This window comes from Roseomonas sp. CECT 9278, assembly GCF_918698155.1.
GTDB lineage: Bacteria > Pseudomonadota > Alphaproteobacteria > Acetobacterales > Acetobacteraceae > Neoroseomonas.
Genome location: NZ_CAKKLX010000042.1, coordinates 1 through 40,570, shown reverse-complemented (window position 1 = coordinate 40,570; position 40,570 = coordinate 1). Strand labels below are relative to the sequence as shown.

38 protein-coding genes and 1 pseudogene are annotated in these 40,570 nt (G+C 72.0%); 10 read left to right on the top strand and 29 right to left on the bottom strand.

Annotated features, from left to right (window positions below; genetic code table 11):
* Window positions 1–269: 269 nt before the first annotated feature.
* Window positions 270–1,295, bottom strand: a complete 1,026-nt coding sequence (locus LQ222_RS20845) for a polyprenyl synthetase family protein (RefSeq protein ID WP_230168774.1) — start codon at window positions 1,293–1,295, stop codon at window positions 270–272.
* Window positions 1,296–1,382: 87 nt separating this feature from the next.
* Here LQ222_RS20845 and LQ222_RS20840 point away from each other — a divergent pair, with 87 nt between their 5' ends.
* Together LQ222_RS20840 and LQ222_RS20835 are read left to right on the top strand one after the other, a co-directional pair.
* The gene (locus LQ222_RS20840; protein ID WP_230168773.1) at window positions 1,383–1,595 is read left to right on the top strand and encodes a DUF2007 domain-containing protein; all 213 of its coding nucleotides are present in this window, start codon (window positions 1,383–1,385) and stop codon (window positions 1,593–1,595) included.
* Window positions 1,592–2,311, top strand: a complete 720-nt coding sequence (locus LQ222_RS20835; protein ID WP_230168772.1) for a tRNA1(Val) (adenine(37)-N6)-methyltransferase — start codon at window positions 1,592–1,594, stop codon at window positions 2,309–2,311. The genes LQ222_RS20840 and LQ222_RS20835 overlap by 4 nt, the downstream gene beginning before the upstream one ends.
* Window positions 2,312–2,429: 118 nt before the next feature.
* On the opposite strand, the gene LQ222_RS20830 is transcribed toward LQ222_RS20835, so the two are convergent.
* From LQ222_RS20830 to LQ222_RS20805, 6 genes are all read right to left on the bottom strand, one after another.
* A complete protein-coding gene (locus LQ222_RS20830; protein ID WP_374202181.1) occupies window positions 2,430–2,702 on the bottom strand; it encodes a hypothetical protein in 273 nt (90 codons plus the stop codon).
* 110 nt (window positions 2,703–2,812) lie between these two features.
* Window positions 2,813–3,487 (bottom strand): SCO family protein, encoded by a 675-nt coding sequence (locus LQ222_RS20825; RefSeq protein WP_230168770.1) that lies wholly within the window; start codon window positions 3,485–3,487, stop codon window positions 2,813–2,815.
* Window positions 3,488–3,605: 118 nt separating this feature from the next.
* Window positions 3,606–4,658 (bottom strand): ribonucleotide-diphosphate reductase subunit beta, encoded by a 1,053-nt coding sequence (locus LQ222_RS20820; protein ID WP_230168769.1) that lies wholly within the window; start codon window positions 4,656–4,658, stop codon window positions 3,606–3,608.
* 335 nt (window positions 4,659–4,993) lie between these two features.
* Window positions 4,994–5,959, bottom strand: coding sequence for a tripartite tricarboxylate transporter substrate binding protein (locus tag LQ222_RS20815; RefSeq protein WP_230168768.1), 966 nt, complete (start codon window positions 5,957–5,959; stop codon window positions 4,994–4,996).
* Between the two features lie 355 nt (window positions 5,960–6,314).
* Complete coding sequence (locus LQ222_RS20810) at window positions 6,315–7,151, bottom strand: alpha/beta fold hydrolase (protein ID WP_230168767.1); 837 nt, start codon at window positions 7,149–7,151, stop codon at window positions 6,315–6,317.
* 166 nt (window positions 7,152–7,317) lie between these two features.
* Window positions 7,318–9,195: a ribonucleoside-diphosphate reductase subunit alpha gene (locus LQ222_RS20805; protein ID WP_230168776.1), complete on the bottom strand. Its 1,878-nt coding sequence runs from the start codon at window positions 9,193–9,195 to the stop codon at window positions 7,318–7,320.
* 335 nt (window positions 9,196–9,530) lie between these two features.
* Between LQ222_RS20805 and LQ222_RS20800 the strand changes: the two genes are divergently transcribed.
* Window positions 9,531–10,514 (top strand): tripartite tricarboxylate transporter substrate binding protein, encoded by a 984-nt coding sequence (locus LQ222_RS20800; protein ID WP_230168766.1) that lies wholly within the window; start codon window positions 9,531–9,533, stop codon window positions 10,512–10,514.
* Between the two features lie 7 nt (window positions 10,515–10,521).
* Here the strand turns inward: LQ222_RS20800 and LQ222_RS20795 are convergent, their stop codons facing one another.
* On the bottom strand, window positions 10,522–11,478 hold the full coding sequence (locus LQ222_RS20795; protein WP_230168765.1) for a LysR family transcriptional regulator: 957 nt from the start codon (window positions 11,476–11,478) through the stop codon (window positions 10,522–10,524).
* Window positions 11,479–11,577: 99 nt separating this feature from the next.
* Between LQ222_RS20795 and LQ222_RS20790 the strand changes: the two genes are divergently transcribed.
* Complete coding sequence (locus tag LQ222_RS20790) at window positions 11,578–12,540, top strand: tripartite tricarboxylate transporter substrate binding protein (RefSeq protein ID WP_230168764.1); 963 nt, start codon at window positions 11,578–11,580, stop codon at window positions 12,538–12,540.
* A 3-nt stretch (window positions 12,541–12,543) separates the two neighbouring features.
* On the opposite strand, the gene LQ222_RS20785 is transcribed toward LQ222_RS20790, so the two are convergent.
* From LQ222_RS20785 to LQ222_RS20775, 3 genes are all read right to left on the bottom strand, one after another.
* A complete protein-coding gene (locus LQ222_RS20785; protein WP_305800029.1) occupies window positions 12,544–14,157 on the bottom strand; it encodes an FAD-dependent oxidoreductase in 1,614 nt (537 codons plus the stop codon).
* A gap of 63 nt (window positions 14,158–14,220) precedes the next feature.
* A complete protein-coding gene (locus LQ222_RS20780) occupies window positions 14,221–14,613 on the bottom strand; it encodes a hypothetical protein (RefSeq protein WP_230168763.1) in 393 nt (130 codons plus the stop codon).
* Window positions 14,614–14,629: 16 nt separating this feature from the next.
* Window positions 14,630–15,151, bottom strand: a complete 522-nt coding sequence (locus LQ222_RS20775) for a hypothetical protein (protein WP_230168762.1) — start codon at window positions 15,149–15,151, stop codon at window positions 14,630–14,632.
* Between the two features lie 349 nt (window positions 15,152–15,500).
* Here LQ222_RS20775 and LQ222_RS20770 point away from each other — a divergent pair, with 349 nt between their 5' ends.
* Together LQ222_RS20770 and LQ222_RS20765 are read left to right on the top strand one after the other, a co-directional pair.
* Window positions 15,501–16,226, top strand: a complete 726-nt coding sequence (locus LQ222_RS20770; RefSeq protein ID WP_230168761.1) for a hypothetical protein — start codon at window positions 15,501–15,503, stop codon at window positions 16,224–16,226.
* Window positions 16,227–16,409: 183 nt separating this feature from the next.
* A complete protein-coding gene (locus LQ222_RS20765) occupies window positions 16,410–16,934 on the top strand; it encodes a VOC family protein (protein ID WP_230168760.1) in 525 nt (174 codons plus the stop codon).
* A 34-nt stretch (window positions 16,935–16,968) separates the two neighbouring features.
* Here LQ222_RS20765 and LQ222_RS20760 read toward each other — a convergent pair whose 3' ends face one another.
* The 3 genes from LQ222_RS20760 to LQ222_RS20750 are packed head-to-tail and all read right to left on the bottom strand — an operon-like array spanning window position 16,969 to window position 20,739.
* Window positions 16,969–18,780, bottom strand: coding sequence for an ABC-F family ATP-binding cassette domain-containing protein (locus LQ222_RS20760; protein ID WP_230168759.1), 1,812 nt, complete (start codon window positions 18,778–18,780; stop codon window positions 16,969–16,971).
* A 31-nt stretch (window positions 18,781–18,811) separates the two neighbouring features.
* A complete protein-coding gene (locus LQ222_RS20755) occupies window positions 18,812–20,059 on the bottom strand; it encodes an MFS transporter (protein WP_230168758.1) in 1,248 nt (415 codons plus the stop codon).
* On the bottom strand, window positions 20,056–20,739 hold the full coding sequence (locus LQ222_RS20750) for a GNAT family N-acetyltransferase (RefSeq protein ID WP_230168757.1): 684 nt from the start codon (window positions 20,737–20,739) through the stop codon (window positions 20,056–20,058). The genes LQ222_RS20755 and LQ222_RS20750 overlap by 4 nt, the downstream gene beginning before the upstream one ends.
* Window positions 20,740–20,842: 103 nt before the next feature.
* On the opposite strand from LQ222_RS20750, the gene LQ222_RS20745 reads away from it, so the two are divergent.
* A complete protein-coding gene (locus tag LQ222_RS20745; RefSeq protein ID WP_230168756.1) occupies window positions 20,843–21,448 on the top strand; it encodes a bifunctional transcriptional activator/DNA repair enzyme AdaA in 606 nt (201 codons plus the stop codon).
* On the opposite strand, the gene LQ222_RS20740 is transcribed toward LQ222_RS20745, so the two are convergent.
* Window positions 21,420–22,709: an adenylosuccinate synthase gene (locus LQ222_RS20740; RefSeq protein ID WP_230168755.1), complete on the bottom strand. Its 1,290-nt coding sequence runs from the start codon at window positions 22,707–22,709 to the stop codon at window positions 21,420–21,422. The genes LQ222_RS20745 and LQ222_RS20740 overlap by 29 nt on opposite strands.
* A 6-nt stretch (window positions 22,710–22,715) precedes the next feature.
* Complete coding sequence (locus tag LQ222_RS20735) at window positions 22,716–23,855, bottom strand: ATP phosphoribosyltransferase regulatory subunit (protein ID WP_230168754.1); 1,140 nt, start codon at window positions 23,853–23,855, stop codon at window positions 22,716–22,718.
* A gap of 179 nt (window positions 23,856–24,034) precedes the next feature.
* On the opposite strand from LQ222_RS20735, the gene LQ222_RS20730 reads away from it, so the two are divergent.
* A complete protein-coding gene (locus LQ222_RS20730; protein WP_230168753.1) occupies window positions 24,035–24,196 on the top strand; it encodes a hypothetical protein in 162 nt (53 codons plus the stop codon).
* A gap of 170 nt (window positions 24,197–24,366) precedes the next feature.
* Window positions 24,367–25,329 carry a tripartite tricarboxylate transporter substrate binding protein gene (locus tag LQ222_RS20725; RefSeq protein WP_230168752.1) on the top strand — a complete coding sequence of 321 codons (963 nt, stop codon included), beginning with the start codon at window positions 24,367–24,369 and terminating at the stop codon, window positions 25,327–25,329.
* Window positions 25,330–25,335: 6 nt separating this feature from the next.
* On the opposite strand, the gene serA is transcribed toward LQ222_RS20725, so the two are convergent.
* A complete protein-coding gene (gene serA, locus LQ222_RS20720; RefSeq protein WP_230168751.1) occupies window positions 25,336–26,922 on the bottom strand; it encodes a phosphoglycerate dehydrogenase in 1,587 nt (528 codons plus the stop codon).
* Between the two features lie 3 nt (window positions 26,923–26,925).
* Window positions 26,926–28,119, bottom strand: a complete 1,194-nt coding sequence (locus tag LQ222_RS20715; protein WP_230168750.1) for a phosphoserine transaminase — start codon at window positions 28,117–28,119, stop codon at window positions 26,926–26,928.
* 127 nt (window positions 28,120–28,246) lie between these two features.
* Between LQ222_RS20715 and LQ222_RS20710 the strand changes: the two genes are divergently transcribed.
* Complete coding sequence (locus LQ222_RS20710) at window positions 28,247–29,245, top strand: AI-2E family transporter (protein WP_230168749.1); 999 nt, start codon at window positions 28,247–28,249, stop codon at window positions 29,243–29,245.
* Here LQ222_RS20710 and LQ222_RS20705 read toward each other — a convergent pair whose 3' ends face one another.
* From LQ222_RS20705 to LQ222_RS20655, 11 genes and pseudogenes are all read right to left on the bottom strand, one after another.
* Window positions 29,246–30,052, bottom strand: a complete 807-nt coding sequence (locus LQ222_RS20705) for a DUF1217 domain-containing protein (RefSeq protein ID WP_230168748.1) — start codon at window positions 30,050–30,052, stop codon at window positions 29,246–29,248.
* Window positions 30,053–30,086: 34 nt separating this feature from the next.
* Window positions 30,087–30,899 (bottom strand): bifunctional hydroxymethylpyrimidine kinase/phosphomethylpyrimidine kinase, encoded by an 813-nt coding sequence (gene thiD / locus LQ222_RS20700; RefSeq protein WP_230168747.1) that lies wholly within the window; start codon window positions 30,897–30,899, stop codon window positions 30,087–30,089.
* On the bottom strand, window positions 30,896–32,260 hold the full coding sequence (gene glmM / locus LQ222_RS20695) for a phosphoglucosamine mutase (protein WP_230168746.1): 1,365 nt from the start codon (window positions 32,258–32,260) through the stop codon (window positions 30,896–30,898). The genes thiD and glmM overlap by 4 nt, the downstream gene beginning before the upstream one ends.
* An 89-nt stretch (window positions 32,261–32,349) precedes the next feature.
* Window positions 32,350–33,390 (bottom strand): dihydropteroate synthase, encoded by a 1,041-nt coding sequence (gene folP, locus LQ222_RS20690; protein ID WP_230168745.1) that lies wholly within the window; start codon window positions 33,388–33,390, stop codon window positions 32,350–32,352.
* A gap of 264 nt (window positions 33,391–33,654) precedes the next feature.
* Window positions 33,655–35,580, bottom strand: a complete 1,926-nt coding sequence (gene ftsH, locus LQ222_RS20685) for an ATP-dependent zinc metalloprotease FtsH (RefSeq protein WP_230168744.1) — start codon at window positions 35,578–35,580, stop codon at window positions 33,655–33,657.
* The gene (tilS, locus tag LQ222_RS20680) at window positions 35,577–36,872 is read right to left on the bottom strand and encodes a tRNA lysidine(34) synthetase TilS (protein WP_230168743.1); all 1,296 of its coding nucleotides are present in this window, start codon (window positions 36,870–36,872) and stop codon (window positions 35,577–35,579) included. Before tilS ends, ftsH begins: the two co-directional genes overlap by 4 nt.
* 34 nt (window positions 36,873–36,906) lie before the next feature.
* Window positions 36,907–37,101, bottom strand: a complete 195-nt coding sequence (locus tag LQ222_RS20675) for a hypothetical protein (RefSeq protein WP_230168742.1) — start codon at window positions 37,099–37,101, stop codon at window positions 36,907–36,909.
* A complete protein-coding gene (locus LQ222_RS20670; RefSeq protein ID WP_230168741.1) occupies window positions 37,092–37,964 on the bottom strand; it encodes a tetratricopeptide repeat protein in 873 nt (290 codons plus the stop codon). The genes LQ222_RS20675 and LQ222_RS20670 overlap by 10 nt, the downstream gene beginning before the upstream one ends.
* A 40-nt stretch (window positions 37,965–38,004) precedes the next feature.
* Window positions 38,005–38,472 (bottom strand): peptidoglycan-associated lipoprotein Pal, encoded by a 468-nt coding sequence (gene pal / locus LQ222_RS20665; protein ID WP_230168740.1) that lies wholly within the window; start codon window positions 38,470–38,472, stop codon window positions 38,005–38,007.
* 86 nt (window positions 38,473–38,558) lie between these two features.
* Window positions 38,559–39,938 carry a Tol-Pal system beta propeller repeat protein TolB gene (tolB, locus tag LQ222_RS20660; RefSeq protein WP_230168739.1) on the bottom strand — a complete coding sequence of 460 codons (1,380 nt, stop codon included), beginning with the start codon at window positions 39,936–39,938 and terminating at the stop codon, window positions 38,559–38,561.
* A pseudogene (locus LQ222_RS20655) lies at window positions 39,935–40,570 on the bottom strand (hypothetical protein); the annotation flags it as partial. The pseudogene LQ222_RS20655 and the gene tolB, both read right to left, overlap by 4 nt.

Sequence of the window (40,570 nt, the reverse complement as noted above, 5' to 3'; positions counted from 1 at the left end):
CGCCCTCATCGCCTGCCTGCGCCGCCTGCTCACCATCCTCAACGCGATCATCAAGGCGCAACGTCCATGGCAAAACGCTTGACCCGCAAGACGGTCGCTCTGGACACCAATACCTGATCGGGGGATTTGGGGAGGGGCATGGTGTGCCCTTCCCAACGGCACCACTGACGATGCCCCTCCCCAAATTCCCCGATTAAAGTCACGGGATCCAAGGGCCTTAAGCCCTTGGTGGGGGAGGTCCGGAGGGGGCAAAGCCCTCTCCGGCGGCGCTACCGTGCCCGCTCTATGCAGAACGCCACCACATCCGCCAGCGCGCGCCGTTCCGGCGTGTCCGGGAAGCCCGACAGGGCGGCGAGCGCCTGGTCACCGTAGGTGCGGGCGCGGGTGATGGTGTCGGCCAGGGCGTTGTGGCGGGTGATGAGGGTTTGGGCGTGGGCCAGGTCGGTGTCGGATTGGTCGCGGTCTTCCAGGCAGCGGCGCCAGAAGATGCGGTCTTCGTCGGTGCCGCGGGCGAAGGCGAGCAGGATGGGCAGGGTGATCTTGCCCTCGCGGAAGTCGTCGCCGACGGTCTTGCCGAGCGCTTCCTGGTCGGCGCTGTAGTCGAGCGCGTCGTCCACCAGCTGGAAGGCGACGCCGAGCGCCATGCCGTAGTCGCGCAGCGCGGCCTGGCGGGCGGGCGGTTCGCCGGCGATGACCGCGCCGACCTCGGTGGCGGCGGCGAACAGCGCGGCGGTCTTGCCTTCGATGACCGCGAGGTACTGCGCCTCGGTCGTGGTGGTGTCGTTCTGCGTCATCAGCTGCAGGACTTCGCCTTCCGCGATCGTGGCGGAGGCCGCGGAGAGGATGCGCATCACTTCCAGCGACCCGTCGGCGACCATCACCTGGAAGGCGCGGGAGAACAGGAAGTCGCCCACCAGCACCGACGACTTGTTGCCGAACAGCGCATTCGCCGAGGCCTGGCCGCGGCGCAGCGCGGATTCGTCCACCACGTCGTCGTGCAGCAGCGTGGCGGTGTGGATGAATTCGATGCAGGCGGCGAGGGTCGCGTGGCGGTCGCCGCGGTAGCCGCACATGCGCGCGGCCGCGATCGTCAGCAGCGGGCGCAGCCGCTTGCCGCCGGCGGCGACGATGTACGCCGCGACCTGCGGGATCAGCGCGACGTCGCTCTCCATCCGCGCGATGATGACGCGGTTGCAGGCTTCGAGGTCGTCGGCGACCAGGCGTGTCAGCGTGGTCAGCGCGTCCTCGCCCCGCGGCGCCGGCGGGGCGACAAGCGGCGTGGCGGCAGCACTCACCCTTGCACTTCTCCTGATGTGGCGGGCACCATAGTCAGCGCCTGCCGGTGCGGCAAGCGTTGGAAAAACAAGGGATTGGGACTTGCGATGCGGGTTGTCGCCACCACCACGGACCCGGTGCGCCTGTCCTTCCTGCGCGTGCTGCTGGCCGATGCCGGGATCGATACGCTGGTGCTCGACGCGCATATCAGCGCGATCGAGGGCGGCATCGGCGCGTTTCCGCGGCGGCTTGCGGTCGCGACCGATGACGAAGCGCGCGCGCGCGCCGTGCTGACGGAGGCCGGCGAGGAGACCGCGTGAGCGAGACCTCGGACGACCGGTTGCTCGGCGGGCGCGTGCTGCTGCGCCAGCCGGTGCGGGGGTTTCGCGCCGGGCTCGATGCGGTACTGCTGGCGGCCTTCGTGCCCGCCGCGCCGGGCCAGCGCGTGCTGGAAGCGGGGTGCGGCAGCGGCGCGGTGTTCCTGTGCCTGGCGGCCCGCGTGCCGGGGCTGTCGGTGACGGCGATCGAGCGCGAAGCGGCGATGGCGGCGCTGGCGCGCGGCAATGCCGCGGCGAATGGCGTGGCCGCCGAGGTCATCGAGGGCGATGTCGCGACGGTGCGCGGCATGGCTCCGTGCGACCACGCCTTCGCCAATCCGCCGTATTGGCCGGGTGGCACGCCCCCGCCTGGCGCCGTGCGGCGGGCGGCGACGCATGAGGGCGGGGCGGGACTCGCTCAGTGGGCGGGCTTCCTGGCGGCATCGTTGCGCGCGGGCGGCACGGCGAGCCTGGTCCTGCCGGCGGCGCGCTTCGATGCGGGGGTCGCGGCGCTGCGTGCGGCGGGATGCGGTTCGGTCACGCTGCTGCCGGTGGCGCCGCGCGCCGGGGCGCCGGCGAAGCGCGTGCTGGTGCGGGCGCGGCGCGGCGGGCGGGGGCCGGCGCGCCTGCTCGCGCCGCTGGTGCTGCACGCGGCGGACGGCGCCTTCACCGCGGCCGCGCAGGCGGTGCTGCGCGACGGCGCGGCGCTGGAGGCATAGGGCGGATCGCGCCGCGGCGGACCGACCTGGGCGGCTGGACGCTCACGCCACGCGGGCGGCAAGGTCCAGGATGATCACGTGTCGTGATCCTTGGATGGCGCAGCGGCGGGCGCCGCCGCTACTGGTCCTTCACTTCCGGATGACGCAGCAGCCACAGGCGTTCATGCGCCGCGACCAGGCTCTCGAGGTTCTTGCGGCGATTGGTGTCGGGCGATGCCGGACGGCGCGTGAGCATCATTTCGAGGATGCGCAACAGGTCCTCCGCCACCTCGAAATCGCCCTGGTCGCAGGCGTGGTGGAAGGCGATCAGGATCTTGTCGGACAGCCTGCGCGTGTGGCGCGGCGCCGGCGCATTGCCGCGGCCGCCCTCCAGACCTGCCCCATCGTCCATGTCGTCAGACATTCAAATCCTCCGCCGCCGCACACTCCCTTGGCCCGGCCTGAGCGCGGGTTCGGCCGGCGGACCATACCGCCGGGGGGCGGGTTGCGGAACCCTGTGTCTCATAAAGCGCGAAGTTGCGATGTGATCGCGGCAGCAATCGCCTCTGGTGTCGTTTCGGGACGAAACAGGCTTCGCACGCGACCATCCGGGCCGACGAAATAGATGAAGGAGGAGTGGTCCATCAGGTAGTCGGTCGAATCGCGCGGCCTGACGCGGGCGTAATACACGCGATACGCGCGGGCCGCGGCGGCCACCTGCTCGGCGCTGCCGGTCAGGCCGATCATGCGCGGATGGAAGCGCGAGACGTAGTCGGCGAGGGCGGCGGGCGTGTCGCGCTCCGGGTCGATCGTCACCAGGATCGGGGTGACGCGCTCGCCCGCCGGCCCCATGGCGTCGAGCGCGGCGGCGATGGTGCCGAGTTCGGTCGGGCAGACATCCGGGCAATAGGTGAAGCCGAAATAGACCAGCAGCGGGCGGCCGGCGAAATCGCGATCGGTCACGGTGCGGCCGGTGTGGTCGACCAGGGTGAAGGGCCCGCCGAGCGAGACGCCCTGGGCGAGTTGGATGCCCCCGGCCGAGGGTGCGGGCATGTCGCCCCCGGTCAGCCTGGCGATGCTGCGCAGGAAGGCGTCCGACACGGATTCGCCTGGACCGCGCCCAAACCAGGCCGCCCCCCAGGCCCCGCCGATCAGCAGCACGAGCAGGACCGAGACAATCTGGATGATACGGGTCATGCCCCGCACATAGGCCGGGGCACCCGCCCCCGGCAAGACCTGCGCCAAGTATCGGTTTCCAAAGGCCTTTCGGCCTTTGGCGGGGTGGTCCGGAGGGGCGGCGCCCCTCCGCTGCGCGTCAGTGCCGGACGCCCTCGATGGCCCCTTCGGGCTGCGGCGAGGAGAAGACGCTGTCCGCGAAGGCTTCTTCCCATGTCCCGCCGGTGCTGGCCTTGGAGTATTCGGTGGCGCGGTTCTCGAAGAAGTTGGTGTGCTCGACCGCGTTCAGCATTTCATCGAGCCAGGGCAGCGGGTTCTTCTCGATGTTGTAGAGGGGTTCGAGGCCCAGCTGCTGCAGCCGCCGGTCGGCGATGAAGCGGATGTATTCCTTGGTCTGCTTCGCATCGAGGCCCTGCACGCCGCCCAGTTCGAAGGCCAGGTCGATGAAGGCGTCCTCGTGCTCCACGATGGTGGCGCAGATCAGGTAAAGGTCGCGCTTCAGCTCGGCCGTCCAGATCTCCGGGTTTTCCTGCACGAAGGTGCGGAACAGGCGGATCACGGACAGGCAGTGCAGCGTCTCGTCGCGCACCGACCAGGACACGATCTGCCCCATGCCCTTCATCTTGTTGAAGCGCGGGAAGTTCATCAGGATCGCGAAGGAGGCAAAGAGCTGCAGGCCTTCGGTGAAGGCGCCGAAGGCGGCGAGCGTCTTGGCGATCTCGGTCTTGGATTCGACCGAGAAGGTCTGCATGTAGTCGTACTTGTCCTTCATCTCCTTGTACTTGAGGAAGGCCGTGTACTCGATTTCCGGCATGCCGATGGTGTCAAGCAGGTGGCTGTAGGCGGCGATGTGGATCGTCTCGGTGTTTGAGAAGGCAGACATCATCATCAGCACTTCGGTCGGCTTGAACACCTGGGAATACTGCTTCATGTAGCAGTTGTTCACCTCGACATCGGCCTGGGTGAAGAAGCGGAAGATCTGCGTCAGCAGGTTCCGCTCGGATTCCGTCAGGTTCTTCTGCCAATCCTTGACGTCATCAGCCAGCGGGACTTCCTCGGGCAGCCAATGGATGCGCTGCTGCGTCAGCCAGGCATCATAGGCCCAGGGATAGCGGAACGGCTTGTAGACCGGATTCGACGTCAGAAGGTCGAAGCGGATCGGCAGTTCATCGGTCGCAATGCCATCGGCCATAGGTCATCCCCCGCAAGTGCTCGTGACGCCGCTTTTACCACGACTGGTGGTCGCAGCAATGGGCAGACGCAAGATGTTGTGGTGCGCGGCAGGGGCGCAAGGGGCGCAGCAGGGAGGGCTTTGCCCTCCCCGGACCCCTCCCACCAAGGGCTTAAGGCCCTTGGAACCCTCGACTTGATCGGGTGGTTGGGGGAAGGGCATGGTGCGCCGGTGGCGTTGGTCGCACCGACGATGCCCCTCCCCCAACCACCCGATTAAAACCCCGCGGTCCAGGGGGCCGTCGCCCCCTGGTGGGGGAGGTCCGGAGGGGGCCAAGCCCCCTCCGCCAGCGCCCCCTACTCCACCCTGATCCCCGCTTCCCGCGCAATCACCGCGTTCTCCGCCAGTTCGCGGCGGATTCGCGCGTCGAACACCTCCGGCCCCTCGGCGAGGATGACGCCGCCGGAGTCGACGATTCGCCGCCCGATCGTCGTATCCCGCAGCAGCCCGATCACGTCACGCGCCACGCGATCGACGATCGGCCGCGCCAACCCCTTCGGCCCGACGAACCCGTACCACGGGCTGGTGTCCGGAATGCCCATGCCGAGTTCATCGAGCGTGGGCACGCCTGGCAGCACTTCCGCCCGGTTCGGCCCGCCGATCGCGAGGGCGCGCAGCTGCCCCTCCCGCGCCAGCCCGATCGCGCCCGACAGCGTGCTGAAGGTCGCGGCGACGCGGCCGGCGACGACCTCCTGCAGGGCCGGGGCGGCGCCGCGGAAGGCGACGATGGTGGGCTCGATGCCGACCTTGCGGCGGAACATCTCGGTGGCGAAGTGGCCGGACGAGCCGTTGCCCGAGGTGCCGAAGCTCATGCCCGGGTCGCGCTTCGCGGCGGCCACCAGCTCCTGCGCGGTGCGGATGGGGCTGCCGCGCCCCACGAACAGCACGGTGGGCGAGGCATACAGATTCACGATCGGCGTGAAGTCGGCCAGCGTGTCGTAGGGCAGCCGCGCATAGACGGCGGCGTTGGAGGCATGGGTGCTGGCCGCGAGGAACAGCGTGTAGCCATCGGCAGGCGATCGCGCGACGGCTTCCGACGCGATGATCTGGCTGGCGCCGGCGCGGTTCTCGATGACCAGGGGCTGGCCCCACAGCCGCCCGAGCGGGTCCTGGAGCAGCCGGCCGCCGAAATCGGTCGGCCCGCCGGCGGGGTAGCCGATAATGAGGCGGACCGGTTTCTCCGGCCAGGGGGCCTGGGCGCGGGCATGGCTGGCCGCCACCAGGCCGGCCGAGGTGAGCGCAAGGCTGCGCCGTGTGATCATCCGCTTCGTCTCCCGTGTCGTGGCCTGAGCGGCCGCGTTGCGGGAAGGCTAGAGCAGAAAGCGTTCGGATGGAATCATCTGAACGCGTGAAGATGCTCTGAAAACAACAGGCTAGAGCCTGCGAAGTGAGCGCGAGCGAACGCAGCATGCTCCAGCAGCGGAGTCCGATCGGATGAAATCCTCTGGTCGGATGAGGATGCGCGTGAAAGCCGCGGCTGATGGGCCGGGAAGGAAGGCCGCGGGACGTCCGAATCCGGACACCGGATAGCGTGGTGGCGCACCGGGCCGTGCGCAGGGCGGCCGCGGCGCACGACGGACGGTGTCGATGCGCCATCGACACCGCCGCGCCGCCGGGTCAGGCGCGGATGAAGGCCAGCAGGTCCGCGTTCACGACATCCGCATGGGTGGTGCACAGCCCGTGCGGCAGGCCTGCATAGACCTTCAGCACGGCGCCCTTCACCAGCTTCGCCGACAGCAGCGCCGAATCGGCGATCGGCACGATCTGGTCGTCATCGCCATGCATCACCAGCGTGGGCACCGATACGGCCTTCAGGTCCTCGGTGAAGTCGGTTTCCGAGAAGGCCTTGATGCCGTCGTAATGCGCCTTGGCGCCGCCCATCATGCCCTGGCGCCACCAGTTCTGGATGACGCCTTCGGCCGGCGTGGCGCCTGGCCGGTTGTAGCCATAGAAGGGGCCGGCCGGGACATCGCGGAAGAATTGCGCGCGGTTGGCGGCAAGCGCGGCGCGGAAGCCGTCGAACACCTCGATCGGCAGCCCGCCCGGGTTGGCCGCGGTCTTGAGCATGATCGGCGGCACCGCGCCGATCAGCACCAGCTTCGCCACGCGACCCTGCGGCTGGCCGTGCTGCACGGTGTAGTGCAGCGCCTCCCCGCCGCCGGTCGAATGGCCGATATGGACGGCGTTGCGCAGGTCGAGCTTCTGCATCACGGCGGCGGCGTCGGCCGCGTAGTGGTCCATGTCGTGGCCGTCGCCCGCCTGGGTCGAACGGCCATGCCCGCGGCGGTCATGCGCCACCACGCGGAAGCCCTGGTGCAGGAAGAACAGCAGCTGGGCGTCCCAATCGTCGGCGCTGAGCGGCCAGCCGTGGTGGAACACGATCGGTTGGGCGTCCTTCGGCCCCCAATCCTTGTAGAAGATCTCAAGGCCGTCGGTGGTGGTGGCGAAGGGCATGCATCGTCCTTTCCTGCGCAGGCAAACAAGGTCTGTCGACACCATGCCTTGTGCCGGCAACCCGCGCGAGACGATGTGAAGCTTCGGCGAACCCGATGCGGCGGCGCGCCCGCTCCGGGCACCGCCGCTCAGGGCCGGGCGGGCGCTGCCGCCAGGCGCCAGGCCCTCACTGGCAGGCCAGGCATTCCTCGTAGTTGTTGGAATTCCCCGCCGCCCCCGACGCCGCGGAGGCCGCCATCGGCATCTGTGCCTCCCCGCCGGTCGGCACATGCGCCGCCATGATATCGCCCTGGCCCACCACCTTCTCGCTGATGGTGTCGGCGCGCTGGATCGACAGCGAGCGGCAGTAGTACAGCGACTTCACGCCCTTCTTCCACGCGGTCAGGTGGATCTGGTGCAGGTCGCGCTTGTGGACATTGGCCGGCAGGAACAGGTTCACCGACTGCGACTGGCAGATATAGGGCGTGCGGTCGGCCGCGTGCTCGATCACCCAGCGCTGGTCCAGTTCGAAGGCGGTCTTGAACACCGCCTTCTCCTGTTCATCCAGGAAGTCGAGGTGCTGGACCGAGCCCTTGGTCACGGTCACCGACGTCCAGGTCTCGTCATCGTCGCGCCCGTGCTTGGCCAGCAGCTTCTGCAGGTACGGGTTGCGGACGATGAACGACCCCGACAGCGTCTTGTGATTGTAGACATTGGCCGCGATGGGTTCGATGCCCGGGCTCGCGCCGCCGCAGATGATGCTGATCGACGCCGTCGGCGCGATCGCGATCTTGTTCGAGAACCGCTCCATGAAGCCGTATTCGGCGGCGTCGGGGCACGGGCCGCGCTCCTCCGCCAGCAGGCGGGAGGCGCGGTCGGCCTGCTCCCGCACATGCTTGAACATCTTCTTGTTCCACACCTTCGCCACCACGGATTCGAAGGGCACGTTCATCATCTGCAGGAAGGAATGGAACCCCATCACGCCGAGGCCCACGGAGCGTTCGCGCATGGCGGAATACTTCGCCCGCGCCATCGAATCGGGCGCGGTGTCGATGAAGGACTGCAGCACGTTGTCCAGGAAGCGCATCACGTCCGGGATGAAGTTCGCGTCATCCTTCCACTCGAACCAGGTCTCGCAATTCAGCGAGGACAGGCAGCACACCGCGGTGCGCTGTTCGCCATGCTGGTCGAGCCCGGTCGGCAGCGTGATCTCGGAACACAGGTTCGAGGTCTTGACCTCAAGCCCCGCGAGCTTGTGGTGCTCCGGCCGCGCGCGGTTCACGTGGTCGGAATAGATGATGTAGGGCTCGCCCGTCTCGATGCGGGCGGTGAGGATGCGGATCCACAGCGACCGCGCCGAGACCTTGCGCATCAGCGCCCCGTCCTTGGGCGAGACCAGCGCCCAGTCCTCATCGGCCTCGACCGCGCGCATGAAGGCGTCCGACAGCAGCACGCCGTGGTGCAGGTTCAGCGCCTTGCGGTTCGGGTCACCGCCGGTCGGGCGGCGCATTTCGAGGAATTCCTCGATCTCCGGGTGGTTCACCGGCAGGTAGCAGGCGGCCGACCCGCGCCGCAGCGAACCCTGCGAAATCGCCAGCGTCAGGCTGTCCATCACGCGGATGAACGGGATCACGCCCGAGGTCTTGCCGTTGCGCCCGACCTTCTCGCCGATGCCGCGCAGGTTGCCCCAGTACGACCCGATCCCGCCCCCCTTGGCGGCGAGCCAGACATTCTCGTTCCACAGCCCGACGATGCCATCGAGGCTGTCGGAGGCCTCGTTCAGGAAGCAGGAGATCGGCAGTCCGCGAGTCGTGCCGCCATTGGACAGCACGGGCGTGGCGGGCATGAACCACAGGCGCGAGATGTAGTCGTAGATGCGCTGGGCATGCGCGGCGTCATCGCCATAGGCGGACGCCACCCGCGCGAACAGGTCCTGGTAGGACTCGCCCGGCAGCAGATAGCGGTCATCCAGCGTGGCCTTGCCGAAATCGGTCAGCAGCGCGTCGCGCGACCGGTCGATGCGGACCTGGCCATGCCCTTCGAGCTGCACCGCGGCATCGAACATCGCCGGCTGCGGATCCGACTGGGTCACGTTACGCACGGTATCGCCAAGCTGCGCTGCGTCGAACACGGATACACCCCCTGAACCACTATTCCCCTGGCCCACATGGTGCGGCCGAGGGGCGACAGAACACAAGATGTAGTCTTGCCACAGTCCGAGCACCACCACATCGGGTGGCAAAGAGACCCCTTGCCAAGAGTCCCCAGCCTGTCACAGCCAGCAACATGTTCCCGTTTCGTTCAGCATCGCGCGCCGCCCCGCCCCCCGCAAGTCCAGACTTTTCCACAGGCGCGAAGCAGCGCACCCTGCCACGCCACATGCCCGGACAAGACCCCGTGATGACCCCCCTCCGCCGCCGCGCCCTGCTCGCCGCCCCGCTCCTGCCCGCCCTCGCCCGCCCCGCGCTTGGCCAGGGCGCCTGGCCGACGCGCCCGATCCGCATCGTCATCCCCTTCGGCACCGGGGGCGGCACCGACATCACCACGCGCCTGCTGGCGCCCAAGCTCGCGGAGATCCTTGGCCAGCCCGTGGTGCTGGAGAACCGGCCCGGCGCCGGCGGCGTGGTCGGCACGGACTACGTGGCCAAGCTGCCGCCCACCGGCGATGTCTTCGTGCTCTCGACCCTGTCGCCGATCGGCCTGGCGCGCGGCCTGCCGGCACCGGTGCCCTTCGATGCGCGGCGCGACCTGGTGGCGATCGCCCCCACCGTCTTCGTGCCCATCGCCATGGCGATCACCACGCGCAACTTCGCCCCGCGCACGGCCGCCGAATTCGTCGCCGCGCTGCGCGCCAATCCCGGGCGCTACCAGTACGGGTCGTCGGGAATCGGCACCTCGGGGCACATCGCTTCGGCCAGCTTCTGCATCCGCACCGGCACCGACGCGGTCCACGTGCCCTATCGCGGCGGCGGGCAGGTCTTCACGGCGCTGACCGCCGGGGAGATCCAATTCTGCTCGGACATCCCCTCGATCCTGAAGGGCTTCCAGGAAGGCGGCACGGCGCGCGTGATCTTCGTCGCGACCGACCGGCGATCCTCCCTGCTGCCCGAGGTGCCGACCGCGGCCGAGGCCGGCATCCAGGGCTACAAGGCCTATTCCTGGTATGGCTTCTTCGCCCCCGCCGGCACGCCGCAGCCGATCGTGGACCGCATGGCGGCGGCGACCGAACAGGCACTGTCCGACCCCGCCATCTCCGGCCGCTTCGAGGAAATGGGCACCCCGGCGATGCGCGGCTACACGCCGGCACGCTTCGCGCAATTCGTGCGCGAGGAGATCGATCTGTGGGAGCCCGAGGTGCGCGGACTCGGCATCCGCGCGGAATAGCAGCCCATCAGGACATCGCGTCGACCCCGGGCATGTGCGGCGCGCTCTCGCGCAGCACATCGAGGAAGGCGCGCACCGGCCCCGGCATGTAGCGGCGCCTGAGCGTCAGCGCCGCGATCGCCCCGGCCGGGTCCTCCACCGTGATGTCCAGCGCGCGCAGGAACCCCGTGCTGGTCGGGTGGTGCAGCATGTTGCGCGGCAGGATCGACAGCCACGGCCCGCCGGCGATCAGCGCGAGGCGCATCGCGATCGACACCGTCACCACCTGCGCGCGCGGCACATCCAGCCCCTCGCGCGCGAAGGCCGCCACCACCAGCCGGTCGAGGAAGGTGCCGGGCGGCGACAGCGTCCAGGGCTCGTGCGTCACGTCAGCCAGGCGCAGCCCGCGGCGGCGCAACAACGGATTGCCGCGATCCGCCACCACCACCAGCGGCACGCGATACAGCCAGTCGGCGGCGATGTCCTCGGCCGCCGCCTCGCCCGCCCCGGCACGCGTCACCACCACATCCAGCCGCCGGGCCCGCAGCGCGGCCACCAGCGTGCCGGTATCGGCAATGGCGATGTCGAAGGCCACGCGCGGGCGTTCGGCCGCCAGGCGGCGGATCGCCTCGGCCACGGTGAAGGTCATGGGTTCGGTGGTGCCGATGCGCACCTCGCCCGCCATCGGGTCGGCGATATGCGCCAGGTCGCGCTCCGCCTGGCCGAGCTCGTCGAGCATCGCCCGGGCGCGGTCCGCCAGCGCCTCGCCGAAGGCGGTCGGGCGCACGCCGCGCGCATCGCGCTCCAGCAGCGGCACGCCGAGGGTCGCCTCCATCTCGCTCATGGCCTTGGACACGGCGGGCTGCGTGAGCGCCAGGCGCTGCGCGGCACGGGCCATGCTGCCGGCGTCGATCACCGTCAGCAGCGCATCGAGGTCCTTCAGGCGCAGCCGACGCGCCAAGCGGGAGGCGGTGCTGGCATCCAAGACCTATTCCCTCCGGTTTGATCTCCCCAACAAGAAACGAATTCTAGTTTCAACCGCAAGCCCGCATGATCCGCCCGTCACGCAAAAGGGGCCACGCCCATGCCAAGCCGCCGCAGCCTGATCGCCGCCCTCGCCGCCCTGCCCGTCGCCCATCCCGGCCTTGCCCGCGGCGACACGGCGCCGCTGCGCATCGTGTTCCCCTTCGCCGCCGGGGGTGCGGCGGATGCCGTGGCGCGGCTGCTCGCCGAACGGCTTGCCACGACCCTCGGCCGGCCCGCGATCGTCGAGAACCGCACCGGCGCCGGCGGCCGCATCGGCGCGCAGGCGGTGCGCGCCGCCGCCCCGGATGGTGCGACGCTGCTGCTGGCCGCGGCGGCGCAGATGGTGCTCCAGCCCCATACCGACCCGGCGATCGGCTACGACCCGGTCGCCGATTTCCGCCCCGTGGCGCAGCTCATGCGCTTCGGCCAGGTGGTCGCGATCGGGCCTGACAATCCGGCGCGCGACGTGGCCGGCCTGCTCGCCTGGTATCGCGACAACCCCGCGCGGCGATCCTTCGGGTCGCCCGGCATCGGCACGGGCGCGCATTTCGCCGGGCTCGAGATCGGGCGCCTCGGCGGCGTGCCGCTGGAACATGTCGCCTATCGCGGCACGCCGGCGGCGATCCCCGACCTGCAATCGGGGCGGCTGGCGATGTTCGTCGCCTCGGTCGCCGAATTCCGCGACCACGCGGCGGCCGGGCGCGTGCGCCTGATCGCCAGCACCGAGGCGGCGCGCAGCGCGGCGACGCGCGACATCCCGACGCTGCGCGAACAGGGCATCGACGTGGTGGCGCCGGGCTGGTTCGCGCTCTATGCGCCGGCCGGCACGCCGGATGCGGTGGTGGCGCGCCTCGCCGCCGCGGTGGCCGAGGCGATCGGACCCGGCGGCCTCGGCGCGCGCATCGCCGCCATGGGCTTCGAGCCCTCCGGCGCCGGGCCCGACACGGTCGCCGCGGCGCAGCGCGAGGACTCCGCCCGCTGGGCCGCGATGGTGCGCGCCAGCGGCTTCCGCCCGGCCTGATCTTCAGTTCCGCCGCGCCAGCCGCATCCCCGCGATGTAGCCCCAGGCCATGCAGGGCCCGATCGTCGTGCCGGTGCCCACGTTGCGCGACCCGATCGGGTTCGCCATGGCCAGCCCGGCGGCGAACAGCCCGGCGATCACGCTGCCATCCGGGCGCAGCACCTCGGCATGTTCGTTGGTCCGCGCGCCACCCTTGGTGCCGAGGATCGACCGGCTGAGCGGCATCGCCAGGAAGGGCGGGCGGGCGATCGGCTCGATGCCCGCGCGGCGGCGCTTGTCGCCGGCGGCGGCGGGATCGGGGCGCGCCGGGCGGCCGAATTCGGTGTCGGCGCCATCGCGCGCCGCGGCGTTGAAGCGCGCCACGCTGGCCTCCAGCACGGCGGGCGGCAGGCCGATCAGCCCGGCCAGGGTGGCGATGTCGCCGGCCTGGCGCAGCCAGCGCGGATCCGCCTTCGCCGCCCAGCGCGCCGGCGGCAGCCTGTCGAGCAGCACCGAATCGGCGATCAGCCAGCACGGCAGGTGAACCGGATCACCGGTCGCCGGGTCGCGCGCATCCAGCGCCTCGCCGATGTTGAAGATGAGCTCGTTGACGAAGCGCACGCCATGCCGGTTGACCAGCATGGCGTTGGGCTCGGTGTGGAATGGCACCGGCTGGGCCAGCAGGTGCCCGCCATAGGCCACCGGCACCGAGGGCGCGATGGTCGCCTGGTCCATGCGCGCCAGCGCCGCGCCGGCAGCCTGCGCCATGCGCTGGCCGTCGCCCTCATGCGCGGCCGGGCTGCCGAGGTAGTCGACCGGCCCGGGAAAATGCCTCGCCAGCAGCCCGGCATCCCATTCGAAGCCGCCGGTCGCCAGCACCACGCCGCGGGTCGCCTGCCAGACCTGCCGCCCGCCGGCGCGTTCCACCACCGCGCCGGTCACGCACCCCGCCGCATCCTGCGTCAGTTCCACCGCCCGGGCCGACAGCACCACCTCCACCCCGGCATCGAGGCAGCCGCGCAGCAGCCCGGTCACCAGCGCCGTGCCCTTGCCCCGCGCATTGGCCAGGTAGCGCCACAGCAGCCGCGGCCACAGCGACAACGCCGTGCGGTAGGGCTTGTGGTACAGGTCGGTGGTCACTGCCTCGTGGTAGGTGAAGATCTCCGGGATGGTGGACCGCCGGATGCGGAAGGCGAATCGCCCGGCCCGCCAGCGGCTCAACGCGCGGGGGCTGAGCATCCGCCCGACCGCCTTGTGCCCCGGCAGGCCGCGCAGCGGGTCGGGCTCCGGCGTCAGGGCGAAGCGCAGCGGCGTGCTGGATTCCACGAAGCGCAGCATGTCGGGCGCCGCCTGCACGAAGGCCTGCCACAGCGGGTCTTCCTCGGCCGCCCAGCCCTCCGGCGCGGCGGCGCGGATGTAGTCCAGCGCCTCGGCCCGGCTGTCGGCGATCCCGGCGGCCTCCGCATGGTGGTTCGCCGGGATCCAGGTGCCGGCGCCCGACATGGCGCTGGTGCCGCCCAGCCGGTCGGTCTTCTCCAGCACCGTCACGCGCAGGCCCTGCCGCGCCGCGGTCAGCGCCGCGACCAGCCCTGCCGCGCCCGAGCCCAGCACCAGCACATCCGTCGTCTGCGATGTCATGGCTGCGTCATCGCGCCACCGCGCCGCCGGGGCAAGCCGGGGAGGCTTCGCGCGGCCGGGCCTTCAGCCCAGGCAGGCCCCGATCACCGGCCCGAGCCGCCCGCGCGCATTCGCCAGCCCCGGCGCCGCGCGCGACAGCAGGTCCGCCGCCGCATCGTGGATCGCCTCGTGCACCGACACGAAGGACAGCGCGCCGCGTTCGCGCTGCGCCACCACGAACAGCCCGTGGTCGGCATCGCCCAGCACCAGCGCGATGTCCGGGTCCCCCGCGACCCCCGGCAGCGCGGGCGCGCACAGCAGGAAGTCGTCCCCGAACAGCGTGTAGCCGATCGGCGCGCCGTGGTCGCGCAGCAGCGCCGCGAGCCGGCCAGCCAGCGCGGCGCGGTCGAGCCGCGCCGAGAGCCGCTGCGCCGAGCCATGGGGCCAGCGCCGGGCCGGGCTGAACACCTCCGTCATGCCGGCGGCGCCGCGCTCAGGCCGTCGCGCCGCTGCGCCGCAGCCGCCGCCAGCCCAGCACGCCGCCGACCAGCAGCGCCACCAGGCTGCCGCCCAGGATGGCGACGCCGTCCACCTCGTATTGCCGATAGGCGAGGCGCCGGCGCTCGGCGGTCGAGTCGTAGCGCACGATCTCCCGCCCGCCGACGGCCAGCACATAGACATCGTCGGCGCCGGCGAATTCGGCGCGGACGGTCTTGCCGACGGCGCCGCGGATCTCGGATTCGGCGGCTTCCAGGGCCGGGATGGTGAGCACGATCTCGGCCTGCCCCGCCGGCCCCGGGCGCAGCGTCAGGCGGTACTGGCTGGTCGAGGAACCGCTGCGCCGGCTGGTGCGCGTCTCGCGCGCGGCGGTGGCGAGGGTCGCCTCCAGCGTCTGCAGCGCGGCGCGCTGCGGCGGGGCGGAGATCGCGGCATAGCCGACGAAGCCGGCGCCGACCGCCAGGCCGACCAGGGCAAGCTTCACGATCAGCGAGGCACGGATGATGGCGATGATCACGACAGGCAGTTCCCTTGCGATGCTGTGGCCGGTGGCTGGTCAGGGCCAGGCGACGATCCCGCGCCGCCCGACCGGCCGGAACGGGTGACGATGCGCGTGACACCCGGATGCCCCGGCGCCATGCCGCGCGCGGCGGCGCGCCGTGGCATCGGCAGCGCCGCGCGGGCCACCTGGCACCGCCGCACCGCACGGCGCCGCGTCCGCGCGGGCCTGTCCGCATGGCTGCCACGCTGTTCCCAAGGTCGCCATCACCCCCGCCCGATCCGCCTGCCGGTGTCGCAGCCTCCGTCGCGGGCGCGAAGGAAAGATTTCAGGGCAGGAAGGCCTGCCCACCGGCATGATGCCTGCCATGACAGACCCGCCCCCGGGGACTCGCCAGGCGGCGGAGGCCTTCGCCCTTGCCCGCCGCCTGCTGCGCGGCGCCGGCTTCATCGACCGCGACACCATCTGCCCGCCCCGCCTGCGCCGCGACCTGCATGCGCCCACGCCCGCGGAAGCCCAGGCCTATGCCGGCGGGCCCGACCGCATGGTCGTGGTGGTGACGCGCCTGCTGCACGACGCCGCGGCGCGGGAGGATGCGCTCGCCGGCCTCGCCAACGATGCCTGGGGCTATGACGTGAACATCCTGGGCACCGCGCCCGAGATCATGCAGCTGGACGAATTGCGGCTGTGGCTGCTCGACGATGCCGCGGGGCTGGCCGACCGCCTCGTCGCGCTGGGCTTCGCGCCGGCGGCGGGCGGCTTCGCGCGCGGCGGCGCCGAGGCGCGCTTCCCCGACCTGCCCGCGGGCTTCGCGGCGCCGGTCTTCCCGGTCTGGACCTCGGTGCCCGGGTCGGCGCCCTTCGCGCATCCGGCGCGGCGCGTGCTGGGCTATGCCTGCCCGACCCCACCGCCGGGGGCCTTGCTGGAGGGCACGGTGCGCGGCTTCCGGCTGGTGCAGGGCGGCGTGCCGTTCCGCAGCCTGGACCGCCTGCGGGTGGTGCTGCCGGTCGTGGTCGGCGGCGCGGCCACCGGCCAGCGGCTGCGCGACGCGGTGGCGCTGGCCCATGTGCTGCGCGAGACCTTCGCGCCCTGACCGACCGCGTGCGGCCGCGCCTGTCGCTGCGCCCCGCAGCGCGGCACCGGCCCGGCAAGGCCGGCGGTCCCGCACGGGCCGCGCGGCGCCATAGCCGGCGCCCATGGCGATGATGCGCGATCAGGATTGGCGCGCGCCGGTCCCCAGGGCGCATATGCGGCGGGACGCAAGGATACCGACGCCATGCCCGACACCACCCCGGCCGCCCTCGCCCAGCCCCCCGCCGCCCGCGCCATCCACCCCGGCGCGCGGATCGGCCATGTCCACCTGAAGGTGGCGAATCTCAATCGCGCGCTGGCGTTCTGGCGCGACGTGATCGGGCTCGAGGAACAGCAGCGCATCGGCGACCAGGCGGTGTTCCTGTCGGCCGGCGGCTACCACCACCACATCGCGCTCAACACCTGGCAGAGCAAGGACGGCGCCTGGCCGCCGCCGGGCACGACAGGGCTGTTCCATGTCGCCCTGGTCTATCCCGACCGCCCGGCGCTGGCGGCCGCGCTGCAGCGTCTGCTGGAGGCCGGCTGGCCGCTCGAAGGTGCCTCGGACCACGGCGTGTCGGAGGCGATCTACCTGCGCGACCCCGATGGCAATGGCGTCGAGCTGTATCGCGACCGCGACCCGGCCGCATGGCCGCGCGACGCCACGGGGAGGCTCGCGATGGTGACGCGGCGGCTGGACCTGGAGGCGCTGCTGGCCGAGGCAATCTGACGGCGCGCCGGCCGCGCCGCAGGCCCCGGCGCGGTCAGCCCGCCTCCTCGCGCAGCATCTCCAGTTCCAGCCAGCGTTCCTCGGCCGCCGCCAGCGCCGCCTGGGCCTTGGCCAGCGCCTGCGTCGCCGCGGCGAAGCCGGACGGGTCGCGCGTGTAGAAGCCGCTCTCGGCGGTCTTGCGCTCCAGCGCCGCCATCTCGGCCGACAACGCCTCCATGCGCGCGGGCAGGGTCTTGAGCTCGTGCTGGTCCTTGGCGGTCAGGCCGCGGCGCCGGGCGGGCGTCGGTGCGGCGCGGGTGGGCGCATCGGCCCTGGCGGCGACCAGCTTCGCCTCGGCGGCGCGCGCGCGCACGCCGTGGCCGCGCTGCGCCACCATGTCGGAATAGCCGCCGGCATAGTGCTGCCAGCGGCCCTCGCCCTCCCAGGCGATCACGCTGGTGACGGTGCGGTCCAGGAAGTCGCGGTCGTGGCTGACCAGCAGCACCGTGCCCGCATACTCCGCGACCAGTTCCTGCAGCAGGTCGAGGGTTTCCAGATCCAGGTCGTTGGTCGGTTCGTCCAGCACCAGCAGGTTGGACGGGCGGGCGAAGGCGCGCGCCAGCATCAGCCGCCCGCGCTCGCCGCCCGACAGCGCACTGAGCGGCGTGCGCGCCTGGTCGGCGGTGAACAGGAAGTCCTTCATGTAGCCGATCACGTGGCGCGGCTGGCCATTCACATGCACCTGGTCGCCACGCCCTTCCGTCAGCGCCGCCGACAAGGTGATGGAGGCATCGAGGCTGGCGCGCTTCTGGTCGAGGCCCACCATCTCGATCGCGGTGCCCAGGCGCACCTCCCCGGTGTCGGGTGGCAGCACGCCGATCAGCATGTTCAGCAGCGTGGTCTTGCCCGCGCCGTTGGGGCCGACGATGCCGACGCGGTCGCCGCGCATGATGCGGGTGGTGACATCGCGGATGATGGTGCGCTCGCCATAGGATTTCCCGATGCCATCGGCGGCCACCACCAGGTTGCCGGACCCGGACGCCTCGGCCGCCGACATGTTGACGCGCCCCTGCGCGCCGACCCGTTCGCGGTGCTTGGCGCGCAGCGTGTGCAGGTTCTCCAGCCGCCGGACATTGCGCTTGCGCCGGGCGGTGACGCCGTAGCGCAGCCAGTGCTCCTCGCGCACGATCTGGCGGGCGAGCTTGTGGGCGTCGCGCTCCTCCTCCTCCAGCACCTGGTCGCGCCAGGCTTCGAAATGGGCGAAGCCCTGCTCGACCCGCCGCGTGGTGCCGCGGTCCAGCCAGACCATCGCGCGCGACAGGCGTTCGAGGAATCTCCGGTCGTGGCTGATCAGCACCAGCGCGCAGTTCAGCGACGCGAGTTCCGATTCGAGCCACTCGATCGCCGGCAGATCCAGGTGGTTGGTCGGTTCATCCAGCAGCAGGATGTCGGGCTGGGGGGCGAGTGCCCGCGCCAGCGCGGCGCGGCGCGTCTCGCCACCCGACAGCGCGGCGGGGATTTCCTCGCCGGTCATGCCGAGCTCGCCCAGCAAATACCGCGCGCGATAGGTCTCATCGGACGGGCCGAGCCCGGCCTCGACATAGGCCATCACGGTCGGGAAGGCCGACAGGTCGGGCTCCTGCTCCAGGTAGCGCATGGTGGCACCGGGCTGGACGAAGCGCGTGCCGCCCTCGGGCTCGATCAGCCCGGCCGCGACCTTCAGCAGCGTGGACTTGCCCGACCCGTTGCGCCCGACCAGCGCGAGGCGCTCGCCGGCGGAGACCGACAGCCCAGCGCGTTCGAGTAGCCGCGTGCTGCCGAATCCGTGGCGGATGTCGGTGAGCAGCAGCAGGGGGGGCGGAGCCATGGCGCGTTCCTCGCCGTCCTGGCACCTCGGGTCAACCTCTGCCGCCCGGACGCTGCGGCGAATACCCCGCGAGCACGGCGAGAATCGCCGCGCATTGCACGCAAGCGGCCAGCGCGATCGGCGCCCCATCCCACCCGGCCGCCTCGCGAACCACCCCGAGGAAGCCCGGCGCGAAGGCGAAGACGGCCTGGTTCACGGCGGTCACCAGCGCCACCACCCGCATCGCGTCGGCACGGCCGAATTCGGTCTGGGCAATCAGCGGCGGGATCGAGATCATGTTCCCCACGCCCAGGCCGAACAGGACACAGCCGAGCAGAAGGAGCGGAACCAGGCTGCCCGATGCCAGCAGGAGCAGCAGGCAGCCGGCGATCTGCACCGCGAAATTGCCGGCGGCCGCCACCCGCCGATCCGCGCCGGCCGGCAGCAGCCATCCCAGCAGGCTGCGTCCGGCGACCGCGGCAAGGGTGGTAAGGCTCACCGCCGCGCCGGCACCAGCCGGACCCAGCGCCGGGACCATCAGCGAGAAAAGATGGGCGATCAGCCCGATCTGCGCGAACAGGCCCAGGGAAAAGGCGAGGGACAGGGTCACGAAGCGACGATCCCGCCAGACGCCGCTTCCCGCCGCCAGCGCCGCGCGCTCGGCCACCACAACCGGCCCGCCCGGCATCGCGGCCGCCGCGACACCGTCCGGGCGCAGGCCGAGCATGGCCGGCGTGCGCCCGAGCCAGGCGCCGGCGATCCACCACAGCGCCGCCGCCATCGCGCTGCCGACCAGCAGCGCGGCGAGCGGAAATCCTGCCTCGGCGATCAGCACCGCCCACAGCGGCGCGAAGACCACGCCGCCGACGCTCGCGCCGTTGAAGGCCATCGCCAGCGCGGCGGGGCGCTTCGCCTCGAACCACGGTGCGACCATGGCATTGATGGCCGCGCCACTGGTCAGCGCCCATCCGGCGCCGCTCACCAGCGCCGCCGGGAACAGCAGCCACGGTGCGGGCGCGAGCGCCCAGGCGACCACGCCCGCTCCGGCCAGAACGCCACCCATGCGCGTGGCGGCGACGAGTCCGAAGCGCCGGTGGATCCCCGGCAGCCGTGCCACCAGTGCCGCCGAGAGCAGGAAATGGCAGGTGATCGCCGCCGAGACCGTCGACAGCGGCCATCCGCGCCCCTCATGCAGGATGTGCAGGAAAACCGCCGGCCCATAGAATCCGACGCCCCAGGCGAAGACCGCGACCGTGAAGGCCGCCCACACCACCTGCCAACCGAAGGATGGCGCGCTCATGCCGAAGGGCGGTGCCACAGCACCCAGGGCCTGGCGCGCTCGCGGAAACCCAGCCGCTCATACAGCCCACCCGCCGGGTTGTCCGGAAAGACGTGCAGGAACGGCAGGAGGCGACGCGCAATCGCCTCACGCGCCAAGCGCAGCGTGAGCGCCGCGCCAAGGCCGCGCCCGCGCGCGTCCGGATGCACGCAGATGGCGCTCAGCTCGACATGATCCGCCAGCAAGAAGCGCTCGCCCGCCATCGCCAGAAGGCGCCCATCGGTGCCCCGCCAGCCGAGGAAGCGGCCCAGCCTGTGGGTCGCTGCGCCAAAGGGCCCAGGCTTCGCGACCTCGGCCAGGGCCAGCATCTCGGCCGCATCGTCCGGGCCGAGCGGGGTGAACTCGGCTTCGGCCGGATGCCGGCCGCCCGCGGCCTGCAGCACCAGTTGGCGGATCGGGCGGGCGCTGACGACGCTCCAGCCGGGCGGCGGCTGCTCCTCGACAGGACGGAACAGCCTTGCCGCCACGCCGTCTGGCAGATCACGGGCAAGGTCGGCATAGGCCTCCGGCGTCGCCGCGGCGAGGGCGGAAAAGGGTGCCGCGTCGCGCCTGTAGTGCCGCGCGAGGCCGCTGCCGATCGCCACTGCCGCGTGCGGCCCGTCCAGCGCATGCCAGACCGGATTGTCGAGCGGGTGCGCCATGTCGTGCTGCGTCCTCGATTGCCTGCTTCCTTGGACGTAACCTCAGGCCATGCCGCCGTGCTCGCCGGATTCGGACTCCGTCCTCCGGCACGGAGGAGACGCCATGTTGGACGAGACCGAATGCGAGCAGGCGCGCGTCGGGCGCGATCCCGCCTATGATGGGCGCTTCTTCACCGGCGTGCGGACGACACGCATCTACTGCCGCCCCGTATGCCCCGTCCGTCCCGCGCGCGGCGCGAATGTGCGCTTCTACCCGACGGCGGCCGCAGCCGAATCGGCCGGCTTCCGCCCCTGCCTGCGCTGCCGTCCCGAGACGGCGCCCTTCTGCCCTGCCTGGAACGGCTCACGCACGACCACGGAGCGCGCGCTTCGCCTGATCGACGACGGTGCCCTCGACAGCGACGATGCCAGCGTGGAGGCGCTGGCGACGCGCCTGGGCATCGGGGCGCGCCAACTCTCGCGCCTGTTCGCGAAGCATGTCGGGGCGAGCCCGACGCAGGTGGCGCGCACCTGTCGGGTGCAGCGGGCGAAACGCCTGATCGACGCCACCGACCTGCCGATGGTCGAGATCGCCACGCAGGCCGGCTTCGGCAGCCTGCGCCGCTTCAACACCGTCTTCGCCGAGGTCTATCGCCGGCCGCCGACGGCGATCCGGCGTCAGCGCCCGGCGGAGGATCCGCTCACCCGGCGAAGGGATCGCGCATCATGATCGTGTCGTCGCGTTCCGGGCTGGTGGACAGCAGCACGATCGGCGCTTCCACCAGTTCCTCGATCCGCCGCACATACTTCACCGCCTCGGCCGGCAATTCGCCGTAGGACCGCGCGCCGCGCGTCGAACCGGCCCAGCCGGGCATCGTCTCGTAGATCGGCTCGGCCGCCGCCTGGGCACGCATTGCCGCGGGCAGGCGCTTCACGGTCTCGCCGTTGATGCGATACCCGGTGCAGATGCGCAGTTCCGGCAGCCCGTCCAGCACATCCAGCTTGGTCAGCACCAGCCCGGCGATGCCGCCCACCTTCACCGCCTGGCGCACCATGCAGGCATCGAACCAGCCGCAGCGGCGCGGCCGGCCCGTCACGGTGCCGAATTCGTGCCCGCGTTCACCGAGCAGCCGGCCGGTCTCGTCGAACAATTCGGACGGGAACGGCCCCGAGCCCACCCGGGTCGCATAGGCCTTGGCGATGCCCAGCACGAAGCCGATCGCATCCGGCCCGGCACCCGACCCCGCCGCCGCATTGCCCGCGACGGTGTTGGAGGACGTCACGTAGGGGTAGGTGCCGTGGTCGACATCCAGCATCACCGCCTGCGCGCCTTCGAACAGCACGCGCTTGCCGCTGGCGCGCGCTTCCGCCAGGCGCTCCCACACCGGTTCGGCATAGGGCAGCAGCTGCGGCGCCAGCGCCAGCAGCCCGTCGAGCAATGCCTGCTTGGCGAATTCCGGCGCGCCCAGCCCGCGCAGCAGCGCGTTGTGGTGCAGCAGCAATTCATCGAGCTTCGCGCTCAGCGTCTCGGGCTCCGCCAGGTCGCACAGGCGGATGGCGCGGCGGCCGACCTTGTCCTCATAGGCCGGGCCGATCCCGCGCCCGGTGGTGCCGATCTTGTCCTCGCCGCGCGCTGCCTCGCGCGCCTTGTCCAGCGCGGGGTGCAGCGGGAGGATGAGCGGCACGTTCTCGGCGATGCGCAGGTTCTCGGGCGTCACCTTCAGCCCCTGGGCGGTGACGCGGGCGATCTCGTTCAGCAGCGCTTCGGGGTCCAGCACCACGCCATTGCCGATGATGCCGAGCTTGCCGCGCACCACGCCTGACGGAAGCAGGCTGAGCTTGTAGGTCTGGTCGCCCACCACCAGCGTATGGCCGGCATTGTGGCCGCCCTGGAAGCGCACGACGATCTCGGCGCGCGAGGCGAGCCAGTCGACAACCTTGCCCTTGCCCTCGTCGCCCCACTGGGCGCCGATCACGGCGACATTGGCCATGGCGGTTCAGTCCTTCACCAGGATCGGGACGGCCTGGCCGTCCTTCAGTTCATGGGTGCAGCGCAGGCGCGCCGGCGTATCGGCGGCCGACAGCGCGGCCACGGTGGCGAAGCCCTGCGCGCGATGCGCCGCGCCATCGGCGCCCAGCGGCACGAACAGCCGCGGCTTCGCCACGCCGGCCGGCGCCGCCCGCACCACCGCATCGGGATACAGCGTCATGCCGGTCGCCGGCTCGTCATTCTGCGAGACATACCGCCCGCCGCGCGCGAGTTCGCCGCTCATGCCCGGCCCATACAGCGTGAAGGCCACGCCGGTATGGTAGCGGAAGCCACGGAATTCGACCGGGTCCAGCGTCACGCGCAGCGCCGGCGCACGGGCGCGGATGGCCACCAGCACGGCGGCCGCGTTCTGGGCGATGGCGCGCGCGCCTTCCGGCAGGTCGGCGGCATCCAGCGCGGCCAGCGCGCCATCGGCCGGCCCCGCCGCGGCCATCAGCCCCGGCAGCACGCCCAGCACGCCGCCGAGCTCGCGCACCAGCGCACTGACCGCCGCACTGTCCTTGCGGTCCAGCGCACGGGCCAGGCGCGCGCGCGGCGCATCGGGCGTCGCGGCGGCCTCGATCAGTGCCGGCACCATGGTGGGCAGCGTGACATCCAGGCTGACCGCCGTGACGCCGAGCGCCGCCAGCGCCTCGACCGCCACGATCGCGACTTCCGCGTCGGCTGCCGGCGCCGCGCCGCCGATCAGTTCCACCCCCACCTGGGGCACCTGCCGGGCGGGGGCCAGCTGCGACCCGCGCACGCGCAACGCCTGGCCGGCGTAGCACAGCCGCAGCGGGCGGGCCTGCGCGCCCAGCCGCGTCGCGGCGATGCGCGCCACCTGCGGCGTGGTGTCGGCGCGCAGGCCCATCATGCGCTGGCTGACCGGGTCCATCAGGCGGAAGGTCTGCTCGGCCACCGCCGCACCCGAACCGGCCAGCAGGCTGTCCTCGAATTCCAGCAGGGGTGGCTTCACCCGTTCGTAGCCGTGGCCGGCGAAGACCGCCATCATCGCCTCGACCAGCGCGGCCTCGCGCTCGGCCTCGGGCGGCAGCAGGTCGGCCAGGCCCGCGGGCAGCAGGGCGGGATTGGGCAGGTCGTCGGTCATCGCGGGCGCAGTCTGTGACAGGCGCATCGCCAGGGGGCAACCCCCGCCGGGCTGCCGCGTTGCCGCCCCATCGCCGCCGCGGGTCCGCCATCCGTCCGGCGCATCGTGGCGATGGTGGCCTTCACGATGCGTCAACGGATTTCCCGCACCCTGACGCAGGCCACCGAAGCGAGGAGACCATGTCCGACGCCCCCGCCCTTTCGCGCCTTGCCGCGCCGCCCGCCGCCCGGCACCTGCCGCCGGACGACGACGCCGCGATCGGCCGTGGCCTGGTCAATGGCCTGCTGCTGTCCCTGCCGCTCTGGGCGCTGATCGGGATCGGGGTCGCGGCGCTGTTCTGATCGCCGCGCCCCGGGCCGGCGGCGCTTCTGCCGATTTCCGCCAGGCCGCGCGCGCCCGGATGCCCCGACGGCAGCCGCGCGGCGGGCAGCGCCTGTTCCGGGCCGGCCGTCCTGCGTTAGGCTTCTCCGCGCAAGGCCGGCAGCAGCCCGGCCGCAGCACGGAGGAAGCGATGTTCATTCAACGACGCAGCCTGCTGGCCGGCGCGGCCATTCCATCCGTCTCGATGGCCCAGGCGCCCTGGCCGGCCAACCCGGTGCGCTTCATCACGCCCTTCGCGCCGGGCGGCGGCGTGGACACGCTGGTGCGGCTGTATTGCAGCAAGCTGGCGGACCTCACCGGCCAGTCCTTCGTGGTCGAGAACCGCGCCGGTGCCGGCGGCACCATCGGCACCACGGCGATCGCGCGGTCGCCGGCGGATGGCACGGTGATCGGGCTGGGGTCGGTCTCCTCGCTGGCGATCTCGCCGACCATGCGCGCCACCCTCCCCTTCGATGTGGAGCGCGACTTCACCTACATCGCCGGGCTGTGGCAGTTGCCGAACCTGCTGATCGTGAACAAGGACGTGCCGGCGCAGACGGTGCCGGAGCTGATCGCGCTGATCCGCCGCAACCCGGGCCAGTACACCTTCGCCAGCCCGGGGTCCGGCACCACGGTCCACCTGGCCGGCGAGATGTTCAAGCAGGCCGCCGGCCTCGACATGGTGCACGTGCCCTATCGCGGGGGCGCGGCCGCGCAGCTGGATGTGCAGGCGGGGCGCGTCCACATGATCTTCGACAATATCCCGCAATCCCTCGCCTCGGCGCGCACCGGCCTGGCGCGCGCGCTGGCGGTGACCAGCCGCGATCGCAGCCCCCATGCGCCCGGGATCCCGGCCATGGCGGAATTCCTGCCGGGCTTCGACATCACCTCATGGGGCAGCGTGATGGGGCCGGCCGGGCTGCCCGCCACAGTGGTGGAACGGCTGTCGGCGCTGACCCTCACCGCGCTGGCAAGCCCCGACCTGGTCGCGCGCCTGGCGGAGAACGGCGCGACGGCCTGGCCGATGACCTCGGCGGAGCTGACAGAGTTCCGCCGGGCCAGCGAAGCGCGCCTGGCGCCGGTGATCCGCGCCTCGGGCGCGCGGATCGAGTAGCGCGCTTCAGAACGCCAGCGGCGTGGCCTGCACCACCAGCGGCAGGCCACGCACGCCGGCCAGCACGCCATCGGGCATCGGGGCATCCAGCCCCACCAGGCAGATCGCATCCCCGCCCGGCGCCGACCGGCCCAGGTGGAAGGTCGCGATGTTGATGCCGGCATCCGCCAGCGCCATGCCGAAGCGCCCGATGAAGCCCGGCTTGTCCTGGTTGGTCACGTAGAGCATGTGCGGGGCGAAGTCGGCCTCGACCGAGATGCCCTTGATCTCGACCAGGCGCGGCTTGTTCTCGGCCAGCAGCGTGCCGGCGATCGACTTCTCGTAGCTGTCGGTCACCACCGTCAGGCGCACCAGCGTCTGGTATTCGCCGCTGCGCTCGACCGTCGTCTCGGCCACCTCGATGTCGCGCTGCTTCGCCAGCACCGGCGCATTGACCATGTTCACCGCGCCCATCAGCGGCGCGAGCACGCCGGCCAGCGCGGCGGCGGTCAGCGGACGGTGGTTCAGGTCGGCCGCATGGCCTTCGTATTCCACGCGGATCGCCTTGATCGCGCCGTCCTGCGCGGCGGTCAGCTGCCCGGCCATGCCGCCCAGCAGACGCGCCAGTTCCATGTAGGGCTTGAGGCGCGGGGCTTCCTCGGCGGTGACGCTCGGCATGTTGATGGCGTTCGACACCGCGCCCGACAGCAGGAAATCCGCCATCTGGTCGGCCACCTGCAGCGCCACGTTCTCCTGCGCCTCGGCGGTCGCGGCACCCAGGTGCGGCGTGCAGACCACGTTCTCCAGCGTGAACAGCGGGCTGTCGGTCGCGGGTTCCGTCTCGAACACGTCCAGCGCCGCGCCCGCCAGGTGACCGGACTTCAGCGCATCGTAAAGCGCAGCCTCATCCACCAGCCCGCCGCGCGCGCAGTTGATCAGCCTGGCACCCTTCTTCATGCGCGCGATGGCGTCGCGCGAGATCACGTTGCGCGTCTGCTCGGTCAGCGGTGTGTGCAGCGTGATGAAATCCGCGCGTGCGATCAGGTCGGCCAGCTCCACCTTCTCGACACCGATCTCGACCGCGCGCTTCTCCGACAGGAAGGGGTCGAAGGCGATCACCTTCATGCGCAACCCCACCGCGCGGTCGGCCACGATCGACCCGATATTGCCGCAGCCGATCAGCCCGAGCGTCTTGCCGAACAGCTCGACGCCCATGAAGCGGTTCTTCTCCCACTTGCCGGCCTTGGTCGATGCCGACGCATCGGGCAGTTGCCGCGCGAGCGCGAACATCATCGCGATGGCATGCTCGGCCGTGGTGATGGCGTTGCCGAAGGGCGTGTTCATCACCACCACGCCGCGCGCGGTGGCCGATGTCACGTCCACATTGTCCACGCCGATGCCGGCACGCCCGACCACCTTCAGCCTCGGCGCGGCCTCCATCAGTTCGCGCGTGACCTTGGTGGCGGAGCGCACCGCGAGGCCATCATAGTCGCCGATGATGGCCCGCAGGTCGGCGGGCGACAGGCCGGGCTTGAAGTCCACCTCGATCCCGCGGTCGCGGAAGATCTGCACGGCCGCGGGCGACAGCTTGTCGGAAATCAGCACCTTCACCACGGCTCAGCCCCCCGCTTCGACGGTCGCGAGCGCCCAGTCGAGCCAGGGGATCAGCGCCTCGATATCCGCGGTCTCGACCGTGGCCCCGCCCCAGATCCGCAAGCCCGGCGGCGCATCGCGATAGGCCCCGGCATCCAGCGCGACACCTTCCTTCTCCAGCAGCGAGGCGAGCTTCTTCGCCGCCGTCGCCTGTGCGTCGGGCGCCAGCGCGGTGAACCACGGCGCGGTGATGGTCAGGCAGATCGAGGTGCAGGACCGCGTCGCCGCATCCTGCGCCAGGAAGTCGAAGCCCGGCTGCGTCGCGACCCAGCGCGCGATGGCGGCGAGGTTCGCCTCCGACCGCGCCACCAGCCCCTTCAACCCGCCGACCGATTCAGCCCAGCGCAGCCCGTCCAGCGCATCCTCGACACACAGCATGGATGGCGTGTTGATCGTCTCGCCCTTGAAGATGCCCTCGTTGATTTTCCCGTCCTTGGTCATGCGGAAGATCTTCGGCATCGGCCAGGCCGGCTTGTGCGATTCCAGCCGTGCGACGGCGCGCGGCGACAGGGCCAGCATCCCGTGCGCCGCCTCGCCCCCCAGCACCTTCTGCCAGGACCAGGTCACGACATCGAGCTTGTGCCACGGCAGCTCCATCGCGAAGGCCGCCGAGGTGGCGTCGCAGATCGCCAGCCCGTCGCGCGCATCGGAGATGAAATCCGCATTCGGCAGCCGCACGCCCGAGGTCGTGCCGTTCCACACGAACACGACGTCACGCGCCGGATCGACCTTCGACAGCTCCGGCAGCGCGCCATACGGCGCATCCAGCACCCGCGCATCCGCCAGCTTCAGCTGCTTCACCACATCCGTCGCCCAATCCTTCGAGAAGGATTCCCAGGCCAGGATATCGACGCCGCGCGGCCCGAGCAGCGACCACAGCGCCATCTCGACCGCGCCGGTGTCCGACGCCGGCACGATGCCCAGCCGCCAGCCTTCCGGCATGCCGAGCACGGCCTTGGACCGATTTATCACCTCGGCCAGCCGTGCCTTCGGATTGGCCGCGCGATGGCTGCGCCCGAGCAGCGCGGGTTCCAGCGCGGCCAGCGTCCAGCCGGGACGCTTCGCACAGGGACCGGATGAAAAGCGGGGATTGGCCGGCTTGGCGGCAGGACGGATGGCGGCCGGACGCAGGTCCGGCGTGGCGGCGGGGTTCGCCATGATGCAGCTCCCTTCCAGAAGCGAATGCGCCCCGGTGGGGGGGCGTGGCCCGCAGCGGGGATACGCGCCGGTGTGCCACGGGGTCAAGCAGGTGCAACCATTGCGCCGCCGCGCCGTTGCCACGCGCATGACCCGCATCCAGGCCTCCGTCCTCGTCCTCGTGGCATTGGCGGCGATGCTGTTCGTCCTTTTCCCGGGCGTGCCGCTGCTCGGCTTCGCGGGATTGCTGCTGGCGGTGGCGCTGAGCGTGCCGGCGCAGATGGTGATGCGACTGACCGGCTGCCCCCGCTGGGTGGCGGTGCTGGGCGTGGTCGCGGCGCTGCTCGGGCTGGCGGCGCTGGCCGGGCTCGCCGCCGCCGCGCCCCTCGCGGAACAGGCGGCCGCGCTGGCCGAGGCCCTGCCGCGCAGCCTGGCCGCGCTGCGCGACCAGCTGGCCGGCGATGCCGCCCTGGATTGGCTGGTCGACCGGCTCGCGCCATCGGGCGCGCCGGATCTCGATGCCGGGATGGCCGCGACCGCCGCCGGCGCTACGCTCGGCTGGATCGGCAATGCCGTGCTGGTGGCGCTGGTCGGCGTGTACCTGGCCGTGGCGCCGCACGACTACGCAGCCGGGCTGCGCGCCCTGCTGCACCCCGCCATCGAGCGCGAGGCCGCCGAGACGCTGATGGAATGCGGCCAGGTGCTGCGCGGCTGGCTGCTCGGCCAGGGCTTCGCGATGCTGGTGACCGGGCTGTGCACCTGGGTCGGGCTGCTGCTGCTGGGCGTGCCGATGGCCGGCGTGCTGGCGGTGATCGCCGCGCTGCTGGGCTTCATTCCCAATATCGGGCCGGTCATCGCGGCGGTGCCGGCGATGCTGCTGGCCGCCACCGTCTCGCCCTGGCTGGCGCTGTGGGTGGCGCTGCTGTTCCTGGCCGTGCAGTTCATCGAGGGCAATATCCTGACGCCCCTGGTGCAGCAGCAGGTGGCCGACCTGCCGCCGGCGGCGCTGCTGCTGGCGCAGGTGCTGATGGGCACGGCCTTCGGGCTGCTGGGCGTGGCGCTGGCCGCGCCGCTGGCGGCGGTCGGCGCGGTGATCATCCGGCGGACCTACGCGGAAGGCTGGCTCGGCCGCCCACCGGCGAGCTGATCAGGCGCGCACGGACAGCGCGGTGAGCGTCGCCAGCGGGTCGGTCGCGGCGGCGCTGCCGGAGGCGTTGTTCGCCGCGACGATCAGGTAGCGTTCCGCCAGCTTCCGCACCGCGCGATCATCCTGCAGGCTGTCGACCTTCAGGCGCGCCGTGACCGCCCGCCCCTGCGCTTCGACCGACTGCACGGCGATCTGCGCCGGCAGGCCGAGCGCGCCGGTCACCACGCGCCGCAGCACCGGGTCCCCCAGCACGTCGAAGACATCCTCGGCATTGCGGGCCGTTTCCAGGAAATACAGCGCGTCCGACAGCCCGGCCTGCTGTTCGTCCAGGCCCGTACGGTACTGGTACTTCAGGAAGGCATCCGACATGCGCTCGACCATCGCGGGGTCGCGCAGGCCGGCCAGCCCCGTGGCATTGACGCCCAGCGTCGCCGCCGCCGCCCGCCAGGTGCTGCCAAGCTGCGCCGCCAGACCCTTCGGATCCGCCGGATCCGACAGCAGGGCGCGCCGCACCATCCCGGCATTGCCCACCTGGTCCGGCAGGCCGAGCGCCGGCATGATCACCTTGAGGATGCGCGGGTCCTGCAAGGCCTGTTCGATGGTCCCGGCCTTGTCGAGCGCAACGCGGAACCGCGCGAGCGCGGTCAGCGTGACGGGGTCCTTTTCCTCGCGCGCGATGCCCTTGGCCTCGGCACCCTGGGCCGTGGCGCGCTTCAGCGCGGGGATCGCCGTCGCCGCATTGCCCGCCGCGCCGGCCGAAGCCTGCACGCCGAACAGCGACTGCACCTGGGACAGCGTGAGCACCATGGCCCAGCCTGCCCCATGCCGCGTGAAGGCCCGGTTAACCGGCCGGCAGCCGCGCCGGGTCGAAGGTGATCGCGTGGTCCAGCGGCCCATGCCCCGCGCCGAAGCCCGGCGCCGCCGCGATCGCCGCCTGCACATAGCCGCGCGCGCGCGCCACCGCGTCGCGCAGCGCCAGCCCCTGCGCGAGGCCCGCCGCCACGGCGCTCGCCAGCGTGCAGCCGGTGCCGTGGGTGTGGCGCGTGGCGATGCGCGGGGAGGTGAATTCCTCGATGCCCCCGGCGGTGATGAGCAGGTCGGTCAGCGCCGCGCCCTCCATGTGCCCGCCCTTCAGCAGGACGCCCGGCGCGCCGAGCGCCAGCAGCGCCGGCGCCGCGGCGCGCATCTGCGCCAGCGTGCGGATCGGCCGGTCCACCAGCGCCTCCGCTTCCGGCAGGTTCGGCGTGATGATCGCGGCCAGCGGCAGCAGCCGCGCCTTCAGCGTCGAGATCGCATCGGCGGCGATCAGCGGATGCCCGCCCTTGGCGATCATCACCGGATCGACCACCAGCGGCACGCCCCGCGCGCGGGTGGCGAGTTCGTCGCACACCGCCTCGATCACCGGCACGCTGTGCAGCATGCCGGTCTTGATGGCATCGGCGCCGATATCGTCCAGCACCACCGCCATCTGCTGGCGGATGAAGGCGGGGTCGATGCCGACCACCCCATGCACGCCCAGCGTGTTCTGCGCGGTCAGCGCCGTCACCGCCGTCATGCCGAAGGCACCAAGCGCGGTCACCGCCTTGATGTCGGCCTGGATGCCCGCGCCGCCGCCGGAATCGCTGCCGGCGACGATCAGCACGCGGCCCTTCATGCGGCGCGCGCCTTCGCACGGATGGTGTCGGCCAGGCGCGCGACGGTCGCCTCCACCAGCGCCTCCTCCTCGGCTTCGGCCATCACGCGGATCACGGGTTCGGTGCCGCTGGCGCGGATCAGCACGCGGCCGCGCGCGCCAAGGGCCGCCTCCTCGGCCACGATCGCGTCCTTCACGGCGGCATCGGCCAGCGGCGACACGCCGGCATAGCGCACATTCACCAGCCGCTGCGGCAGCGGCGCGAAGCAGCGCAGCGCCTCGCTGGCGGCGCGCTTTTCCTCGACCAGCACGGCCAGCACCTGCAACGCGGCGACCAACCCATCCCCCGTGGTGCCGAATTCCGGCATGATCATGTGGCCGGACTGCTCGCCGCCCAGGTTGCAGCCGGCTTCGCGCATGCGTTCGCCCACGTAGCGGTCGCCCACCGCGGTGCGCAGCAGCCCCAGGCCCCGCGCGGCGAGAAACCGCTCCAGCCCCATGTTCGACATCACCGTCGCGACCACGGCGCCACCGCGCAGCCGGTCCTGCGCGTGCCAGGACCGCGCGATCAGCGCCAGGATCTGGTCGCCATCGACCACCTGCCCGGTCTCGTCGGTCAGCACCACGCGATCGGCATCGCCATCCAGCGCGATGCCGAGGTCGGCGCGGCGTTCCTGCACCAGCGTGGCGAGCGCCCCCGGCGCGGTCGACCCGACGCCCTTGTTGATGTTGAAGCCATCGGGCGCGACGCCGATCGGCACCACCTCGGCACCCAGTTCCCACAACACGGTCGGCGCCACGCGATACCCGGCGCCATGCGCGCAATCGACCACGACGCGCAGCCCCTCCAGCGTCTGGCCGCGCGGGAAGGACGCCTTCGCGGCCTCGATATAGCGGCCGGGCGCGTCCTCCAGCCGGCTCGCGCGGCCAAGCCGCGCCGGCGCCACCAGCGCGGCCGCCAGGTCGCCGGCCATCAGCGCCTCGATCTCGCTTTCCTGGTCGTCGGTCAGCTTCAGGCCATCCGGGCCGAACAGCTTGATGCCATTGTCCTCGAACGGGTTGTGCGAGGCGCTGATCATCACCCCCAGATCGGCCCGCAGGCTGCGCGTCAGCAGCGCGATCGCCGGCGTCGGCAGCGGGCCGACCAGCACCACATCCATGCCCGCGCCCACGAAGCCCGCGGTCAGCGCAGGTTCCAGCATGTAGCCGGAAAGGCGCGTATCCTTGCCGATCACCACGCGATGGCGATGCGTGCCGCGATTGAAGTAACGGCCGGCGGCCTGGCCCAGGCGCAGGGCGGTCGCGGCATCCATGGGCGCACGGTTGGCGGTGCCACGGATGCCATCGGTGCCGAACAGGCGGCGGGCGGGGGCGTTGGTCATGGGCAATCCCTACCGCGCCAAAACGACAGTTGCGAGGGGCTTTGCCCCTCGCGCTCCCCACCAGGGGGCGACGGCCCCCTGGACCGCGATCAGTCGGGGGCGCGGCCGGCCATGCAGGCGCGCCAGACGGCAAGGGCCTGGACGGTTTCCGCCACGTCGTGGACGCGCAGGATGGAGGCGCCGCGCGCCGCGCCGGCCAGCGCCGCGGCAAGGCTGCCGGAGACCCGCGAACCGGCCTCCTCCACCCCCGACAGCGTGCCGATGAACCGCTTGCGCGACGCACCGAGCACCACACGGCACCCCAGCGTGGCGAACAGCGGCAGGCGGTCGATCAGCGCCAGGTTGTGCGCCAGCGTCTTGCCGAAGCCGATGCCGGGATCGACCGCGATGCGACCGCGCGGAATGCCCAGCGCCTCGCAGGTCGCGATCCGGTCGCGCAGGAACGCCGCCACCTCCAGCGCCACGTCGCGATATTCCGCCAGACCCTGCATCGTCGCCGGATCATCGCCGGGCATGTGCATCAGGATCACCGGCGCGTTCGACCGCGCCACCAGCGCCAGCGCCGTCGGATCATGCCGCAGCGCCGAGACGTCGTTGACGATCTCCGCCCCGGCCTCGAGCGCCGCCGCCATGGTGGCCGCATGGCGCGTGTCGATGCTGACCGGCGCCGCCTTGGCCAATTCGCGCACCACCGGCAGCACGCGGGCCATCTCCTCCTCGGCGGTGATGGGCGCCGCGCCGGGACGCGTCGATTCGCCGCCGATGTCGAGGATATCCGCCCCCGCCGCCAGCATGGCATGGCCGGCCTCGATGGCCTGCCCGGCGGCGAAATGCCGACCGCCATCCGAGAAACTGTCCGGCGTCACGTTCACCACGCCCATCACCAGCGGCCGGTCGGGCGGCAGGCCCGCGAAGGGCGCCACGCGCTCGGCGATCGCATGCAGCGCGTCGTGCCAATCCTCCGGCACCTCGCGGATCGGGCCGACGCCCAGATCCTCGCCATCCTCGACCAGGCGGACGAAGGCGAAGGCGATGTCGCCGCCCTGCAGCGGCAGGGCATAGCCCTCGCGCAGCGCATGGAAGGCGACCGGGCCGGTCACCAGCCCCAGCGGTTCGATGAAGCGGGCCATCGGTCCTCACCACCCCGCGCGGGGTCTAGAGCAGATCCCGATCAGATGGAATCATCTGATCGGGTAAAGATGCTCGCAAAAACAATGGCCTAGGGGCGTTGCCGTGAGCCGTGGCGAACGGAAACGGCTCTAGGGGCCACGGGACGCCAACACCTGTCACCACGCATCACGGACACCACCAACGAAAAAGGGCGCGCCTGCCATAGCGCGCCCGATCCCGGTGTCCAGAGGCAAGTCCCGGGGAGCGCGACGCCCCCTGCCCGTTCAGGTGGCCGGCGCCGCCCCCGGATTGAGCCCCGGCGGCCGCGGCGCGGTCGGCCGGCCGGCGGAGGGCACGGAACCGCGCCCCTGGTTCACCGGCTCGTCCGGCCGGTTGCGCACCACCGGCTCGCCGCGGATGACGGTACGGATCTCGTCGCCCGACAGGGTCTCGTGCTCCAGCAGGCCCTTGGCCAGCAGATGCAGCTCGTCCATGTGCTCGGACAGGATGGTCTTGGCCCGGCCATAGGCACCGTCGATGATCGAGCGGATCTCGCTGTCGATCTTGCGCGCGGTCTCCTCCGACAGGTTCTTGGTCTGGGTGACCGAATGGCCGAGGAACACTTCCTGGCTGTTGTCGCCGTACGCGATCATGCCGATCACGTCCGACATGCCCCATTCGGTGACCATCATGCGCGCCTGGCTGGTCGCCATCTTGATGTCGCCCGACGCGCCGTTGCTGACCTTGTCGGCGCCGAAGATCAGTTCCTCGGCGACGCGCCCGCCCATCGCCATGGCGAGTTCGGACTTCAGCTTGGACTTGTGCTTCGAGTAGCGGTCGCCGGCCGGCAGCGACATCACCAGGCCCAGCGCGCGGCCGCGCGGGATGATGGTCGCCTTGTGGACCGGGTCGCATTCGGGCTCGTGCATCGCGACCAGCGCGTGGCCCGCCTCGTGATAGGCGGTCATGCGCTTCTCGTCCTCGGACATGACCAGCGACCGGCGCTCGGCGCCCATCATGACCTTGTCCTTGGCGGCCTCGAACTCGGCCATGCCCACGGTGCGCCGGCCGGTGCGCGCGGCCAGCAGCGCGCCTTCATTGACCAGGTTGGCCAGGTCCGCGCCGGAGAAGCCCGGCGTGCCGCGCGCGATCACCTTCGGATCGACGTCCGACGCCAGTGGCACCTTGCGCATGTGCACGCGCAGGATCTTCTCGCGCCCGTTCACGTCCGGGTTCGGCACCACCACCTGGCGGTCGAAGCGGCCCGGGCGCAGCAGCGCGGGGTCGAGCACGTCCGGCCGGTTGGTGGCCGCGATGATGATGACGCCCTCGTTGGATTCGAAGCCGTCCATCTCGACCAACATCTGGTTGAGCGTCTGCTCGCGTTCGTCATTGCCGCCGCCCAGGCCGGCACCGCGATGGCGGCCGACCGCGTCGATTTCGTCGATGAAGATGATGCAGGGCGCGTTCTTCTTGCCCTGTTCGAACATGTCGCGCACGCGCGATGCGCCCACGCCCACGAACATCTCCACGAAATCCGAACCGGAAATCGTGAAGAAGGGCACGTTCGCCTCGCCCGCGACCGATCGCGCCAGCAGCGTCTTGCCGGTGCCCGGCGGGCCCACCAGCAGCACGCCCTTCGGGATCTTGCCGCCCAGGCGCTGGAACTTCTGCGGGTCGCGCAGGAAGTCCACGATCTCCTCGAGCTCGCCCTTGGCTTCCTCGATGCCGGCCACGTCCTCGAACGTCACGCGGCCCTGCTTTTCGGTCAGCAGCTTCGCCTTGGACTTGCCGAAGCCCATGGCGCGCCCGCCGCCGCCCTGCATCTGGCGCATGAAGAAGATCCAGACGCCGATCAGCAGCAGCATCGGGAACCAGGACATCAGGTAGTGCAGCAGCGGATTGACGTCGCTTTCCTCGGGACGTGCCACCACGCGCACGTTCTTCTCGGTCAGGCGGGAGACCAGCGCCGGGTCTTCCGGCGTATAGGTCTGGAAGGTCCGACCATCGGTCAGCGTCCCGGTCAGGGTGCGGCCCTGGATCGAGACCTCGCGCACCTGGCCCGAATTCACCTCGTTCAGGAAGTCCGAATAGGCGACCTGCGTGGCGCCCGCCCGTCCACCGCCCGAAGGCTGGAACAGGTTGAACAGCGCCACCAGCAGCAGTGCCACGATCACCCAGAGCGCAAGATTCCGGCCGAAATTATTCACGTGCGGTTGTCCGTCTCCGAGCCGGCGGGGCGAGCCCCCGCGGCGTTGGCACTACACATAGGGTCGGGTTGACCACCCTTGAATGGCCGCGCCGAAAACTCCCCGCCCGCGCCGGGCGCGAACAGGGTCGCGAAGGGCCGGCAGGCCAAGGGCGAAGGATAGTCCAGGATCGGCACCGCTGCCAGGGCGCCGTGCGGGTCCCGGATGGCTGGCAGCGCGCGCAACACCGCGGATGGCAGGTCGACCCAGCCGCGCAAGGCCGCCGCACCGTCCCCCAGCGGGCCGATCGACCAGCCCCGGCATCCCGCCCCGACCAGCCGGAAGCGCCCGTCCCACCGCGCCCCGGTGCTGGCCGGCACCGCCGGCGCCACCGCCCCGGGGTCGCGCGCCAGCAGCCACCGCCCTGCCGCCGCGGGGCGCAGCCAGGCGCCCGCCAGGGTGCCATGGCCGGCCGCCAGCAGTGCCGCCGCCCGCCCCACGCCCGGCGCCAGCCCCCCGCCCCCCACCAGGCGCGCCAGAACCGCCAGCGCGGCCGCCGCCACGCCATCACGCCCCAGCTCGCCCGGGTCGATCCAGGCGAAGCCCTCAGGCCGGATCTCGCCCGCGCAGGCGAGGCGTTGCGCCAGCGCCGCCTCTGCCCGATCGCGACGCCGGGCGAAGGCGGCGGCCGCGGCGGCCAGGGCCGCGACGCCCGCACCCTCCCCGCCCGGATCGGCCAGGGCCTGGCGCAGGCGCACGCGGGTGAAGCGCGGGTCGTGGTTGCTCGGATCGCGCACCGGCGCCAGGCCGGCAGCGGCGACCACGGCTTCGAGGCAGGCCGGCGCGACCCCCAGCAGCGGCCGCAGCACCAGCACGCCCGCGGCGTCGCGGACCGGCGCCATGCCCGCCAGGCCCGCCGGCCCGCTGCCGCGCAGCGCCCGGAACAGCAGGGTTTCCGCCTGGTCGCCACGATGCTGGCCCAGCAGCAGCCAGGGCCGGCCCTCTGCCGCCGCCGCCGCGCCGAGCGCCGCCAGCCGCGCCGCCCGCGCCCGCGCCTGCAACCCTGCCCCGCCGGCGAGCCCCAGCCGCAGCACCCGCACCGCCATGCCCCGCGCGCCGAGCATCGCCGCCACGCCATCGGCCTCAGCGGCGCTGTCCGCCCGCAGCCCATGATCCGCCACCAGTGCCAGGGCATCGCCGCCGCGCGCGCGCGCCCAGCGATCCGCCAGCAGCGCCAGCGCCAGGCTGTGCGGCCCGCCCGAGACGCCCAACGCGATCCGCGGCGCCGCGCCGAACGGCCCGAGCGGGCCCATCAGCGCGGCGAAATCCGCCGCGGTCAGCCCCGCGCTATCCCCAAGCGGGCGTGCTCCCCGGCATCGCGCGCCTGCGCGCGTTCAGCGGCATCGCGCGCCTGCGCGCGTTCAGCGGCATCGCGCGCCTGCGCGCGTTCAGCGGCATCGCGCGCCTGCGCGCGTTCAGCGGCATCGCGCGCCTGCGCGCGTTCAGCGGCATCACACGGGTGCGCGCGTTGATCACCTGCACTGCGCGCGCCGCCGCGCATCCTGCACGCGCGCCGCGACCGGCTGTGCCAGGCGGGTGTATTCCGCCGTCAGCTGCTCCAGCGTATCGCAGGCCTCGCGCCGCGCGCCGAAGCCGATGAAGGCGTTCGACAGCCCCAGCAGCGCCTCGGGCGCGCGGGTGCCCTGGCGGTTGCGCCGATACGCCTCGTCGAAGGCCAGCGCCGCGTTCTGGTATTGCCGCCGGCCCAGCAGCGCCTCGCCCAGCAGCAGGCTGGCATCCTGCGCGCGCGGGCCGGGGCGCTGCGCGATCACCTCGCGCGCCGCCGCCTCGGCGGTCGGGAAATCGCCGCGCGACAGCGCCGCCTGGCCGTCGGCCAGCGCGCGTTCAGCGGTTCGCGGGCCGGGCTGGGGCGGCGGGCTGGCCGGTTCGGCCTGCCGGGGCGGGACGCTGAACGGGGCCGGGGCCGGCGCCTGGGCGGGCGGCGGCCCCTGCGGAGGGCGCGCCGCGCCTGGGCGGCCGCCCCCTTCCAATTGCTGGAGGCGGAAATCCATGTCGCCGCGCAGTTTCTCGACCTCCTCGGCGAGGCGCCGATTGGCGTTCTCCGCCACGTCGAGCTGTCCACGCTGGCGGCGCACCATCTCCTCGAGCTCGGCGACACGGCCGAGCAGGCCCTGCACCGTCTCGGGCGGCGCGCCGCCGCCGCCGCGCGGCACGGGCGTCGGCGCGCCCCCGCCGCGCCGCAGCGCATCCATGTCCCGCCGCAGTTCCAGGATCTGGTTCTGCAGCGCGATGCCCTCGCGGCTGTCCATCTGCGCGCGCGCACCGGGCGCGGCGAGCAGCGGCAGGGCGGCGAGGGCGGCGATCAGCGTGATGCGTGCGGCCATGGCGAAGCGGCCCGGCGTTTCGCCGGACCGTCCCTTCCCGTTACTGGACGACGGTGACGGCGCGGCGGTTCTGCGCCCAGGAGGCTTCGTCCGACCCCAGCGCGGCGGGGCGGTCCTTGCCGTAGGAGATGGTCTGGATCCGCGCGCCATTCACGCCACCGGCGACCAGCACGTCGCGCGCCGCATTGGCGCGGCGCTGGCCGAGGGCCAGGTTGTATTCGCGCGTGCCGCGTTCGTCGGTATGGCCCTCGACCTGCACGCGCACATCGGGGAAGCGGCCCATCCAGCCGGCCTGGCGTTCCAGGACCGGGCGCTGGTCGGGGCGGATCGCCGAACTGTCGAAGGCGAACAGCACGCGGTCGCCGACATTGGCGACCAGGTCCTCCTGGCTGCCGGGGCGGATGGTGCCGGCGCCGCCGGCGCCGGTGGCACCGGCATTCTGGTCGGTGTTCGAGCAGGCGGCGAGCAGCGCAACGGCGGCCACGGCGCCGAACAGGCGGGTCTTCATGGGGGGGCTCTCCTGATGCGTGAAGGGATCGCGGGGGGCAAAGCACCCGCATGTGGCCGGGTCAAGGCAGCGAACCCGCCCGGGCGTCATGACAGCAGCGGGGACCAGGCCGGATCCGTCGCGTCGGTCGGCGTGGGCACCGGGCGTTCGTTGAAGCCGGCGATGTCGATCGACGCGATGCGCGCGGAATATCCGCCGCCGCGGGAATCGGTCGCGCGGCTCTCGCGGTAGAACATCAGCACGCGGCCATTGGGCGCGAAGGTCGGCCCTTCCATGGCCCAGCCCTCGGACAGGATGCGCTCGCCCGAGCCATCCGGGCGCATCACGCCGATGGCGAAGCCGCCGCCGCCGAAGCGCGTGAAGGCAATGAGGTCGCCGCGCGGTGACCACACCGGTGTCGCGTACCGCCCGCGGCCGAAGGAGATGCGCCGCACCCCCCCGCCCCCGGCATCCATGACATACAGCTGCTGGTCGCCGCCGCGGTCGGAGTTGAACACGATCTGCGAGCCGTCCGGCGAGAAGCAGGGCGAGACATCGAGCCCGCCGCCGCTGGTCAATTGCCGTTCGCGCCGCGACGCCAGGTCCACCACGAAGATGTTCGCATCCCCCCCGCGCGAGGCCGAGAGCACCACCGAGCGCCCATCGGGCGAGAAGCGCGGCGACAGCGTCATGCCCGGGAAATTCCCCAGCACCTGCTGCGATCCGCTGCCGATGTCGAACAGCACGACGCGCGGCTGCCCGCGATCCTGGTAGGACATGAAGGCGATGCGCTCGGCCGAGGGATGGAAGCGCGGCGACAGCGCGCCGAAGCGCCCATCGGTCAGGAAGCGATGGTTCTCGCCATCCTGGTCCATGATCGCCAGGCGCCGGGTGCGGCGGTCGCGCGGGCCGGTCTCGCTCACGTAGACCACGCGGGTGTCGAAATAGCCCTTCTCGCCCAGCAGGCGTTCGTAGATCACGTCGCTGATCAGGTGCGCGATGCGGCGCCAATTGGCGGCCGGCGCGGTGAAGGCGGTGCCCTGGAGCTGTGTTTCGGGCAGCACGTCCCACAGGCGGAATTCGACGCGCAGCTGGCCGCCCTGTTCGACCACGCGGCCGGTCACCAGCGCCTGCGCGCCGATCACGCGCCAATCCTGGAAGCGCGGCGTCTGCGCCGCCGATTCCGCGGTCTGGATGAAGGCCTGCCGGTCGACCGGGCGGAACAGCCCGGAATTGCGCAGGTTCGCCTGGATCACGCGGGCGATGTCGCGGCCCACGCGCGCGCCGTCGCCACCGCCCGCCAGGTCCGGGATCGCGACCGGGATCGGATCGGTGCGCGCGCGGGTGATGTCGATGACCGCGCCGGGGGCCGCCTGCTGCGCCAGCGCGGGCAGCGGCACCGCGAAGACGCCTGGCGCGACCAGGCCGGCGCCCACGCCGGCGAGCACCCGGCGGCGCGAGAGGACGAAGGGGGTGGCAGGGTTCATCGCACGAGGCCCCTCGGGTTGAAGCGGAAGACGGAGTCCATGACGGTCCGATACTTGTTGGGCGGCACGCGCAGCGGGTTGCACTGCGGCGACATAAGCGCGCGACGGGCCGATTCGAAGACCGAAAGGGACCGCGGATCCGATGGAACGCGCGAGGCCGCCACGACGTTGCGGACATTGCCCGATCCGTCGAGCACCACGCGCAGCTCGACCACGATGGTATCGAGGCCGAGCATCCCGCGATCGACGTTCCAGCATTCGGCGATCTGGTCGGCCAGGCCGCGGATCTCGCCCTGGGTCAGCGCGGCCGAGCCCTGCGGCGTCCCGCCGCCCTGCTGCGGCGCGCCGGCGGGGTTGGGCCGCGCGGTCGGCGGGCGGTCCTGCGGCTGGGACGCGCGCAGGCGTTCCAGCGTGTTCTGCACCGACGTGCTGCGTTCCTGCGGCCGCGCCACCGGCGGGGTCTGGCCGGTGCCGGCCTGCTGCGCGGGTTCGGGCGGCGGCGGCACCGGGGTGGGCGGCAGCGGCAGCGGGTCCTGGCGCGGCGGCGCGGCCGCCTGCTGCTGTGGCGGCGGCGGGGTCGGCGTGGGCGGGGTCGGCAGCGGTTCGGTGACGCGCGGCGCGGGGACCGGGTC

Coding starts and splice junctions, on each gene's coding strand:
- LQ222_RS20825 (WP_230168770.1), bottom strand. CDS start 3,487: ATGACCCGTATCATCCAGATTGTCTCGGTCCTGCTCGTGCTGCTGATC.
- LQ222_RS20740 (WP_230168755.1), bottom strand. CDS start 22,709: ATGGCCAATGTCGCCGTGATCGGCGCCCAGTGGGGCGACGAGGGCAAG.
- LQ222_RS20840 (WP_230168773.1), top strand. CDS start 1,383: ATGCGGGTTGTCGCCACCACCACGGACCCGGTGCGCCTGTCCTTCCTG.
- LQ222_RS20725 (WP_230168752.1), top strand. CDS start 24,367: ATGTTCATTCAACGACGCAGCCTGCTGGCCGGCGCGGCCATTCCATCC.
- LQ222_RS20810 (WP_230168767.1), bottom strand. CDS start 7,151: ATGCCCTTCGCCACCACCACCGACGGCCTTGAGATCTTCTACAAGGAT.
- LQ222_RS20745 (WP_230168756.1), top strand. CDS start 20,843: ATGTTGGACGAGACCGAATGCGAGCAGGCGCGCGTCGGGCGCGATCCC.
- folP (WP_230168745.1), bottom strand. CDS start 33,390: ATGGCCCGCTTCATCGAACCGCTGGGGCTGGTGACCGGCCCGGTCGCC.
- tolB (WP_230168739.1), bottom strand. CDS start 39,938: ATGAACCCTGCCACCCCCTTCGTCCTCTCGCGCCGCCGGGTGCTCGCC.
- LQ222_RS20770 (WP_230168761.1), top strand. CDS start 15,501: ATGACAGACCCGCCCCCGGGGACTCGCCAGGCGGCGGAGGCCTTCGCC.
- glmM (WP_230168746.1), bottom strand. CDS start 32,260: ATGACCAACGCCCCCGCCCGCCGCCTGTTCGGCACCGATGGCATCCGT.
- LQ222_RS20670 (WP_230168741.1), bottom strand. CDS start 37,964: ATGGCCGCACGCATCACGCTGATCGCCGCCCTCGCCGCCCTGCCGCTG.
- LQ222_RS20805 (WP_230168776.1), bottom strand. CDS start 9,195: ATGTTCGATGCCGCGGTGCAGCTCGAAGGGCATGGCCAGGTCCGCATC.
- LQ222_RS20800 (WP_230168766.1), top strand. CDS start 9,531: ATGACCCCCCTCCGCCGCCGCGCCCTGCTCGCCGCCCCGCTCCTGCCC.
- LQ222_RS20755 (WP_230168758.1), bottom strand. CDS start 20,059: ATGAGCGCGCCATCCTTCGGTTGGCAGGTGGTGTGGGCGGCCTTCACG.
- LQ222_RS20710 (WP_230168749.1), top strand. CDS start 28,247: ATGACCCGCATCCAGGCCTCCGTCCTCGTCCTCGTGGCATTGGCGGCG.
- LQ222_RS20815 (WP_230168768.1), bottom strand. CDS start 5,959: ATGATCACACGGCGCAGCCTTGCGCTCACCTCGGCCGGCCTGGTGGCG.
- LQ222_RS20765 (WP_230168760.1), top strand. CDS start 16,410: ATGCCCGACACCACCCCGGCCGCCCTCGCCCAGCCCCCCGCCGCCCGC.
- LQ222_RS20730 (WP_230168753.1), top strand. CDS start 24,035: ATGTCCGACGCCCCCGCCCTTTCGCGCCTTGCCGCGCCGCCCGCCGCC.
- LQ222_RS20705 (WP_230168748.1), bottom strand. CDS start 30,052: ATGGTGCTCACGCTGTCCCAGGTGCAGTCGCTGTTCGGCGTGCAGGCT.
- LQ222_RS20820 (WP_230168769.1), bottom strand. CDS start 4,658: ATGGCCGATGGCATTGCGACCGATGAACTGCCGATCCGCTTCGACCTT.
- LQ222_RS20735 (WP_230168754.1), bottom strand. CDS start 23,855: ATGACCGACGACCTGCCCAATCCCGCCCTGCTGCCCGCGGGCCTGGCC.
- LQ222_RS20780 (WP_230168763.1), bottom strand. CDS start 14,613: ATGACGGAGGTGTTCAGCCCGGCCCGGCGCTGGCCCCATGGCTCGGCG.
- tilS (WP_230168743.1), bottom strand. CDS start 36,872: ATGGGCCCGCTCGGGCCGTTCGGCGCGGCGCCGCGGATCGCGTTGGGC.
- LQ222_RS20750 (WP_230168757.1), bottom strand. CDS start 20,739: ATGGCGCACCCGCTCGACAATCCGGTCTGGCATGCGCTGGACGGGCCG.
- pal (WP_230168740.1), bottom strand. CDS start 38,472: ATGAAGACCCGCCTGTTCGGCGCCGTGGCCGCCGTTGCGCTGCTCGCC.
- LQ222_RS20790 (WP_230168764.1), top strand. CDS start 11,578: ATGCCAAGCCGCCGCAGCCTGATCGCCGCCCTCGCCGCCCTGCCCGTC.
- thiD (WP_230168747.1), bottom strand. CDS start 30,899: ATGAAGGGCCGCGTGCTGATCGTCGCCGGCAGCGATTCCGGCGGCGGC.
- LQ222_RS20785 (WP_305800029.1), bottom strand. CDS start 14,157: ATGACATCGCAGACGACGGATGTGCTGGTGCTGGGCTCGGGCGCGGCA.
- LQ222_RS20715 (WP_230168750.1), bottom strand. CDS start 28,119: ATGGCGAACCCCGCCGCCACGCCGGACCTGCGTCCGGCCGCCATCCGT.
- LQ222_RS20830 (WP_374202181.1), bottom strand. CDS start 2,702: ATGGACGATGGGGCAGGTCTGGAGGGCGGCCGCGGCAATGCGCCGGCG.
- LQ222_RS20760 (WP_230168759.1), bottom strand. CDS start 18,780: ATGGCTCCGCCCCCCCTGCTGCTGCTCACCGACATCCGCCACGGATTC.